Source organism: Hymenobacter defluvii, assembly GCF_017589435.1.
GTDB classification, from domain to species: domain Bacteria; phylum Bacteroidota; class Bacteroidia; order Cytophagales; family Hymenobacteraceae; genus Hymenobacter; species Hymenobacter profundi.
This window is the reverse complement of the sequence record NZ_JAGETX010000002.1, coordinates 173,015-230,685: the sequence shown is the minus strand read 5'-3', so window position 1 is coordinate 230,685 and position 57,671 is coordinate 173,015. Positions and strand designations below refer to the sequence as shown.

Here is a 57,671-nt window from a genome sequence, read left to right as displayed (position 1 = left end):
CTGTAGCCCTACCTCGGCGGCAATGCCGGCCATGTGGTCGTTCATCTGCTTGCCCTGGGCCACCGATACGCCCTTGCGCTCGGCCAGCAGCTCATGAATGGTTTGGCCGGGCGTGTGCTGCATGTTGGGGTCCAGCTCGAAGCTGTGCCACTGTACTTCCACCGCGTCGGCGTGGGCAAACTCAGCCAGACCGGCTTCAAACTTCCGCTTACCGATGTAGCAAAACGGACACATGATATCAGACCAGATTTCTACTTTCATATTCGTGTGCTTTCTTTCCGATGAATAAGTAGTTTGAAAGCGAAAAGTTTGCCTGCTGAAGCAGCGCGGCCGACCAAAGCCGGAGCGGTGGGCTTTCCCACGCTTACCTATTTACCCCATCTGCTACCCCCGTCACCGATGGCTACGCCCATTACCTTCCGCGCCGTAATGCAACCCGGCGGCCCCAGCTTCATGCCGATGCAAGTGCTTGTTGTGCCCGTGGAGGTGATAGAGGCACTGGGCGGCAAAGCAGTGAAGCGCGTGGTGGTAGCACTACGGGACCATACCGTGCGTTTGGGCCTGCACCCGTTGAAATCGGGCGAGCGGTACCTGATGCTGAACCAAGCCCTGCTAACAGAACTAAGTCTGCGCTCCGGCGACGAAGTAACCGTCAGTATCAGCCCCGACCCTACCCCCAACCAGGTAGACCTGCCTGAGGAGTTAGCCGAAGGCCTAAGTAGTTGGCCCGAAGCCAAAGCTGCCTTCGAGCGCCTGACGCCCGGCACCAAACGCGCCTTAGCCTACCATATCGAAAGCGCCAAACGCACTGAAACTCGCAGCAAGCGCGTGATTAGCGTGTTGCATCAGCTGGCTACCGGTGGTCATCCTTTTAAACCATGGGAGGGGTAAGCGAGTGAGGAAGTAAGTGTGTCATCCTGAGCTTGCGAAGGACCTTCTCACGCATGAAAGATACTCGTAACAACGACTCGTTCTGGCGTGAGAAGGTCCTTCGCAAGCTCAGGATGACACGCTTCTTACCTCCACACCCTCCTACCTTAAACTCATATCTGAATATTGAAGACCAGCGGAGAGAAGGACGCCTGGCGAGTGCGCGGATTGTATACAAAACGAGCGCCCAGCTCGAACGGCGTGCGTAGGTGCAACGCATTAAATAGCACAGCCCCATCGACGCCTACCGTGCGGTAGTCGCGTTGGATGAGTGCACCAGTGGTGAGAGAGCGGCTTTCGCCGTGGGCTACATCCATAAAGGCCGTGGCGCGTAGGCGCTGCACGTAGAGCACCCGGCCCACCGACCAGTGCACAAATGCCAGAGGTAGGGCATACTCGGTGGTGCCTACCCACAGGCGGTCGAAGCTCACGTAGCCGATACCACGCGGAAAGAAGATGCTGGGGCTGAATTGGTACTCGCGTTGCTGCTGCCACTGGTAGCCGCCGCGCAGCCGGATAGCGTGGTGCCGCCCGATGCCGGGCAAAAACACGCTGGCCTGCGTGCCGAACTGCGCCGCATTCAAACCCGCGCCAAACGGTGTGGTGCGCCAGGTAGCCAACAACGAGCCGCCCCAGCGCGGGGCCACATCGCGGGCCGAGAGCTTGAGCTGGCGGACGTAGCTGAGGGAGGTTTGTACGGCATTTACAGGCCGGTCGGGTGCGGGGTCGGTGCGGTAGCGGAGGGGCAGGTCGTAGCCGTTCACTTGCTCGCGGAGGTAGTAGGCGCTGAGCGTGAGGGCTTGCAGGTACTTGGAGCGCGTGAGTGTAAGGGGTAGGCGGCCGCCCACGGTGAGGCGGGTGTAGTTCCATCGGTCACGTACGAGGCTGTCGAGGGGCGTTCTGCGGTCGACGTACACGCCGGTGTTGCGGCCGCCGTGCTCTACGCTCAGGTCGAGCACGGGGTAGCGGCCCTGGTAGCTGAGGCCGCCGAACACGTTAGCCGTGCGCTCGGCCTGGTTGTAGCCTACCCCTACCTGGGCCTGGGTGGTGTTCAGCAAGTCCTGGGAGCGCACGCCCACGTTCACGCTGTTGCCGGTAGGGCTTTGCACCACGCCCCAGCCAAACACGTTGAACGCGTGCCGCAGCGGCGAATACGGCCGCACCGGGTAAGGCGTGGTGGCCGAGTCGGGCCTTACCAGCAATGGCCGAACTAATGCAGCGGCCGGCTCCTGGGCGCTTAGCTGCGCCGCGTAAGGGTCCGAAAGCACAGCCGTGGTAGCGGGTGTGGGTAGAGCGCGCCAAGTGGTGGTATCTAGCGGCATTTCCAGTACGCGGCTGCCCGTGGCCTGGAATTCGTGGAAGGCCAAACGCTGACCATCCGGCGAAACCGCGGCGTGGTAGGCACCTACGGGCCGCGAAGTCACTTGCCAAGTCTGGCCCGTGCGTCGGCTCACAGCATATATATTATCAATCCCCGACTGCGGCGAGTTGTAAAGCACAAATTCGCCCCAAGGCTGCGGATTGGTGAGGTTGATGTTGGCAACGGGCAACAAATCCTGCTCCTGGCCAGTGGTGGGGTCCAGTACCGTAAGGGTTTTGCCGGCGCGGCGCAGGGCCACGGCCACCACGCGGCCATCGGGTAGCCAGCGGGGCTGCTGGTAGAAATCGTTGCGCGGGTTAGGTAAGATGCGCACCTCGCGTCCGGAGGCTACGTCCACAATCCGCAGGGAATGATGGTAGGACGAATCGGTGAGCGTTACCACCAACTGCCGGCCATCGGGCGAGAGGGCAGCGGCCGTGTAGCGGCGCTTGGTGAGGTGCGTGAGCCGGCCGGTGCTCAAGTCTAGGATGCGCAGCTCAGAGTACACGCGCTGCCGCCAGCGCGGGTCGTAGCGGTACTCGGGCCACACCACCTTGCCGCCGCCTACTGATAGCATCTCGGGTACGTTGGTCAGGCCCTGCACAAATATCTTTTGCTCGGGCGCGTGGCGGCGCAGCAACACCAACTGGGCAATGGTGCCCAAGCCGGTTTTCATAGCCAGCACGCTGCTGTCGGTTACGTACTGCGGATATTCGTATTGCGTAAACACGCGTTCCTCGGCCTTCACCCGAAACTCCCTACCCGGCGTAATAGCCAGATTTTGCTGGCCAGCTTGCCAGGTAGAGTCCAACTCGTGCATGGTGCGCTGGTAAAGGTCTTCCACACGCAGGCCCGTAGTGCGCCGGATGCTGTTGGAGAATGAAAACGGGTAAAAGGGAAAATGGTAGTACTTGTCCAGCACCGAGGCCCATACGTTGGGGCCGTAGTGCGTTTTCAGATAGGAGGTCATGTAGTAGCCCAGCACGTACCAGTTGGGCACGTTGTAGCGGAAGGAGCCATTCACGGCCTTTTGGTAACCAAAGTGGCGGCCGGCCAGGCGGTTAGCGCGCATCCCTACCCCAAAATACGGTACGCGGCCCCGGCCACTACGGCTAAGGGCGGTTTCACTGCCTACGGCATCGCCCTCAAAAAACCACTGCGGTACACCCACCGCGCCCACGCCCAGGCCCTGGTCGCCGAGCAGGGGCACCAGCAGGCGCCCTATTCCCTGTCGGGCTTTGTCGAATTGCCCCACATGGCGGTATTCGTGCAGCACTAGGCCATCCAGCCAGTCCATAGTGCCCAGGGCCTGGCCCTGTTCGGGTGTGGTGAAGAACTCGGCGTGCCGGGGCAGAAACGTGACGAAGGCGTTGCTGATGGTCGTCTGATTTTGCAACACAATAGGCAGGTGCCGGGGTACCACACCCAACGAGGCTGTGCCGGGCTGCTGCACTTGCTCCAGCCGGTGTGCCGTGCGCTGGGCGGCTGAGTCGAGGCCGCGGGGGTAGAGCAGCCGGAAATGCGGGGTGCGCACCTCCTGCCAGCGCAAATCGGGCGGATTTTGGTCGAGCACGGGCAGGCTCTGGCTTGCGCCGGGTAGGGCGGGTAGCAGGCAACACACCAGGAAGCAAAGAAGCAGGCGCATGGGCAGGGGCTAGGGTTCTGCAAGAAACCGGTTGCCCAGGCGAAAAGCAATGGCTGCCGCGGCGTCTATCAGAGATTAAATTATGCAATTGGAGCCCAACAGCAGCTGTACTAACTCACAGTAGTAGTGGTAGTTCACCGCGATAATTGCCTGATATAGATAAATATAGATTCTTATAAGCACTAAATTATATTCAGTCATCTGCTGTGCGCTACGCGTAAGAGCCTGAACACGAGATTATAGTATCTCTACCATCCTTTCCTCAAAACAGATTCTTATGAAACGCGTCATTCTTTTTGCAGCAGCTCTTCTTGGTGGTATCTCGGTAGCCTCGGCTCAAACGACCACTGGCGGTATGACCACCGGCACCATGACCACCGGCGGCACCACGGCAGGTACTACCGCAGGCACCACTACGGGTACCACAGGTACAACTACTTCGGCCACTACGGGCACCACTACCTACGGCACCACCGCTGGTACCACTAGCGGCACCATGGGCACTACGGCCGGCACTACCACCACGGGCCGTCGCCGCACGGGCACTACGGCTGGTACGATGAGCACCACCACGGGCACGACCACCACGGGCCGTCGTCGTACGGGCACCACGAGCGGCACCATGCGTACTACCTCAGGTACCACCAGCGGTACCATGCGCACCACGTCCGGCACTACGAGCGGTACGATGCGCACTACCTCGGGCACCACCAGCGGTACCACTACCATGCGCTAATCGCGCTGGCTTACTTGCTTTTTTAATCAGCGCTGGGCTTCTGTCTGGCGCTGATTTTTTGTGAGGTAGGCCATTGCTTTTTCGCGAGACGGGCGGAAATCAGGCAGTCCACAACGCAGTGGAGGCCGTGCCCGTCAGCCTTTGTTCATAAAATCAACTATAGAATTTCAAAAATGGAATACCGGGAATTAGGTGACAGCGGGCTGCATGTGTCGGCCATTACGTTTGGCAGTTGGGCTGCTGGGGGCTGGATGTGGGGCGGTACCGAGCAAAACGACGCCGTGGGCGCCATTCATGCCGCCTACGAGCATGGCGTTACCAGCATCGACACGGCCCCTATTTATGGACAGGGCCTAAGCGAGCAGATTGTGGGTGAAGCCATCAAGAGCCTGCCTCGCGACAAAGTGCAGATCCTGACCAAGTTTGGCATGCGCTGGGACTTGAAAGAGCCCAAAGGCGACTTCGCCATGAAAACCAAAAACAACGAGGGCCAGGACATCGACGTGTATAAATACGCCGCCCCCGAAAGCATCATCAAGGAGTGCGAGGACAGCCTCCGGCGCCTCGGTACGGATTACATCGACCTGTACCAGATTCACTGGCCCGACGTAACTACGCCCATCCACGACACCATGGAGGCCGTGGCCAAGCTAGTGGAGCAGGGCAAAGTGCGCGCCGTAGGCGTGAGCAACTACTCGGTGGAGCAGATGCGCGAAGCGGAGAAAACAATAGAGCTGGCTTCCAACCAGGTGCCGTACAGCATGTTACGGCGTGGTATCGAGCAGGAGTTGGTGCCGTATTGCCAGGAGCACAACAAGGCTATTCTGGCCTATAGCCCTATGCAGTTAGGCTTGCTAACCGGCAAGTTCAAGCCCGGGCAGAAGTTCGAGGACAGCGACTTGCGCTCCACCAACAAGCTATTCACGCCCGACAACATCGAGAAGGTAAACGCCTTCCTGCACACGCTACAGCCCCTGGCCGACGACAAACACGCCACATTGGCCCAACTCGTCATTGCCTGGACCATTGCGCAGCCGGGCATCACAGTGGCCCTGGTAGGTGCCCGCAACCCCGACCAAGCCACCCAAAACGCCAAAGCTGGTGATGTAAAGCTTTCTGGTGAAGATATTTCCTTCATCAACGATGAGTTGGCCAAGGTGCAGATAGGGTAGGAGTAGTGCAAAAGGGTAGGAGGTAGAGGAGTGAGGTAGAAAAAAAGGAGGTTGTCATCCTGAGCTTGCGAAGGACCTTATCATGCCAGAACGACAAGCGTAACAACGACTCGTTCAACTGGCATAAGGTCCTTCGCTACGCTCAGGATGACAACCTCCTTTTTTTCTACCTCACTCCCTTACCTTCCTACACTTCTACACTCACACCCTATTTCCCAGTCACTACCAGGGTGCCGTAGCCGGTGCCGGGTAGGCCGTTGTTGGTCAGGCCTTCTAAGGAGAGGCGGTATTCGCCACCAATGTCGGAGGTATAGAAGGTGATGGTGGCCTGGCCGTTGGCGTCCGTTACGATCTGGGGTGCCCAAAACAGCGTGGCGCTACGAGTATCATCGGGCGGGAGTTGGGCACCGGGTTTCTGGTAGGGCGGCTGGTAGAACTCGCGCGTGGGGTAATAGCGCGGCAGCGCGTAGGTAGCCATGCCGATGGGCGACGCCGCGTAGGGGTCGTTTGCAGGGTCGTAGTTGGGGTTGCCGCGCTTGGTGAAGATGGCAATAACCCCATTGCCGCCCCGCGAGCCATAAATAGCCGCCGACGCCCCTTTCAGGATTTCTACGCTTTCCACGTCCTGCACCGGAATTGAATTGACAATGCTGGCGTCTGTCTGCACGCCATCAATGATAAACAGCGGCGAGTTGTTACCCGAAAAGGAATTAACCCCCCGAATGACTACACTCATATTCGTTGGGCTACCCGTCACCTGCACGCCCGCCACCCGGCCCTGAATGAGTTGCAGGATATTGGTGTAGCTATTGGCCGCCGGAATATCGGCGGTGCGCACCACGGCATCGGCGCGGGAGTAGAGGCGGCGGCCGTCGGCAACCTCGCGGCGGCCCCGTACATCCACGTTCTGGAGCAGAATGCGCTTGCCATCGGGGCTGTACTGGCGCTCCATCACCTGCTGCCGCTTGCTGCTTCGCAGGTAGGCCACTTCCTCCGCCGACCCCACCTCCAACGGGATGGTAGGCAGATCTTTGGTGCCCTCGGCCACCTTCCGGTCTAGCCTAACGATGGGGTTGCGCAGGCCTTTCTGAGGCTGCACACGCACCAGCAGACGGCTGGTGTCCTGCTCCGCAAACCCACTGAAAAAGAAGCGACCCGCCGAGTCGGTGGTGGTGGTCATGAGTTGGTTTTCACCCCCGAAGCGCAGCAACAGCACGGTGGCGTTGGCGGCTGGGGTTTCTTTGCTGCCCAATAGCTGTCCATTCATCACCTGTCCGCTCACACTTAGGCTCTGTTCCAGGGGGTAGGGATAGTTGCCGAGGCGGTTGGCCAGCAGCTCCTTCCACACAAACCGCCGCCAGCCCTGGGTCAGCATCAGGTTGTCGAGAGCCAGGTTGGTATCGTAGGTAGGGTTGGTGAAATAATAGCCGGGTTCTTCCACGGTGCCGCGCAGCTCCGAGGTGAGCAATAGGTAGGAGCGAATGGTGCGCTGTTCCATAGAGGCGGGCACCAGCTGGGCATTATTCACAGCCAAGGAAAACTGCCCGGCCATGGGTTTGCCTTCGGCATCGGCCACAGCTACACGCAGGGTCACTTTCTCGCGAGGAGCGTAGCGGGCTTTGTCGGGTTGCAGCGTGATGCGCAGGTCGGGCGTGGTGGCGCCCACAAACGCCAGCCGCTCGCAACGCGCCTGGTTTTGACTATCAAACAAGGTGAAGTGGGCCACACCGGTCTGAAAGCGGCTTTTAGGAATGCGGGCACTGAACGTGGTGCCCGCGCCTACCTGGCCCTGCCCGGCGTAGGCCACTTGCCCGCGCACGTGCGCCACCAGCGTAATGGCCTCGGCAGCAGCAGCGCCCGTACCAGCCTGGCGCTGAATGTACACTTGTATCTGGTCTTTCAGCTCCATCACCTTCATGGTGAAGCCTGTAGGCAGTGCGGTGGGTAGGGGCGTAGTGAGGAAAGCGCCGCCCGACTGCCGCACCGTGGCCTGGTACGTCTGTCCCGGCTCGGGCTTCAACTGAAACCGACCCATGCCCGCGTGTTGGCTTTTGAAGGCCACCACATCGCGCCCGCGTCCGTCTTTAATAGTACCCGTTACGTCTACCCCTTGGCCGTTAGCATCCACGGCCTTGAAGCCAATCGTGCTTTCCAGGCCACTTACCAGGTTGCCGCCTTCCGGAAAAAACTGCACTGTGAGGCGCGCTGCCGCTGTTTTGCCCGATACGCGCGTGCGCCGTTCTCCAATGGCGGGCGCCACCGCATCTAGCGGCGTGTGCCACACCATAATCTGCTGATTGTAAAAGTAATCGGGACTGGTGTTGCGCATCCAGTTGGTGTAGGCACGCACCGTGTAGCGGCCCTGTACCAGGGTGTCGGGGAGCAGAATGTCGCCGGTGGCGGTGCCGTTGCGCAGGCGCAGGAGCTGCTGGCGCACCAGCACTTGATCGGGCGAGAGCAGGTCTACGTACAGTACCCGGCTCAACGTATCGGGGCGGTGGTTGCCGGCCTGCACCACGTAGGCTTTCAGCCACACGGTTTCGCCGGCGGCATACACGGTTTTATCGAGGTGCAGGTAGCTTTTCTCGGGGAAGGTGGCGGCATAGAACCGGTTGAGCTGGCGCACCAGCTGCTGAAGAAAGCCATCGGCCTGGGGCGCCACCTGAAAGCCCACGAATAGCAGCACCACAGCTAGTAGGCCCGCTACCAGGCCCGCCCGCCGTTGTGTGAAGGAAGGTATCATAAGAAGTATAGTGAGTCAACAAGAGATACGGCCAACGCGGCCAGTTATTCTTTCAACGACGATTGTTACTGCATCCGTTCCTGTTCTCGGTGCACCTTCAGCGTGAGGTAGGTATGCAGAACCAGAAGTACCCGCACCGCCAGTACAAATAGCACCAACCCGGCTATCAGATAGAGGATGGGAATAAGAAACGCGAGTTGAAAAATCAGACCACTGTCCATAACGCGAAACAAAGTGAATAGAGAGAGAATAAAGAAAATTAGCTGCTTCTAATATAAGTAAACGCACAAGTAGTCATCACGTTGACAACTTTTGCCGTAATTTCCATTCTGCTTGCTCAATCTGCCCCCGGTTAGAGGTGAAGCTTTTCCGGGTAAGAACTCACAGGTATGTCGAAACTATATATCCTGCTGCTCAGCAGCTTGTTGCTGAGTGGGTGTGGCGCCCGCACCTACGCCACCCGCGACGTAAACCAGCCGGTGCTGGCCACGCACCGCACGGTGGCCATTCTGCCCTTCGAGGTGGAACTGGACCGCCTGCGTACGCAGGACATTCTATACCATGGCACCAGCGACCCTACCCCCGAGCAAATAGCGCAGCGCCAGCAGCAGTGGACCGAAAGTCAGCGGCAGGCGCGGGAAGCCCTGGCCTATGAACTACAACGCTGCCTGCACAACCAGGTGCAGACCATGCAGGGGCAAGGTAGCCACTCCGTAGCGTTTCAGCCAGTGCGCGAAACCAACCAGCGTCTGCGCGCCGCCGGCATCACCTATGATAATCTGTTTGAGCACTCTATGACGGAGTTGCAGCAGGCGCTGGGCGTCGACGCAGTGCTGTCGGGGGCGGCTACGCTCTACCAGCCCATGCCCAACGGGGTAGCCGTGGCCGCGCATTTGCTCAGCAATACGCCTTTGCTGTTGGGCGGGCCGCTCACCGGCAACGTCACCACAGCCAACCTCACGGTGCACGACTGTCGCAGTGGGGAAATGGTCTGGCGCTTTAATTACGAGCGCACGGGCAGCACCACCGTGCCTACCGCCGATGCGCTGGTGAAGCAACTCATGCGCCCCGCCGCCAAAACCTTTCCCTATCGGTAGCAGGCACTGCTAAGGCTGCGCAACGAAGTAGGGTAGGGTCAGTACTACACCTGCTCCGCTACCGAACCGGTGCGGGAGGTGCGGCCACGGTCTTTGCGCACCAAGCGTGCGTAGAGGCTGATTTCCTGATCAAATAGAAAGCGGAAAAACAGCTTGGTGTAGGACGTGTGGTGCAGCAGCGGCTCGTAGAACTCGGGGGCTACCTGCTTCAGCTTGGGTAGGTTGTTCCACGGAATGCTGGGCAAATCGTGGTGCTCGTTGTGGAATCCTACGTTCAGGTTCACGCCGTTCAGGCGGCCGTAGTAGCTGTAGGTTTCCTGGTTGGCATCCAGGGTGAGGTAGTGCTCCTGAATCCAGCGCGCCCCCAGCGGGTGCAGCCCCACCGAAAACCAGAAGCTGAGGGCCAGGTAGAGCAGCGCCGTCCACCCCAGAAAGTACACTACCGCCACATCAAATGCCAGCTGGCACACAACGTTGGCCACCACGTAGCGGTCTACGGCCGCCACCTCGCGGCAACGGAACGTGCGAATCACCTGGAAAACCGGGAAGAAAAACAGCCACACCGCTTTGCCTAGCGCGTAGTTGCGAATCAGCTTGGCCTCGTACCAATCGGGCAAGTCGGCATCCAACTCATGCACGCCCTGAAACACATGGTGTTTGATATGGAAGTTTTTGAAGGAAATAGCTGTGGGTACCACCGAAGGAAAATTGGCAACAATACCTACCGCCACGTTTTGCCACAGCTTCTTGAACACCAGATTGTGTGCTGCTTCGTGAATAATGACAAACAGCGTATGCGAGAAAAAAGCCCCTACCAAGTAAGCCACCGGCACCACCCAGTACCACGCCTGCTGGCGTAGCAGGTAGGCCAGCCCCACCTGCGCCCCCACGCAGGCCAACGCCACCAGCAGGGTAGCCGGCGTGCGGGTCATCAGGTGTTTCACCTCGGGATGCGCCTGTACGATCTGTCGGCCCCGGCCCCGGTGTGGTTCGGAAGTGGTGGTGGTGGTGAAGGATGTGGCGCTCATAGGTGCAAAATCAGCAGGAAAAGCCGCATGGTGAATGCCATCCGTAGAGCAAGGTAAGCCTATTTACCTGAGGCTAAGATGAAGAATACAGGCGGAATGACCGGAGCTATAAAAAATGCAAAAATCTTGTTTGACTCCAATTTAACCTGGGGCCTGATTCGATCTGGCGGGGCTTTTGCATTCAAGCAATGCCAACCGGCTTTTTCCGGGCGTGCATTCCTGCCAATTATGCTTTTTCCTGCTCCCAAGTTTAATTCCGGCATCTGGCGCCGCTTTCTGTTGCTGGCGGCTGGGCTCTATTTACTCTGGTTTTTTGGCTACGAGCAATGGCTGGGCCCCGATGGCCGCCTCGATGCCCTGCTCACGGCCAACATGGCCGGCAGTAGTGCTGTGCTGTTGCGCGTGGCGGGCTTTGCGGCTACGGTGGGGGCCAATCCCATGCTGGTGCTCATGGACACGCGGCCCTTTGTGTACATCGGTTCGCCCTACAACGGCTTGGCTATCTACGCGCTGTTTGCGGGCTTTATCTTGGCCTACCCTGGCCCTACCCGCACGCGGTTGTGGCTGATTCCGGTGGGCATTGCCGGGCTCTACCTGCTCAACCTGCTGCGCGTGGGCGTGTTGGTCGTGAATCAATATTATGCTTACCACGCTGTAGCGTTCAACTATTATTATGGCATCCTCACGGTGCTGGTCTACGGCTGCATCTTTAGCCTGTGGCTGTACTGGATTCGGCAACAGCCCCAGCACCCGCCCACGGCGGAAGGCTAAGGTGCTTTTTCACTCGCTATTCCGAAAGCCAACGGCCCGCTGTGCAGTGCACAGCGGGCCGTTATGGTAAAAGGCGGGACCGTTATTATTTCGGCATCAGCACCTTGTCGACTACGTGAATCACACCGTTGCTTTGCATCACGTCGTAGGTGGAGATGCTGGCTACGTTGCCGGCTTCATCCACCAGCACCACGTTTTTGGGGCCGTTCATCATGGCCGTCAGCGTGCCGCCGCTCACGGTCTTGAACGAAGCTTTGCCCTTGCCGGCTTTGATAGCGGCCATAATTTTGTCGGCCGTCATGTTGCCGGCTACTACGTGGTAGGTCAGCACTTTGGTGAGGGTAGCCTTGTTCTCGGGCTTTAGCAGCGTTTCTACGGTGCCGGCGGGCAGGTTCTCAAACGCATCGTTCACCGGGGCAAACACCGTGAAAGGACCTTTGCCTTGCAGGGTTTCTACCAGGCCAGCGGCCTTCACAGCGGCTACCAGCGTGGTGTGGTCGGCTGAGTTCACGGCGTTGGCGACAATGTTCTTGGAGGGTAGCATGGCCTGGCCGCCTACCATCACGCTAGTGGGCGAAAGCTGGGCTTGCTGGGCCAAAGCAGAAGTAGCGGAAGCAGTGCCCAACAGGGCCACGAAGGCGAGGGAAAACAACTGTTTTTTCATCACGAAGGGGGTAGGAAAATGAGGGTGAAGGAGAGAGTCTAAATTGGAAGAGTACCACTTGCAAGTCTGGTCTCACCTACGACGCCTTCCTACGCACCGGATTTAACGGCTTACCTAATTTCTTTTTCAAAAGCTTCGTACGCGCCACTCAAGCGGCTATTTCGCAAATACAAAAAAGCCCCTTTCAACAAGTGAAAGAGGCTTTTACGGTGGAGGTTACTCTTAGAAAATTATGATTTCTGCGCCGGGAATTTATCCAGAATATCACGTGCTGATTCGGAGAACTGTTTGCCAAAGCTGCCTGGGTTGTTCACAGGGTCGGCAATGGAGCCGCGCCATACTAGGTCGTTGGTGCTGGCGTCGATGATGTCCACAATCATCGTCCCTTCCTTGTACTGCTCGGTGCGGTAGCCGGTGTTATTGAAGTAAGCCGGCGAGTACCAATAGCCATAGTTGATGGGCAGGAAGCCCCCGCGGTACGACACGGCGTAGGGGTAGGCAAAGCCCGCGGCGGGCGGATTGGAAACCGTGCGCTCGGCGTCTTCCACATAGAGGTGGTAGGTGATGTAGAAATCCGGCTTGGCATTGCCGCTCACCTGCCGGATACCCCGATTGTTCAACTCTTGGCTGATGGCGCCCTGAATCATCTCGTCGGCTAGGCTGCTTTTGTAGATGGGGTTGGCGTCGCCAGTGGTTTTCACGTCGGTCTTGGCCCAGTCGTAGGTGCGGAAACGGCTGAAGTTGACGCCCTGCTTTTCCTGCACGTTCACGGAAGAGCAGCTGCTCAGCCAGCCAACCAGCAGTAGCAAGCACAAGGTACTTATGGAAATTTTCATGGTTTTCAGAGGGAATAGAATGAGAAAGAGTTACTTACCCAATACTCTTTTCAGCAAATGAGGTTACGTTGAGCTACCAAGCGTAGCTTTCAGAATAAACTAGTGCCGGACTATCCGCGTATGCTAGCGCGCAGGGTAGTGTGCACTACACCTTCGGTGGAGACGGCTCAGGGGCTGCCAGCGGGCGAGACAATTTTTTGAGTTGGAAACCAGTCGGTTACTACTGTTTACGCCTAGCCCTGCAACCATTGGCCTACAGCAGGGCTCTTGTTCATGGAAAATATTCAGTCTTACTATTTATTTCTATGATTATACCGTCGCGTCTACTGTTGTGTGCCTGCTCCTTCCTGGGAGTTGGGCTGTTTTGGACGGGCGACCAAGTGGCCCCTACCTTTACGGGGAAGCCCACTCCCGTGCAATGGGAGCTGCGTATGTTGGACGGGAAGCCCGTGGCCCGGCACCATCGCTACCTCGATAAAGCCCTGCTCCCTGCCTTGCCTACTGACACCGCACCAGCCAAGGCCAAGCTCCGCACAGGCACCTGCCTGCCCTCGTTCGGTACGCAGCTCGCCGGCACCATGCGCCTGATTGTGACGATGCTGGAAGCCGATAACTCAACCCTTGATTTTGGTCTGCGCTACCTCAGTCTACTCCAAGACGTCCGGACGTACGAGATGCGCGGCAACCGGCTGTGCCTATATGATACCGACAACCCAGCTCCCCGGCTGATTTTTGTAGCCGCCTCCCCCTCGTCTTAGAAGGGTGTAGAGACGCTTCGTTGCGTCTCGTTGAGCTCAAACATCTTCTTAACCAAAACAAGAAGCGCCGGCGCGAAATAATTCGCGCCGGCGCTTCTTGTTTTGGTATCTGATTTCTAGTTGCTTTCGCCGGCCCAGCGGCGGGCGTCGTCCACGCTGGCAAAATACCTCGTGTCGAAGGGCACGTGAGCCGAGGCACGAGTCAGGATGTTGTCGATGCCCATTTGGTTGAGCGCATCGTTGGATACCACCACTGCCAGGCGGTCAACGCCCAACTTGGTGAACTCCGGAAACCACTCTTGATTCATCCAATCCTGATCGGTAGGCCGAATAGTTCGCATCTTGGCGTTGTTGCCGATCCAACCCCGCACCCGATGGTGCCGCCCCAGGCGTAAGGCTTCCATCAACGAGGAACGAAGCTGCTGGCTATTGGCAAAATCCAGCCATTCTGTTTCGAGCACCCGCGTCCGCTCATCCAATAGAATATTGAGGTAGGGGACAGCAAACAACACTTTCATAGAAGCAAAGCAAGCAAAAATAGATGCGAAAACAGGGTAGGCCAGCAGCCGTTGACGGCCATACGCCGAAGCATGTACAAAGATGCACCCGCCTTTGTTGGAAAAAAACGGTTGTGTCAAGCCGAATGCAAATAGCGTGTCAAATAAGATAAGACGTGCTCAGTGGGCAAAAATAATGGTCTGTTGAGCGCGCTGAGGCGTCTATTCTAAGAACATGTGCCTACCCCAACTTCAGTCGCATCAGGTCAGGTTACGTATCTGATGCGGTCCGCAAAACGGCCCTACCTTACCGGCATGAAATTTTCGTCGAAGCTGCCCGATGTGGGCACCAGTATTTTCTCGGTGATGACCCAGCTGGCGCAGGAGCATGGCGCCATCAACCTGGCCCAGGGCTTCCCCGATTTCGACCCACCCGCCAACCTCACCGAGGCCCTGGTGCGCCACGCTGCTGCCATCGGACAGCAACAGTATGCGCCCATGCCCGGCCTGTTGCGCCTGCGCGAGCTGATCAGCCAGAAAACCGCCGCGCTCTACCACGTACCCGCCCCCAACCCAGCCACCGACATCACCATCACCAGCGGAGCCACCGAGGGGCTGTACGCGGTACTGGCAGCCACCGTGCGTCCCGGCGACGAAGTGCTGGTGCTAGAGCCAGCCTACGACCTCTACGGCCCTGCTATCCGGTTGCAGGGCGGCACGCCCGTGTACATACCCCTGCTGCTCCCCAGCTTCCGCCCCGACTGGGACCGAGTAGCGGCCAGCCTCACGCCGCGCACGCGCCTTGTCCTGCTCAACACGCCCCACAACCCCAGCGGCGCCGTGCTCACCACCCAGGATTTCGACACGCTGGCCGGGCTGCTGGAAAACACGGATACGCTGGTGCTGAGCGATGAAGTATATGAGCATTTGGTTTTCGACGGGCAGGCGCACCGCAGCGTATTGCAGCACCCTGCCCTGGTAGAGCGGGCGTTTGTGCTGTCGTCGTTTGGCAAAACCTACCACGCTACGGGCTGGAAGGTAGGGTATTGCATTGCGCCGGCGCTGCTCACGGCCGAGGTGCGCCGGGTGCACCAGTTCCTGACCTTTAGCGTGAGCACGCCCACCCAACACGCCCTTGCCGACGTGCTAGCCCACGCCGACCACTACCGCGAGCTACCAGCCTTCTACCAGCAAAAGCGCGACCTATTTGTGGACCTATTGCGCGGCACAGGCTTCGAGTTGCTACCAGCTGCTGGTGCCTACTTTCTGCTGGCGCGCTACGCGGCCCTAGCGCCGCACGAGTCGGATACTGAGTTTGCCCGTCGTCTTACCCGCGAGGCGGGCGTGGCTGTGGTGCCCGTGTCGGCTTTCTACCACGATGGGCGAGATGAAGGGCTAGTACGGTTTTGCTTTGCCAAAAAGGCCGAAACGTTGCAGGAGGCAACTGCACGGCTGCATGCTTTCAGCCAACGATACGTATAGGTATATATTCTTTATTATTGCATAATTTATCATAAATTAATACCAAAAAAGATACTGTATGGCTGATTTCACATTATCGTTTGTGCAAACGGCGTTGCACTGGCACCAGCCCGCCACCAACCGGGCCTTGCTGGAGCATCATATCGATACAATTTCTCTATCCACTGACCTGATTGTGCTGCCGGAAATGTTTGCCACGGGCTTCACGATGGAAGCGGCTGCTTTAGCTGAAGACATGGATGGTCCTACTGTGCAATGGATGCAGCGTATGGCCGCGGCTCGCAATGCCGTCGTCACGGGTAGCCTCATCATCCGCGACAACGGCCAGCACTACAACCGCCTGCTCTGGGTGCGCCCCGACGGTACCCTGAGCTACTACGATAAGCGCCATCGCTTCGGCATGGCCGGCGAAACCAACGTGTATGCTGCCGGGCAGGCGCGGCTGCTGGAGGAGTGGCGTGGGTGGCGCATCTGCCCGCTGGTGTGCTACGATTTGCGCTTCCCGGTATGGAGCCGCAACGCCGCAACAGCCCCTTACGACCTGCTGCTGTACGTGGCCAACTGGCCCGCCGCCCGCCGCGACGCCTGGATGGCGCTGCTCCGCGCCCGCGCCATCGAGAACGTGGCGTACGTGCTGGGCGTCAACCGGGTAGGTAAGGATGGCAACAACCTTGAATACGCCGGCGACTCGGCGCTACTAGATATGCGCGGCGACTATCTGGTGGAAGTCGGTAACCAAGAAACCAGCATCACCCGCACCCTGCGCCGCACCGACTTGGACGCGTTTCGGGAGCAGTTCCCCGCCCTCTACGACGCCGATACATTCGAGGTGCGCCCCGACGACCCGGCATCGCGCTGGTAAGGGTAGGATAGAGTTGCGTTACGCGCAAGTTGCCAATGCATTACGCACACATTATCATTTGCAATGTGTGCGTAATGCATTACCCACACAGCTTACCTTACGCCCGTCTATTACACAATAAGCTAATCAATATGAAAGCATTGTTAGTATCTGGGGTAGTGTTGGTGTCGCTTGTGGCCTGTCAAAAAGACAAAGAAGATGAGGTGCAGCCTGAGCCTACCTACGCCGATTGGTATGCTATCAAATCTCCCGATGCGTACGCTATTGAAGCCGTTACGGGTGACATCGACGGCACGTTGGTTATCGTGACCAGCCGTCAGGTTTACCAGACCAAAGACCGGGGCAAAACGTGGCGCACGTCCAACTACAACTCCAACATTGGCCTATTCGGCCTTGCCCAGGCGCAGGATACGCTGCTACTGTTGGATACCCAGACCCACAGAGGCGACACTCCCTTTATCCTCGCTTCCAATCCTTCCTATTTCAGCCTAGATAAGGGGCTGACATGGCAGCGCTACCGCAACTGGCGTTACGACTCGCACCAGCCGCAAGTGGCTCGTAACCAAGCTATGTCGTTGTCGGGCTCTTCCTACGAAATTGATGTTTTACAAACACCGGTTTCCGGTAGTTGGGTAGAAACAGTAGGTGTGGTAAGCACTACGGGCCGCAAGCTTGCCCTACCCCAGTCACACCAGATTAAAAGCCTGTATTTCGATACGAAATCGCGGCTGTACGTAGCAGCGTCGGCGCCAATTTGCGGCCAGGGAGGGAAGTTCGCTTTCTGCGGTGAGGAAAACGGGATACTCTACGTATCGAAAGAACCGCAGCCATAGAGCGCCCTTTGCTGCTATGTAGAGGCAGCGTCGCTAGGCCATGGCTAAAAGCTATTTATCACAATGGTAGCTCTCGGGCTGGTATTGAAAAGGTAGTAGCTTTCCGTAGTCCTCTCGTGTCAACCTTGTGCTCTTTCGCTTCTACATGCCGTACTGTTGGCTTCGTCTTGCTCTCTTCCTCGGTTTGCTCAGTGCGGCACTTCCAAGCCAGGCACAAGCGCAGCTCCCCTTACACACTTTCTTGCAGCAAAACTTTGATAGTACAATCATCTGTCAGCGTAGTTCCAGTCGGAATAACTCGCCGAACTACCTAATCCTGGCTGCCTACCAGAATCAGCTTACGTTCTTCACCTATTGCAGCCCATACCGGGATATACTCGGCCGTTATTTTCCCGGTCAGCTCGTGCAGAAATTCAGTCAGGAAGAGTCGCGTTTCCGCGCCACTACACCTGATACAAACCGCTATCTGCTGCCCCAGCGAATTGCGCCTGAGGTGCTTCGGCGTAGCTGGGAAAGCTTGCAACCAGCTCACCTCTGGGCGATTCAGGGGGATGAGCAAGCGCGAAGAACCTCGGGAAACTGTGCCGTGGACGACGGGGAGGACATCACGTTGTACCTAATTGACAGCAAGGTGATTCGGAGCGCACATTTTCATGCGCCTGCCTCTTTGCAAACGTGTGCAGGCAAAGACGTCGGCCGACAGCAAGTCATTCAGGTCAGCAATACGTTGCAACGACTTCTCCAACGGGTGCGTTAGCCATGCTCAAGTAAACCGACCGTGCGGCTCACCTTTCGGGAAACCAACAGTCAAATGCAAGCGGCACACTTATATAGGTCCAACCAGTGTGCAAATAAGCCCTACCAGAACCTATTCGTACACACCACCTGCGCTTTCTTCTTCAGGCGCAAGCCCAGCAATATTTCGTGACTGCCGTAGTGGTAATTGTTGAGCTTGGAGAGGCCGGCGTCGTAGGAGTAGCCGATGGTGAATTGCTCATAGCTGAGGCCTGCCAGCGCTATTACCGAGTCGAAGGCGCGCCAGGAGGCGCCTACCCACAGCAGGTCGCGGTACTTGAGCTTGGCGTTGACATCAACGGAGAGCGGGGCCGGATTTACGGTTTTCACCAGCACCGACGGCACCAACGACCAGTCCTGGCTGAGCGGCACCCGCACCCCACCCGTGAAGAAATAGTGCCGCTTCAGAGCGTTGCCGGGTGCGCCCGCACTCACTTGATCGGGACCGTAGGAGAAGTCGAGCTTGTTGCCCAGCAACTGCGTGCTGGACACGCCCACGTAAAAATCGGAGCTGTATACCCATAGGCCCACCGAGCCATCGAGCACCCGTGAGGCGGCGCTGGCGGCCACGGTGGTAGGATCGTAGAACTGGAGCTGGTTGCCATCTACGGCGAACTGCTGCATGCCTATGGATGCGCCCAGCGCCGCCCGGATTTTAGGCGTCAGCACTAGGTTATAGGCGTAGGAAGCGTAGGCGCTGGTGCGGCTGGTAGGGCCGGTCACGTCGCGGTACACCAGACCGCCGATGGCGTGAAACGGCCGGCGCCGGTCGTTGATGGTGCGTTTGCTGGTGCTGCGCCATTTGCCCAACGAGGAGCTACCGCTGAGGTAGAACGTCTTGGGGGCGCCTTCCAGCCCTACCCACTGCGTGCGGTAGCTGGCCTTGATATCAATGTAGTCCTCTACCCCGGTAGCACCAGGGTTGAGGAGGTAGTTGTTGTTCATGTACTGACTGTACTGTGCTTCCTGCTGGGCCAGCGCGGGCACAGCGGCCAGCAGCAGCAGCGGAAGTAACAATAGAAGTAAAGCTCTTTTCATAACTGTGAGAGTTATTCGTTGTGCGCTATGAACGTCATACTGAGCGGAGTCGAAGCATCTCGCGTGCTCCCGGCAATTCCTGACGGTTGGGATTAGCGTAGCACGCAAGATGCTTCGACTCCGCTCCGCTGCGCTCAGCATGACGTTCTAATTCTGTCAAACTCAATACAAAATCGTAATCGAACCGCTGTACGACCGGCCCAGGGGGCCTTTCGTGACGACGACGTAGTAGTAGGTACCAACCGGAGCGGGCTGGCCGTTAATGTCGCCGCGCCACTCATTGGATCGGCCGTAGTTTTCGGCGGAGAAAATCTTGGTGCCCCAGCGGTTGTACACCGTCACGGTGTTGTCGGGGAATTGCTCGATGAACTCAATCTGCCAGGTATCGTCGCGGCCGTCGCCGTTGGGGGTGAAGGCGTTGGGAATGCGGATGGGTGGGCGCACGGTCACGGTTACCTCATCCGAATCGGCGCAGCCACCGGAGCCGGCCGAAAGCGTGTAGGTAGTAGTGACGGTAGGCGAAGCCGTGGGGTGCAGCGGGTCGGCAGGCGATATGAAGAGACCGGCTGCTGGGGTCCAGGTGACGGGGTAGGTGCCATCGGCGCGGCCTTCTAGCGTTACGGAGCTACCAGCCAAAATCTCCTTGTCGGGACCGGCATCTACATCTACAGGCGGCTGAATCCGCACTGGTACGCCGTTGGAGGTCACCGTGACGGGTTGGCCACAGCTATTAACGGTGCTCAAGCGTAGCGTTACAACCTGTCCCTCGCGCAACGTACTGCTTGTGAAGACCGGGCCCGCAGCCACGACGTTGCCATCTACCAGCCACTGATACGTGGGGGTAGGCCCGGCCTCCGTGACACTGGCAATACTGAACGTGATGGGTTCACCCACACAAACCGGCCCGCCCGGTTGCGCGGCAATGGCCAGGGTAGGTGTGGGGGTAGGCGTGCGCGTAACCGTGACGGTTGCTACAGCAGGTCCAGTGCTGCACAGCCCTGCGGTGGGCGTCACCTCCACCCGCACCTGGTCGCCGGTGACGAGGGTGCTGCTGGTGAAGGTAGGGCCGTTGGCTACGGGTGCGTTATTCACAAACCACTGGAAGGTAGGCGCGGCACCGGCGTTGGTAGGTACTGCCGTGAAAGTCAGCGGCGTGCCGGGGCACGACGCGGGCGGCGTTGCCACGGTGACGGTCGGCGTCACGAGCGGCTGCACTTGGATGGTTACCACGTTGGAAACCACCGTGGAGCAAGTGCCCGTGCCGGAAGTCACGCGGCGGCGGAAGTACGTTGTAGCCGTAAGTGCGCCGGGGGCGTAGGCCTCACCGGTGGCACCAGCCACAGCCGTCCAGTTCGTGTTGTCGGCCGAGGCTTCCCACTGGTAAGCAAACGTGCCCGTGCCGCCCACAGGAGCGCCTGTGCTGGTAAGCGGCGCAGGCGTGGCATTCGTGCAAATCGTTTGGTTGGCAGCAATGCTACCCGCGGTCAGAGTAGGCAGTACGGTCAGCGTCACCACGTTGGATACCACTGGCCCGCACGCGCCCGACGTCACCTGGCGCCGGAAATAGGTAGTGGCCGTGAGTGCGCCGGGAGCGAAGGTCTCACCTGTAGCACCGGCAATAGCCGTCCAGGTGGCATTATTGGCTGAAGATTCCCACTGATAGGCAAACGTGCCCGTGCCACCACCAGCGGCGGTAGCGCTGATGAGCGGGGTAGGCGTAGCGCCTGGGCAGAGAGTCTGGTCGGCGGCAATGGTGCCGGCCGTCAGCGCTGGCGTTACGGTGATGGTCACCACGTTGGATGCCACCGGCCCGCATGGCCCCGAGGTGGCCCGGCGACGGAAGTAGGTAGTAGCAGCTAGAGTGCCCGGCGTATAGGTGGCGCTGGTGGCCCCGCCTATGGCCGCCCAGGTGGCATTATCAGACGAAGATTCCCACTGATACTCGATAGTACCATTGCCACCCGTGGCCGCGCCAGCACTGGTGAGTGGAGCGGGCGTGCTGCCGGCACACAGCGTCTGGCTGGCGGCAATGGTACCGGCCGTGAGGGCTGGCGTGACGGTGATGGTCACCACATTAGAAGCCACCGCAGCACACGCCCCAGAGCTTACTTGGCGGCGGAAGTAGGTGGTGCTGGTAAGCGTGCCAGGGGCGTACTCGGCGCCGGTAGCGCCGGGTAGGGCCGTCCAGGTGGTATTGTTGGGGGAAGATTCCCACTGATACACAAACTGCCCGGTGCCACCCGTGGGGGCAGCGCTGCTAGTGAGCGGGGCCACGGCACTACCCGCGCACACCGCCTGATCGGCCGCGATGGTACCAGCAATCAGCGCTGGCGTGACGGTGATGGTCACGACATTAGAAGTCACGGCAGCACACGCCCCGGAGCTTACCTGACGGCGGAAGGAGGTAGTAGCACTCAACACACCCGGCGCGAAGGTTTCGCCAGTAGCACCGGCAATGGCCGTCCAGGTGGTGTTGCCAGTGGAAGATTCCCACTGGTAGGCAAACGTGCCGGTGCCGCCCGTAGCCGCGGTGCCGGTGAGGGCAGCAGGCGTGCTACCCGCGCACACGGTTTGATCGGCGGCAATAGTGCCGGCCGTGAGGGATGGCGTTACCGTGATGGTCACCACGTTAGACGTTACCGGTCCGCAGGCTCCCGCTGTTACTCGTCGCCGGAAGGAGGTAGTAACCGTGAGGGCGCCCGGCGCGAACGTCTCGTCCGTGGCCCCAGTAACCCCAATCCAAGTAGTGTTATCCGTTGAGTATTCCCATTGATACGCAAACGTGCCCGTGCCGCCTGTAGCAGCGCCGGTGCTGGTGAGCGGTGCCGGCGTGCTACCCGCGCAAATAGCCTGGCTGGCCGCAATACCGCCGGCTACCAACTCGGGCAGCACGGTCAGCGTCACCACGTTGGATACCACTGGCGCGCAGGAAGCAGACGTGGCCTGGCGACGGAAATAGGTGGTAACCGGCAGAACGCCGGGCGCAAACGTAGCGCCGGTAGCATTCGGTATGGCGGTCCAGATGTTGTTGTCAGTCGAGGATTCCCACTGATAACTCACCGCACCCGCGCCGCCACTGGCGTCGGTGGTGCTGGTGAGCGGGGCGGGGGTAGCACCGGCGCACAGCGTCTGGTCGGCGCCAATGGTGCCAGCTACTAGCGCCGGTGCCACCGTGATAGTCACCACGTTGGACACGGCTGGGGCGCAGGCCGTGCCCGCATTCGCCTGCCGACGGAAGGAGGTAGTAGCCGTCAGGGCGCCCGGTGCGTAGCCTTCGCCAGTAGCACCCTGAATAGCCGTCCAGGTGGTATTGTCCAAGGAAGATTCCCACTGATACGCAATCTGCCCATTGCCGCCCGTAGCCGGCGCAACGCTGGTGAGTGGCGCCGGGGTGGCACCCGCGCAAATGCTTTGCTCGGCCGCAATGCTACCCGCTACCAAGGCAGGTGTTACGTTGATGGTGATGGGGTTGGATACCGCGTTGCAGGGGCCAGAACTAGCCTGGCGGCGGTAGAGGGTAGTAATCGTAGCCGGACCGGGTGTCAGCGTTTCGCTGGTAGCGCCAGCAACGGGAACCCAGGTAGTGCCATTGTCGGTTGAGGATTCCCACTGGTAGGTGAACGTGCCCGTGCCACCCGTGGCGGCGCCGGTGCTGGTGAGCGGGGCGGGCGTGCTGCCCGCGCACACGGTTTGGTCGGCAGCAATGGTGCCGGCGGTTAAGGCTGGTATCACGGTGACAGCTACTGAGGCCGTGAACGTAGGCGTGCAGTAAGGACCTGAGCCGCTGGGCAGCAGTAACTGTACCCGCCGCCGAAAGTACGTGGTAGTGCCGGGCTGCAAACCAGTAGGTGTGTAGCTGGCACCAGTAGCCCCGCCGATATCGGTGAAAGGGCCATTGCTATTGGCTGACTGTTCCCACTGGTACACACCCGGCAAGCCGGCGTCGCTGGTGGCATCGGTGGCAGTGATGGCGGCCGGTGCACTATCTGCGCACACAGTTTGGGGGCCGGCAATGGTGCCCGGTTCGGGCAAATTCGGTATTCGGACGAGGCTACGCGACTCGCGGCAAAAGCAATCCGTGGTGATGCGCAGCGTTACGGTATACTCGGCGAAATCCGGGAAAGCGTGGGTAGGGTTTTCTTCCGTTGAAGTGGTGCCGTCGCCGAAATCCCAAGCGTATTGTTTGTTGTCGAAATCAATAGGTGGAGCGGTGAATCTTATAGTCTTGCACTCCGTCAGCTCGCCCCCAAAGCCTACCCGCAGCAGGGAGCTTTGGTTAAAGTTGACTAAACCTAGGCCGCTGGTGCGCCCACCTAGTTGCAGGCTGTCTTCAGAAAAACCAATGGCTGCGCCCACCGAGTCGGGGTAGGGAATGAAGCCTAGCGCAGTTTCATTGTTGCGAGCCACGTAAATCTTGCCATCCGGTGCGGCCTGCATGGAGCCTAAGTCGGCAGAGGTGGTCAGCGGAATTTCCTGCCGATTAAGCGGACCCTGGCCGCTGATGTCAAATTGCAGCAGCTTGGGCGGGTTCATCACCGTGGCGTACAACTTGCTGCCCGGTACGAACTCCACACCATAGTATTTGCCTTCGCCACTGTCGATAATAAACGGCGTGTTCGGATTTTCGCTTACCTGGCCCGTACCCGTATCAAAGTTGAACAGCTCCACGGTGCTGCTGCTGTCGCGTAGCACTTCACTGTAACGGGCTAGCGCGAGTTGCCCGCCGTCGGGCGTTATCTTCATCTGGCCCTTGTAGCCTACGGGCGACACGCTCGGCGCGTGCAGAGAACCTACAGTTGATTCAATGGGGGTAGCGTCTACGCCAGTCACCCGCACACGGTAGGCTAAGAAGGCGTCGCCGCGGTTATCAGTGCCGGAGGTTGCATCGCCCCAGCCGTGCACGATAACCCAAATATCGCAGCCGTTTTTGTGAAACACACCAGATATTTTCTCGGTGGTGCCACTGGCAAGGGGGGTATTTTTGTTGGCCGCCAGCACCGTACCCGGTCCCCCACCGGCCGGAATCTCAATTTCTGAATAGCTCAGGCCAGCCGTACTATTCAACGTAAACAGAAAGTAGTGCGTGGGTTGGCCGGGTAGTACTAGACCTGGCCGCCGGATGGGTAGGGCGCCGTCGGTGTTGTTGATGTTGCCGGCCAGCCCCGTACCGTTGGTCATCACGCTACCGTCGCCGTTCCACACGGTTGTGCCGTTGCTGTAAAACAGAATCTTCCCGTTGGCGTCCGACATCACCCCGGAACCGGCGGGAGCGTCCATCGCGCTGTTGTCCAATACGGTGGGCGGAATGGAGTCGGTGGCCTGGTTGAAATCGAGGCCCGCCTTGAATCCGAAATACCAAGTGTTGGCAAATTTCTCATCGGCTGCACACTCCGGCGGTGGCGCTGGTGCGCCTTGCGCCAGGGCCATATTGGCCATGCCGCTTAGCAGCAAGAACAACAGTGTTAGGAACCAACCCGTTGCCAAACGTCTCTTCCTTACTGCATTCGATTGCGCAGAGGGTGGGAAAAGTGTATGGAGCGTAGGTAGGGTAGAAGACAGTAGAGTTAGGGGCATAGTAGGGCGGGTAAGTAGGCGGACAGGTAACGTGCACTTTCAGAGAAAAGTACCTCGTGCCGCCTGCAAGGAGCAAAACCTGCTGGCAAGTTGCTTCGCTACCGCAAAACGCTGCCAGCCAGTCTCAGTAAAGCTACGCACTGCCCGCCAGGTTTGCGCAACGCAGGCGGCGAATAGTGGGGCGCTGAATACAATTTATTACTGCCAAAGGCCAACCCTGGCAGGGCTCCTAGTTCTTTCAGAGTTCAAAGGGAACCGCGCCTACTGCATCACCAGCCGCCGGGTGGTGCGCTGACCAGCCGCGGTTTCGGCTTGCACCACGTACACACCGGCGGCGCGGTCGTGCAGGTCGAGGTGGTGGGTACGGGCGGCGGTGGCGGAACGGTAGAGCAGGCGGCCGGTCACGTCGAACACTGCTACGCGCACGGGGTCGGGAGCTTCGAGAGTAGCCGTGCCGCGGGCGGGGTTGGGGTAGAGCTGCACGGCCGTGAGTAGGGTAGGGGCCGTGGGCGCGTCCGTGACCACGGTGCCGCGCACGCCATAGGCCACCATGCCGCCGCTTTCGAGGCCAATGAACAGCTCGGGGCGCTGGTCGCCGTTGAGGTCGGCCACAGCGAGTATCAGCTGGTTGATGCGGCCTTGTCCCAACCACACAGGCTGGTAGCGACCCAGCAGCTCGTTGTAAAACGTTTCAGGAAGCGGCGTAAACGAGCCTTGCTGCGCCCGAAAATTGGGAAAGAGCTGGATCCGACCTTCACTATCGGTCACCAGTAAATCAGGCTGACCATCACCATCGAAATCGGCTACGGCGGGGTTCAGGTTGTAGGCGCGGTTGTCTGGCGCCGGTACGTTCTTGCTGTTCCGTATCTGCCCAAAATCGGCATTGGCCAGCACAAATGCCTGGCTCAGATTGGCCGCGCCGTTGTTGCGGTAGTAGCGCAGGCTGGTAGCGGCTTGGTCGTTGATGTTGGTGCCGAGCAGCAAATCCAGGCGGCCGTCGCCGTCTATATCAGTAAAGCACGGCGCGTCGTCGATGTAGTTGGGTAGGTTCTGAATCACCTGGGCCGTGGCCGGGTTGAACACAGCCGGCTGCCCGGCCGGCGCGGTGTTCAGCAGCACCTGCAACTGGCTGGTAGGCGCGGCCGTGCCGTTGGCTCTCATCGGAATCACCATCAGGGCCAGATCGGGGCGGCCGTCTTGGTTGAGGTCTGCGAGCTGGGGCCGGATGCCGGCGTACCGCTGCGTGGAAAGGTTGAGGTAATCCTTGGTCATCAACTGAAACGTTGGCTGCGTGGCCGTGCCCACGTTGCGGTAGTACGTCAGCGAAGCCCGGAAAAAGCCTTTGGCGCCGTTGCGGTTGGTGCTACCTACCAGCATGTCCATTAGCCCATCACCATCAATATCGGCGAAGGTAGGGGCCGCACTCTCGCCGGTGTCAATCATGCCGCGCTGCAAAAAGTCGTTTTGGTGGTAGGCAAAATTGGGCACCGCGCTGGCGCTAGTATTCTCGTAAAACACTACCGACTGCGTGGTGTTAATGGTATCCTGATTATCGAACACGCTGGGCGTCACCACCAAATCGGGGCGGCCGTCGAAGTTAACATCGAGGTGGTAGGCAGTAGGAAAGTTGGCAATGCGTACGGGTGTGGTGCCGCTGGGGAAGCTGGCGTTGAGGCCGGCACTGCTCATCAGGGCTTCCGACTTATTGCCGTCGTTGCGCAGGCTCACCAGCTCGGGGCAATAGTCGCGGCCGATAAGCGCATCCTGGTCGCCGTCGCCGTCGAGGTCGAGCAGCGTGATGTTGTGGCCGCCGGTATGCGCCGTGCCCGCCGGGCGGCAATTGACATTGTTGAAGGAGAAAGAAGTGCACGAAGTAGCACACGATGCAAAGCCGCCCCACTGCTGGGTTACCAGCTCAAACTGCAACCCGCCGCAAGATTCGGGGCTGCTGTTGCGGTAGTATTGCACTACCGAGCTGTTATTGAAGTCAAACGTGACGATATCCAAGCGCCCGTCGCCGTCCACATCGTGCAACGCGGGCATGTTGTAGCCGCCAGGGTATATATTGCCTTGCGAGGTGGGATTGTTAAAATAGCTGAGATGGTCTTTCACTAATTGATAATCGGGCCGGCCACCACTGCCGGCTACGTTGCGGTACACGGCTATATCGCCGCCCGCCAGCGTAAACAAATCGGGTCGCCCGTCGCAGTCGTAGTCACGCAAGAGTGCCCAGTTCAATAACGTACTGGGAAACAGCGCCTCGTACTCGGGGGCGTATCGGTACATGCGGCCACCGTTGGGGGAGGCCACGTTCAGGAACGTAAGCGAGCGGTTCGCGACGCGGTCGAACAGGTAGAGGTCCTGCTGTTGGTCGTCGTTGAGGTCGATGGCCGAAAATTGAGGCGAGTTCAGGCCGCCCGCCCAGGGGTTGGGTAGGGTTTCAGTGCCGTGCACTACTTTTACGAGGTCAGGCCTGCTGACCAAGCCAAACGGCACACTGGTTTGAGCCGCGGCCACCAATGGACCTGCTATTCCGAATAAGAAGAGTATAAAACGGTTCATTGGCAGCTGGTTTGGTAGTTGCAACGCACAATCACGTCACGAAAGTACTTCACTAGGTTCATGGTAGATACAGCGGCTCTTTACGCCCGGTTCCTTCAGTGCACCGCCGTCAGCACCGACTCGCGCCAGGCGCAGGACAATACCTTGTTTTTTGCGTTGAATGGTCCCAGTTTCCGGGGCCGCGACTTCGCCCCGCAGGCCCTTGCCCAAGGTGCCCGCCACGCCGTGGTAGACGATGCCGCGCTGGCCGCCCAGGACCCCGACCGCTATACCTACGCGCCCGACCCGCTGGTGGCTTTACAGGAGCTGGCACACTATCACCGCCAGCAGCTACAGATGCCAGTACTGGCCATCACCGGCTCCAACGGCAAAACCACCACCAAAGAGCTGATAAACGCCGTGCTGAGCCGGCGCTACCGGGTGCAGTACACGCGCGGCAACCTCAACAACCACATCGGCGTGCCGCTCACGCTGCTCAGCATTCGGCCGCAGGAGCACGAGTTGGCCATTGTGGAGATGGGCGCCAACCACCAGGGCGAGATTGCGCAGCTCTGCGAGCTAGCCGCGCCTACCCACGGCCTGCTCACCAACATCGGCCGCGCCCACCTCGAAGGCTTCGGCGGCGCCGAAGGGGTAGCCAAAGGCAAAGGCGAACTGCTACTGTACCTGGCCGCGCACCAGGGCACAGCCTTCGTGAACACCGCCGACGCCAAAATTGCCGAGCGGGCCGGAGCTGTATCGCAGCGCGTTTCCTACCCTGGCCCCAAGGATACCTACCCCGCCACGCTGCTCCCCGCCCCCGATTCTACCGTGCGTCTTCGCCTGTTCGACGGCACCGAGGTAACCGCCCAAATCACCGGCGACTACAACTTCCCCAACCTAGCCGCCGCCGCCGCCGTGGGGGCGTATTTCGAGGTGCCTACCCCGGAAATTGCCGCCGCCCTGGCCACCTATGCGCCCACCAACAACCGCTCCCAGCTGGTGCAAACCGCTCGCAACGAGGTGGTGCTCGACGCCTACAACGCCAACCCCAGCAGCATGGCCGTCGCCCTGCGCAGCTTCGCCGCACGCCCTACCCAGGCTAGCGGCAAAGTGGTCATCCTAGGCGATATGTTTGAGCTAGGCGAGGAAAGCGAAGCCGAGCACCGCGCCCTGGGCGAGCTGCTGGCGGCTTTATCCATTGATACGGCGTTGGTTATTGGGCAGGAAATGCGCCACGCCGCGCAACCAGGCTTCCACTACTTTCCTACCAAAGCCGAAGCCGCCGCTTGGCTGCAACAGCAGCCACTTCAGAACCAGCTGATTCTGATAAAAGGCTCACGCGGTATGGGGCTGGAGACGTTGCTGGAGTTGGTATAAATTTATAGTTAGCCGTTGGCTATTGGCTGATGGCAATCCAAGAGTGTGTTTGTGTTACTACTGAACGGTGTAGAGACGCATACTTGCGTCTCATCGCCTGCGCCGCTAGGAATCGTTTAGGCGCCAGTCGTTCAACGATGAGACGCAAGTATGCGTCTCTACACCGTTCAGCTAATAGCTACTTCCCAATCTTCATCTTATACAGCCGGAACGGGTACTGCACCTTGTCCTCGCCGTTGTTCCACTTGGGTAGGAGGTTGATTTGGGCGGCTGTGAGGTAGAGGTAGCCGTCGGGGCCGAGGGCGAAGGTGTCGGGCCATTCTAGGCGTGGGTCTTGCGTTACGGTTTCGAGGTGGCCGGCAGGCGTTACGCGGCGCACGGCGTGGTTGGGCGAGTCGGTGAGGTAGACGTTGCCGGCCGCGTCGGCAAGCATGCCGTGCGAGATGCCTGTTTCGCCTACCGTCTCCACATGCTGCACCACTTGCTGCGGGCTCAGGTTGGCGTCGCGCAGGTATTCCGTCTTGATGCGGTAGAGCTTGGTTTGGTTGATGGCGCGGAAGTAAAAATACTCGAAATCATGCGTCAAGGCAATGCCGTTGACGTTGCTGCTGAACGGCTTACCCGTTTTGTCCTTCACCTCTTTGCCATCAATGCGCAGTACAAAACCGAGCTCCGCCATTGTCGATTTATCACCTTGCAGTACCAGGCGGCTTTTGCCGGTCTTTAAATCCAGCACCACAATGGCCGCCAGCTTGGGGTCGGAGAGGTAGGCCACCTGCCGGCGCGTGTCGATGCGCACGTCGTTGAGGCCGCTTCGTTCGCGCGGGATGTCCTCGAAACGGTAGATACGTTCTACTTGGTTGGTCTTCAAGTTGATTTTCAGAAGCTTAATACCGGCAATCAACGGGGCATCGTCACCGGGATTCGACGGATCCAGCACCCACAGGTTATCCTCCTGATCCACGAAAACCGTCTGCACGCTCACGAACCGAGTGCGCGCTTGCAGGGAGTCCCACTGGTTCCATTCGGCATTGGGGTAGGGGCGGCGCTGCCCGTTCACGATTTCCGCCACGGCATAATCGTAGTTCTTATCCTTCTTCGGAAACGTCACGAAAATGCGCCCCTGCTGCGACACGGCCACGCCAATGGGCTGGTGCTTGCCAAACTCCGCCACTTGCAGCAACGGTGCGCCGGCCGTTTGGGCCGCAATGGGTAGGGTAGACATGGCAAGGAACAGCAGGAAAAGGAGCGTTGATTTCATGTAGGGAGAGGTCAGGAGAAGCAGTTTTGTAGCGTTGTTATACTTTACTCTCTGTCATCCTAAGCTTGCGAAGGACCTTCTCACGCGTGAACGAGTCGTTAGTACGCCTGTCGTTCTAGGGTGAGAAGGTCCTTCGCAAGCTCAGGATGACAGGAAAAACGTGACAGTAACAGCCTTCTTCCTACGGCAGCCCTTTCCTTCAGGTTGATACGAGCTACGTTGCGCAACCTTCAGCGTAGTAGCAGGGTAGGGAAGAAGCGCCCCTCCTTCTACTGTTCTGCTAACTCTGTACCTAATGCGCTTCCTTCTTCTACTGTTACTCTGGCTGCCGCTGTTACCCGTAGCGGCCACGGCCCAGTCCTCCCCTAAGCTCACCAAAGGCCGCATCATCCGGCAAGACCCCGCCCTCGATCAGCTCCTCGGCCCCGACGCTCAACTTGAAATCGTAGGCTCTGGTTTCGCGCACATCGAAGGGCCGCTGTGGGTGGCTGATAGCAGTATGTTGCTGTTTTCGGATACAAAATCGCGCACCATCTACCGCTGGTCGGAGCAGAAGGGCTTGTCGAAGTTTCTGGAAAACAGCGGCTACACCGGTCGTATGCCCTACGGCGAGGAGCCTGGCAGCAATGGCTTGGCTTTAGATGGGAAAGGTAACCTGCTACTCTGCCAGCACGGCGACCGGCGCATTGCCATGCTACCCCTCGCCCAGAAAAGCGGGCTGCTCACCGTGACGGACCGCTACGACGGCAAGCGTTACAACAGCCCCAACGACGTGCTGGCCCACCCCACCAACGGCGCCCTCTACTTCACCGATCCGCCCTTCGGCCTACCCCAAAAGGAAAAGGACCCCCTGCGCGAGCTGTCCGTGTGCGGCGTTTACCGGCGCGACGCGAAGGGAAAAATAACCCAGGAAATCATGGATCTGTCGCGGCCCAACGGACTGGCTTTCACTGCCGATGGCCGCACGCTCTACGTATCCAACTCCGACTCGCTCCGGCCCGTGATTATGCAATACGACGTGCGCAGCAGCGGCAAGCTCAGCAACGGCCGCGTGTTTTTCGACATGGCCTCCCTACCCAAAGTGCGCCCCGAGGAGCTGCCCGATGGCCTGAAGGTGGACCAGGCCGGCAACGTATACGCCACCGGTCCCGGCGGCATCTCCATCCTCTCGCCCGCCGGCAAGCTGCTCGGCACCCTCGACCCCGGCGAGGTGGCCGCCAACTGCGCCTGGGGCGACGACGGCCGCACGCTCTACATCACCGCCAACACGTTTTTGTGCCGTGTGAAAACAAAAGCACAGGGCGTGGTGACGCGGAAGGAGTGATGTAAGTAATCTGTTATCCTGACTTGTCTGTCATCCTGAGCGGAGCGAAGGACCTTCTCACGGCAGAACGAGTCGTTGTACTGACCGTCGTTCTGCCGTGAGAAGGTCCTTCGCTCCGCTCAGGATGACAAATAGTTTAGCCTTTGCCCTCCGTCAACAACCCCACCAATTCCCGCACTAACCCCGCATCCGTCTGCCAGTGCGCTACGTCAAACTCGTTCAGTTGCGAGGGTAGGGGAATCAGCTTTTTGGCGCTGGTATGAAACTCCGTGGCGCCCGTAGCCGCTGCCAGCGACAACAGATTGCTGGCATTAATGCCCGCACCCGGCATGATGCTGATGCGCCCGGCCGCCTGCGCAACCAGCGCTGCCAGTTGCTGCTGCCCTGCCTCCGCCGAAACGGCGCCACCGGAAGTCAGCACGCGCTGGCAGCCGAGTGCAATGATTTCTTCCAACGCTGCCGCTTGGTTCTGGCACACATCGAAGGCGCGGTGAAAGGTGACGGCCATAGGATGGGCCAACGCTATCAGTTCCTGACAGCGGGCCATGTCTACGCGGCCGTCCTCGTCTAGTATGCCCAGTACTACCCCGTCGCAGCCTAGCTCGCGGCAGGACAGCACATCGGTTTGCATGAGGGCAAATTCCTCGTTGTCGTACACGAAGTTGCCCGGCCGGGGCCGAATCAAGACAAATACCTGAATGCTGAGCAATGCCCGCACGCGCCGAATGAGGCCGTAGGACGGCGTGATGCCGCCCTGCTCCAGGTTCTGGCACAGCTCGATACGGCCGGCTCCGCCCGCTTGCGCCGCCTGGGCTGACTGCAACGAGTTGGCACAAATTTCTAGCGTGTAGCTCACTTCAACAGGTACTCGCAGTTGATGAGCTGCTTCTGGTCTTTGGCGTCACACACGGCGTAGCTGAAACCTTTTTGCAGAGCAAACGCCCCTACCTCGCCCTTGCTGCTCACGGCAATGTAGCCCACCTGAATGTCGCGGGCGGCCTTGTCGCCTTTGATCTTGAGGACACGCTCTACGGCTGCTTTGCATGCCGCTTTCGGCGACAGGCCCTGGCGCATCAGCTCCACTACCGTGTGCGAGCCCACCATCCGAATCACGTCCTCGCCCTGGCCGGTGGCGGCGGCGGCGCCTACCTCGTTATCCACGTACAGCCCGGCCCCGATGATGGGCGAGTCGCCCACGCGGCCGCGCATCTTGAAGCCCATGCCGCTGGTGGTGCAGCTGCCGCTCAGGTTTCCCTGCGCGTCCATGGCCAGCATGGCAATGGTGTCGTGGTTTTGGGGGCCGCCCACAGGGCCTACCTTCTTCTGGTTGCCCGAGTTTTCGATGTTGACGACGGGCTTGTACTCGCTCTTTTTCAGCCACTCTTTATACGCCGCGGCTGCATCGGCGCTGAGTTCCAGGGGCTCCAGCGGGAAGCCCTGGGCCACGGCAAACTGCTGGGCGCCTTCGCCTACCAGCATCACGTGGGGCGTTTTCTCCATCACGGCCCGCGCCACGCTGATGGGGTGCTTGATGCGCTCCAGCGCCGCCACGCTACCGCAGTTGAACTTATCGTCCATGATGCAGGCATCGAGCGTCACGATGCCGTCGCGGTCGGGGTTGCCGCCCAGGCCCACGCAGCAGTTCTGCGAATCTTCGGTGACGCGCACACCGGCTTCCACGGCATCCAGGGCGCGGCCGCCTTTGCTGAGCACCTGCCAGGCGGCCTGGTTGGCGGGCACACCGTCGTTCCAGGTGGCAATGGCCACGGGTTTGTTCTTCACTTTGCCGGCGGGGGGTAGGGCCGCTGCGGCTACAGGTTTGGTTGCCAGCAAGGCCAGGCCGGCCGCCGACGATTTGATGAATTTTCTACGATTAGACATGCACAAGCGAAATGCGTTCGGCTAAAGAACGCAAGATTTAGGCATTTCTGCGCGATTTGGATGCAGGCCACGCAGCACTGGCGCGAGCTTGCAGCTCGTGCCTACAGTATCGTGAGGCTGTGCCTCACCCGTAGGAACAAATACGCGTGGCCCGTTTCCGGCTTGCCGCGCTACGGCAGATGAGGTGCAACCTCATCATCAAAGCAGACACGAGCTGCAAGCTCGCGCCAGAATTAGGATAACTATGCCAGTGAAGTCGTACTTTTCGCAGCGTCATTCTACTACATTACTTTTTACCGTTTTATCTCTACCCTTATGCGTACAGCCTCTACCCTAGTACTACCTCTCTTACTCCTTGGTGCGCCATTAAGCGGCTGGGCACAGGCCACGCAACCAATGACCGTCAGCCAGAAGAACCCTGCGGGTCGGGAAGAATTCAACGTATTAACAACTGACACCCAAACGAAGCAGGGTGCCTACCGGCAGTATGGCGGCCGCAAAGGCAACACGCTGCTCGCAGAAGGATTTTACACGGCCGGGCAGAAAGACAGCCTCTGGACGGAGTACTTCGACCTGAGCAGCCAGCCGAAAGCCAAAGGCCACTACCGCCGCGACCAGAAGGTAGGCGAGTGGGAATACTACACACCCGAAGGCACCCTAGCCACCCGCTACGACCACACCACTGGCCAGCTGCTCTTCCGCTCGCCTAGCAAGTGGCCAAACAAGCTAGTCATTCGCCCCTTGTCCAAAGAGGTGGTGATTACCGAGCCTCCCATCGCGCTGGCTGGCAACGATGCCTTGGCGCGGTCGGTTGGTATGAGCGTGCGCTACCCGGTGATGGCGTTGCGCAATAGGGTAGGGGGCGAGGTGCGCGTTGCCTTCACCATCGACAGCAACGGCAACACCTCGAATCACCGCGTCGTGCGCGGCATTGGCTACGGCTGCGACGAAGAAGCCCTACGCGCGGTACAGCTCCTACACACCGAATGGATTCCGGCCTCCGCCAATGGGCAACCCGTGGCGTCGGAATGCGAGATGCCGGTTAGTTTTGCGATTAGGTAGGGGACTGGTTCTGCAAGCAGTAATGTATAATCTATTGCTGCTCCATCAGTAATGGCATGAACAAGCCAATACCTGTTGAAGCATAATTAGCTCTGGGTACAAATACGCATTGCCTATTGCTCTTCTTTGTATTAAATTACGAAGTACATAAATAATATAAGATGACTAGAAAAGAACTTGTTGATCATATCCAAATCGCAAAGGATAATAGCGTTAAAAGCTTAGACTTATCTGGAAAAGGGCTTCTAGAAATTCCTGCTGAGATAGGCATGCTCACTGAAGTTACTTATTTAGATTTAAGCAATAATAGTTTAACCTATCTACCAAAAGAGATAGGATATTTAGAGAAATTATCAGAGTTGAATATTAAAGATAATGAACTAAAAAGTTTGCCAGAAGAATTTGGGTGTTTGTTTTCTTTAGAGCTTATACATATGAATGGGAATAATTTTGATGAGTTTCCGAATTGTGTGTATAATATGAAAAAATTAAAACATATATGTATTGCGGGAAATAATATATCAGAAATATCTGATGAAATAGAAAATCTAATACGTTTAAATGATATACAATTATATCAAAATAACTTTACTTCATTTCCATTAAGTTTAACTAAACTATACAATATAAAAAGTATTGGATTAGGTAGAAATAAAATAAAAGAAATTCCTATTGAAGTTACTAATATGAATAGCCTGACAGAATTAAAATTGGATTATAATCCATTAAGAATACCTCCAGAAGTTTTGTCTAAAAATACAAGATATTTGTTTAACCATATTAGAAAGCATGAAGAGTCTAAAAATAAAAAATATTTTAGCGAGGCTAAGCTTGTGTTTGTTGGTGATGGTAATGTTGGTAAAACATCTTTGATAAGAGTATTGCAAGGTCAAAGATTTGATAGGAGTCAAAGTAAAACAGATGGTATATCCATTAAGAAATGGAATGTTAAGGTTGATGAGGGTAGAGATGTTAGTGTTAATATATGGGATTTTGGTGGTCAGGAAATTATGCATGCTACTCACCAGTTTTTTTTAACTGAGAGAAGTGTGTACGTACTTGTTCTTAATACTCGAGAAGAGGATAGGTATGGTATGGTTGAGTATTGGTTAAAACTAATTAGAAGTTTTGGGGGTGATTCTCCTATTATAGTCGCGTTAAATAAATGTGATGAACATATGGGAGATGTTGATAGGAAAGGTTTAAAAGCTAAATATAATATTCATGGATTTGTTATGACATCGTGCAAGGATAATACTGGAAAAAAAGAATTACTGGAATTTATTAAAGAATCTATTGGTAGCTTAGAACATACTAAATTTGAATGGATTGACAAAGAGTTCAATGTCAAGCGTAGGCTTGAGGATATGAAATATGATTATATATCATATGATGAATATAAAGCTATATGTAAACAACAGGGTGTTGAGGATGATAAAGATTTAATAGGTTTCCTTCATGATTTAGGAATTGTGCTTAATTTTAAAAATGACGAAAGGCTAAGCGATACTAATATACTAAATCCAAGCTGGGTTACTGACGGTGTTTATAAAATAATAAATTCAAAATTATTGTTTGAATCGAAAGGTGTTTTAGAAATAAACAAAGTATCTTCTATTCTTAATGGCAAAACCCATCCTAAAAATAAACATCTATTTATCATTGATATGATGAAGCATTTTGAATTATGCTTCGATATTGAAGGAACAAAAGGGGAAAAGCTGTTAATACCAGAGCTTCTTCCAATACAGGAGCCTGATTTTGATTGGAATTATAGGGATAATCTATCATTTCAATATAAATATGATTTTTTAACATCAAGCATAATATCAAGGTTTATAGTAAAAATACATTATTTTGTATATGATAATATTTATTGGAAAAATGGAGTTGTTATTAAACTTGGTGAAAATAGATGTTTAATAAAAGCTGATAGAGAAGAAAAGATTGTATATATTTTTATTGATGGGGAAAAAATTACTAGGAGAGATGCTCTATCTAAAGTAAGAATTCAATTCGATTTGATACATAATTCTATTAATAGTATAGCTCCTGTTGAACTTATTCCTATAAATGGCACTAAGGAAACGGTCAAATATAGACATATGCTTCAATATGAAAAAGCTGATATATTAGAATATATCACGGAGAATGGTAATCACATAAAGGTGTCAGAACTGCTAGATGGAATTGATACTTCTGCGGATAAAGTTAAGATGTTTTCTGAAGGTGAAAATTTGAATAATATATCTAATAGTTTTAGCCCTGTAATTAATATAAGCAATAATGATGTTTCAGAAATAAACAAGAATCGTCATGAAAACAAAGTGCCATGGTATAAAAAAACTTGGTTATTTATCATTGGGTTATTGGGTTTTATTGGTCTTATAATAGCTATAGTTAATGACGGGTTTTCTGTATTCGATAGGTTTAATAAGTCGAAAAATTCAATTAAGCCTCGTGCCGCACAAGATACAATACTAGTTAGAAGCAATAAGCATGTAAAGTAAAATGGGGCGCATATACAATGCGCCCCATCTCACTCTCACACCTCTACCTTCTCCTCACTCCCCAGCTCACTCAGCACCCGCTTCGCCGCTTGCACGTTCTTCACATCGTCAATCGTGATGATGAGCTGTTCTTTGCGCTCCTTCATGGTGGCGGTGCGGGGGTGGGTTTGCACGTAGTTGAGCACCGTACCGAACTGGTCGCCCTGGAAGTAGGCCTCGTTGTTGGTGGCGGGCACGTAGGCTTTCAGCACGTTCTTCTTCAGCGTCACCTTCTCGAAGCCCACGCGGCAGGCCTGCCAGCGCAGCTTCACGATGTCGGCCAGCTGCTCTACCTCGGCGGGTAGGGGGCCGAAGCGGTCCACGATGCTGGCGACCAGTTTGCGCAGCTCCTCGGGGCCTTTCACGCGGTCGAGCTTGCTGTAGAGTTGCAGGCGCTCCGACACGCTGCTCACGTAGCTGTCCGGAATCAGGATTTGCAGGTCGGTTTCCACGTTGCACTCCTTAGGGCGGGCAGTGCCAGCGGCTTCCTGGAGGCGGCCGGTCTGGTCGCCCAGAAACAGGTCACGGAACTCGGTTTCCTTCAGCTCCTGCACCGCGTCGTCGAGTATCTGGTGGTAGGTTTCAAAGCCCAGGTCGTTGATAAAGCCCGATTGCTCGCCGCCCAGCAGGTTGCCCGCGCCCCGAATGTCGAGGTCGCGCATGGCCACGTTGAAGCCCGCGCCCAGGTCCGAGAATTCTTCCAGCGTGCTCAGGCGCTTGCGGGCGTCGGAGGGTAGGCCGGCCACGGGCGGCGTGAGCAGGTAGCAGTACGCCTTTTTGTTGGAGCGTCCTACCCGCCCGCGCATCTGGTGCAGGTCGGAGAGGCCGTGCATGTGGGCGCGGTTGATGATGATGGTGTTGGCGTTGGCAATGTCCAGGCCCGACTCGATGAGCGTGGTGCTTACCAGCACGTCGTACTCGCCATCCACAAACTTCATCATGCGCTTTTCCAGGGAGTCGCCATCCATCTGGCCGTGCACGTAGGTCACGCGGGCGTCGGGTACCAGGCGCAAGATCATAGCGGCCTGTTCCTCAATGTCTTTCACGCGGTTGTGCACGTAGAACACCTGCCCGCCACGCTTTATTTCCCGCGCAATGGCGTCGCGCACCAGCACCTCATCAAACACGTGCAATTCCGTTTGCACCGGCTGGCGGTTGGGCGGCGGCGTGGCAATAACGGATAGGTCGCGGGCGCCCATCAGCGAGAAGTGCAGCGTGCGCGGAATAGGCGTAGCCGAGAGCGTGAGCGTGTCCACGTTCACCTTCAGCTCCTTCAGCTTGTCCTTGGTCTTCACCCCGAATTTCTGCTCCTCGTCAATCACCAGCAAGCCCAAGTCCTTGAACTGTACGTCTTTGTTGGTGAGGCGGTGCGTGCCGATGAGAATATCGGTTTTGCCCTCCGCCACCCTACCCAGTGTCTCCTTTATCTGCTTGGTGCTCTTGAAACGGTTGATGTACTCCACCGTCACGGGCAGCTCCGAGAGCCGGTCGCGGAAGGTCTTGTAGTGCTGCATGGCCAGGATGGTAGTCGGCACCAAGATGGCTACCTGCTTGCCATCGGCAGCGGCCTTAAAGGCGGCCCGAATAGCTACTTCGGTCTTGCCGAAACCAACGTCGCCGCACACCAGGCGGTCCATGGGGTGGGGTTGCTCCATGTCGTGCTTCACGTCTTCGGTGGCCTTGCCCTGGTCGGGCGTGTCCTCGTAGATGAAGCTCGATTCCAACTCGGCCTGCATAAACGAGTCCTTGGCAAAGGCAAAGCCCGGCGCAGTTTTGCGCTTGGCGTACAGCCGGATCAGTTCGGCCGCAATGTCCTTCACCTTCTTCTTGACGGCCTTTTTCTTGTTTTCCCACTCCGGCGAGCCCAGCTTGCTCATGGTAGGCGGCGCGCCCTCGGCCCCGCTGTACTTGGCAATCTTGTGCAGGGCGTGAATGCTGACGGTCAGCACGTCGTCGTCGCGGTACACCAGCCGGATAGCCTCTTGCAAGTGCCCATTGATGTCCACCTGCATCAGCCCCGCAAAGCGCGCAATGCCGTGGTCCTGGTGCACCACGTAGTCGCCGGGTTGCAGGGTGCGCAGCTCCTTGAGGGTCAGCGCCTTTTTCTTGCTGAACTTCCGGGTTTCCTGGGCGCGGTAGTAGCGCTCAAACAGCTGGTGGTCGGTGTACACGGTCAGCTTCAACTGCTCATCCACGTAGCCCTCGCGTAGGGCCAGCAGCAAGTGCTGAAACTGCACGTTGTTGTCCAGCTCGTCGAAGATGGTACGGAGCCGGTCGGCCTGCCGCACCGAGTCGGCCGCAATGATGCTGGTGTAGCCCTGCTGCTGGTAGTCGCGCAGGTTTTTGAGCAGGCGCGGAAACTCCTTGTTGAAGCTGGGCTGCGGCTTGGCCGTGAAAGCAAACTCTTCAGCGCCGGTCTTGAAATGAAAGCGCTTGCCGAACTCTACTACCGCAAAGTTTTCGAGCTGCTTGCGGAAGGTCTTGGCCGTCTCAAACAAATCGGCTGGCTTGCTCACAATCTGGGTGCCGCCCGCCGACTCCAGCAACCGCTGAAAGCCCGCATCAGCCTTATCGAATGACTCGTCCACCACGTCCAGGGTCAGGCGCACATCCTTGGCCCACACCGTCAGGTTGCGGGGTAGGAAATCCAGGAAGGCCTCGCGGGTTTCCTGGAGCAGCTTGGTCTGCACGTTCGGAATGATGCTGATCTGCGCTTTGCGCTCTACCGACAGCTGCGTTTCGGGGTTGAACGTGCGGATGCTCTCCACCTCGTCCCCAAACAGTTCGATGCGATAGGGTAGCTCGTTGGCGTAGCTGAAGATATCCACAATACCACCGCGCACGGCGTATTGCCCGGCTTCGTACACGAAATCGGTGCGCTCGAAATCGTACTCGCCCAGCATCTCCCCGATGAAGTTCACGTCCAGCTTCTCGCCTACCTGCACCGAAAAGGTATTTGCCACCAAGCTCTTGCGGTTGATAACCTTCTCGAACAACGCTTCGGGGTAGGTCACGATGAGGGCCCCGGCGTCTTGAGCTGTTAGCTGTTGGCTGTTAGCCGTTAGCTTTTTCTCTGTTTCAGGGGTAGGCTCTACGGGCTTCTGGCCTTTGCTCCCCTTGCTGCCGCTGAGGCGGTTCAGCACCTCGGCACGCATCAGCACGTTGGCGTTTTCCGTCTCGTCGAATTCGTAGGGGCGCTTGTAGGAGCTGGGGAACAACAGAGGGTCCTGGGTAGGGAGCAGGTGCTGCAAGTCGGCCAGAAAGTACGACGCCTCCTCCTTATCGTGTAGGATAAACAGGTGGTGCTGCTCGGGGTAGAGCGTGTGCAGAGCGGCCGCCAGCACCGCATCCTGGCTGCCTACCAGCCCGCGCAGGTGCAGGCGGGGTAGGGGAGTATCGGCGGCCTCGGCTTTTTTGAGCGAGCGGAGCGTGGCCGGATTCAGGCGGGCGCCTACCGTCAGCACGGTCGGGTCGAGGCGGTAGAGCTGGAGGTAATCAGTGACCTTCAAAACAGGATATAGCTAGGAGGGAGGGCAAAGGTAGAAGCCCGGCCGGAAGGATTTTCCGGTCGGGCGCGCTTAGCAAATGGTAGTAGCAATACCACAACCACGCAACGAAAGTTTCCGGCGCCGCCGGTAAGCGCCGCCGTAGCAAATCCCGTATCTTAGCGAAAGTGATTATCCGTATTCTACAATGGCTGATAATAATGAAAACCTTCCGCTGGGGGCAGCCGAAATCCTGATCGAAATGCGGGAAATGCGGCGAGAGAATCAGGAAAACAACGACCGCCTACTTACGACCATAAATCGGCTCATTGATACGCTGACCGAACACGTAGTTGATATTCGTCAGAGCGTCCAGCGCATAGATCAACGGCTGGAGAAAATAGAAAAGAAATTAGACGAGTTTACCGATTTTTAGCGCCGCCTGCGTACGCTCGAAGATATTGTGCTGCGCAAAGCCTCGTAATCAACTGCCACGCCGATATCTTCGTGGTTTATTTATAATAGTAGTATCTCTCCTTGCGCGGATCTTCTCACTTGGCCATTGGCCTGATTACCGGCGTGGCCGTCGCCGGACTTGTCCCCCACGTGCCCTTCTCGGTGGCCGGCATTGCACTGGCAGGCTTCTCCTCCCTCGCCCCCGACCTCGATCACCCCAACTCCCGTCTCAGTAAGCGCCTGGGGTTTGTGCAGCAGTATGTGCGCTGGGCGTTTGTGCTGGCTGGCGCGGCGCTGGCTGTTTACACCCACTTTCTCCTACCCCTTGGCCCCGACCGGCGCATGGGCTTCACGGCGGCGCTGGCGTTTGGTCTGTTGGGTGCCGCCATGCAGGGCGGGTCGGCGCGGCGGTTAGCCCTACTGTTCACAGGCCTGTGCACGGTGGTGGCGGGCTTCTATACCGAGTTTCTGTGGCTGAGCATGCTGGGCGCGTTCATTGCCGTGGCGCCCTTCACTAGCCACCGCTCCTGGACGCACACTATTTGGGCCGCGGGCCTCTGGACCTACATCGGGCACCTGGCCAACTACACGCTGGGCTGGCACGGGGTAGCGTGGTTTGCGGGGGCGGGCTACCTCTCACACCTCGTGGCCGATTCGCTCACCAAAGCCGGCGTGAAATGGCTGATGCCGCTCACCGATATCTGCTTTAGAGTTCCCCTGATTCGGACGGGCTCCGCGAGTGGCAACGCGCTGGAAGTGGCTATCTGCCTGGGCTATGCTGCGCTAGTATTAAGCATAGTAGTGGGCAATATGTCTTTTTAAACTGCGTTTGAGGCCTGTGCTAATCGGGTTAAGACACTTAATGCACACATAGCTTAGTGGAGCTGGAGTATGTAGAGTAAGCAGAATAAAGCAGAAAGGAGGGAACGGTTGTGTTGGAAACTGGATTTATACTGGAAAAGCTAAAAATATATTACTATAATAATACAGGAACCAGCTAGCTTTGTGGCCGATAGTGTAAAGGGAAGTCACGTGAAGTAAATTTATATATAACTAATAACATATACAGAATAGGTTGGAATTTGCTTTAATTTGCAGATTGCTAAGTGAATATACCTAGGGTAGTTATGAGACTGAATTTATGCGTGCTCTTTCATTCTTCATTCACGCATCATCTCGTATAGTACTCCTTACTACAGCATATCACTTCTGCTAGATATTTCAGACGACAAGCTGCAACGCAAGTAGGTAGCGTAGCTTGATATTTTACAGTAATTATTTAGTAATCAATATGAATAATTTTACACAATCGAACTTGTATATTTGACCTGGTACTTCCGCAACAAAAGTACCTCCTGTTGTTTGCCCGTTCTCTTTTTCTTACTCACACCTCATTTTGCGCACACACATTTTTTTGCTTTATGAATCAGATCAATAGCCCTCTGGTTAGGATAGGCGTCTTTTACGATGGCAATTATTTCCTTAAAATCAGTGATTACTACTACTTCCAGCATGACCGCAAGGCCCGCATTAGCCTGGAAGGATTGCATGAGTTTATCCGGCAGCAAGTAGCCGAAGAAGAAGACGTAGACGTACGCCTGAGTCAAATTATCGATTCGCATTTTTTCCGTGGTCGCCTGAGCGCCACCGAAGCCCGCGACAAGGACCGCCTGTTCCACGACCGGCTGTTCGACGATATCCTCATGAACCTGGGGATTAATACGCACTACATGCCCCTGAAAACCCGCGACGGTCGGTTGCAGGAAAAAGGCATCGACGTGTGGCTCTCGCTGGAGGCCTACGAACTGGCTATGTACAAGAGCTTCGACGTGGTAGTACTCATTGCCGGCGACAGCGACTACGCCCCCCTCATCAAGAAGCTGAATACCCTGGGCACCCGCGTGATGCTGCTGAACTGGGATTTCAAATACACCGATTACAAAGGCGAAAACCGCGTAACGCGCGCTTCGCAGCAGTTGCTTAGCAGTGCTACCTACCCGGTAGACATGCACGACATCATCGACCAAGGCCTGTCGACCAACGAGGAGCTGATCGAAAATATGTTTGTGGCCCAGTCGGAGCCCACAACCTACCCTACCTCTACCCTGAAGCCCGTACGCCCTACGGGCCCGACGGCAGCTGGTCCGGTAGGCACGGTGGGCATCAGCACCATCAAAAACCTGAAAAACGGTTTCGGCTTTGTCGTGATGCCGCCCAACAATCTGTTCTTCAGCTACGCTGATATGGCCGAGGGTGACTTCAACGACCTGAATGAAGGCGACTGGGTGGAATTCACCGTAGGCCGCAATCACCGCGACGAGGACTGTGCCCGCAACGTACGCAAAGTGCAGCCCCCGCAAATGGAAGATGGCGACGAGTACGAAGATGACGAGGAGCAGGAGCACGAATCCGCCGGCTCGCCCGACCGTCTGTAAACATATATTGGCTTTTAGCTTTCGTTATTCAGTTAAGAGCTAAAAAAAGCGCCGGCTTCCTAATGGAGGCCGGCGCTTTTGTGTATGAAGGCTTTGCATCTTTCCCGTTTGCTAGGTAGGAAGCTACAAGCTAGTTGCCAGCTCGGGTAGTAGTCGGTTGATAACGCTATACGTAAGACCCGTCCAGAATTCCGATTGCTCAATGTCCGTGATGGAAGCCTCATCGACTTCAATTACACGGTAGCCGTCACTGCTAAGATAGTCTTCTACATCATTCATGCTAGCAAAGGCCAGCACCGAAATGGCATCCATACGGCTGCCTTCGGGGTCGAACTGCGTGGAGCCGATATTGTGCAGCTGGGCGTAGCGCCGTACGTAGGCGTGCGTGGCAGGCTGTGCCAGTACCACCGCGGCGTGCTCCGTCAGCAAGCGCTGCTGAAACGCCTCACGGGAAAGGCTGGGGTGCCGGTAGTGAATCTTAACCAGGGTGATAGGGTCGCGATGTGAGGGGCTGGGCAGTAGGATGTACTCGCGGGTAATGGAGCGCGTAACCATGCGGAAGACCGTTTGCTCATCGGCCACAATGCGCTTGTCGTACTGCGGCTGCTTCAGCACCTTGTCGATGTCGGCCTCCGTGGCATAGGCAATGTAGGCAAACCCGTCCCAGCGCGGGCGCTGGTAGGCGGGCACCTGCGCGTGGGGGTCGCCTACCAGCTTGGCGTCGGCTGTAGTCATGGCGAGGTAGGGCGGCCGGAAGTACGACGATGGCCCGGCCGCTACGCGGTGAATCTGGTCATAGCGTAACACCGGCTCGTTGTCGGTGCCGGGCTCCTCGTAGGCAAACTTAGGGCCGTGCACCTTGCGCCAATACTCATCCCAATGCTCATACGCCAGGTTAGCGTTGGCTTCCAAGGCAATTTTCGCCGGTTCGGCGGCAGGGTTGTCCAACGCCTGACCATCGCGGCTGCGTGTGAAGCCTTCGTCCTGCGGGCGCTCGGTGGGTGGCGTCCGGTCAGCGCGGGTCAGGAAGGTAGGCGTCACAATCAGCGGCGCGGTAGTGGTCTGGTAGGTGGCGCGGTACGGCGGCCGATGGCGGTTATCGGCCGAAGAATCAATGGAAGTAGCCATAAGAATAGAGTTTAGCGAGGAAAGAACAAGCTAGGCTGATAGCAACTACGGAATGATCTGATCGTCGCGGAGTTGCGCGAACAGATCGAAGAACGATGCTTCGGTGGGCTGATACACGTGAAAGCCCAGCTTGCGGCTTTTACTCATGTCAGTCATCACTTCCAAGGGGCGGCCCAGGTCGAGGTCGGTGTGCCAGGGCGAGGCTAGCTTGTCCAGTTCCGGTACGGTGAGCTGGTAGCGGGCGGCTATCGTGCGCCAGAGGTCGGCATCGTCGGCCATCTGCGCTTCCAGCGGGCGTACGGTGCCATCGTAGCCGGCGGCTTCTACCCCAAACCATGCAGCCAGGCGCGGCCACAGCCAGCTCCAACGGAAATAGTCGCCGTTCACAATGTTAAAGGCTTCGTTGCGGGCAGCCTCGGTGGTGGCGGCCCAGGCTAGCTGCTTGGCAATCACGCGGGCGTCGGTCACATCAGACAGGCCATGCCACTGCGCTTCGGAGCCGGGCCACTGAAACGGCCGCCCGGTTTCTTTGCAAATGCTGGCGTACACGGCCAGCGTGGTGCCCATGTTCATTAGGTTGCCCACGGCCTTGCCAATGATGGTGTGGGGACGGTGAATGCTCCAGGTAAACCCGTCGCGCTCGGCGGCGGCGTATACTTCGTCTTCCTGGGCATAATAGAAGTTGGCAATGTCGAGGCGGGGTTGCTCCTCCCGGAAGGGGGTAGCAGGCAGTGTGCCGCTCTTGGCATAGGCATCAAACGGCCCTAGGTAGTGCTTCAGGCCCGTTACCAGCGCCACGTGCTGCACGGTGCCCTTGGGCGAAAGCACCGCCAGGATGTTGCGCACTAGCGCACTGTTCACGCGGATATTTTCGGCCTCCGTGTCCTGCCGCATCCAGGTGGTAATGAAGACGTGGGTAGGATTCACGTCGGCTAAGGCAGCTTCCAGAGCGGCGGGCTCCAGTAGGTCGGCGGCTACGGGGTACAGGCCGTCGAGGTGCTGCGGCGGGCGGCGGGCTAGGCCGTATACGGTCCAATTGGTGGCGAGTAGCTCGGTTGCCAGATTGCTGCCGATGATGCCGCTTGCGCCCACAATCAGGGCAATTTTATTGGTGCTCATAAGTAGAAAGTTGATGTTTGGTAAGTTGCTTTACGTAATACCACCGGTGTTTTTAACATGCCGGAACACGCAAGCATCGGGACCTCGCATAGCGAGTCAGCAAAGCTAGCGGCCTCACTTTCTGCCTCTTTGCACAGATTGCCTTACTATTTGTACGCCAGGGCCTGCAAGCGGTAAGCGGACGGCGTTTGGCCAGCGGCCTGCCGAAACCACCGCGAAAAATGCGCAACGTCGTAGAAACCCAAGCGGTAGCTCAGGTCACCAATGGATAGGTGGGTGCCGGAAAGGAGTACTTTGGCTTCCGTCAGAATCTTCTCTCGAAGCAGGCTGCCGGCGCTCTGGCCAGTGGCTTGGCGGCACAGGTCGCTGAGGTGTTTTGGGGTGAGGGCTAGAGCGTCGGCGTAAAACTCCAGACTAAGCGCGGGTTCGCCGGCTGCGAGGCGGGCTTCTGCCAGATGCAGGAATTGCTGTACTATAGTGGCGGGTTGGCCACGAGTAGCAGGCGGTGTTTGCCACTCGCGGAGGTCTGTGAGCAGCAGGCGCAGGTAGAGGCGGGCCTTTTCCAGGTGGTCTTGCTGGTGGTAGAGCTGTTCGCCGCTTTGCCGGAGTGTCGCGTATTCGGCCGGGGTGCAGGCGTGGTATACGTAGGGAGGCTGGCTAGCGAGTACCGCGTGTAGCTGATAGCCAGGCAGCAAACCAGCATTGTAAAAATCAGTAGAGAAAAAGCAATATAGGCCGGTTTGGGAGCCATCGGACAGCTGCCAGCGTAGCGCGGTGCCGGGCATCACCAGCAGCACGGAATAGGGCGCTACCGTTACGAGTTCGTCGTTGAGATAAAAAGTGCCGCCGCCTTCTTCCACCAACGAGAGCTTGAAGAACTGCCGGCGGTGCTGCTCCATATGCTGCCGACAGGTAGCAAACCGTTCCTCTCGTCGGTACATCACTACCTGTTCCAGTGCCTCAGGGGCAGCACCAGGTGGCGCCGGTTCCGTTGCCTGCGGGTAGTTGTCGAACCGAAAAACCGGAATCAGCGGAGTAGCCATACTTCCTACAACTGCTAGCGGTAGGAATGGTTACGCCAACGCCTGCCAGCGCCCGCACTGCCGCCGCTGGCAGGCGTTGCTCAGTGCAACGCCTTACGCATGAGAAAGTGCGGCACGTTGCCGAACAGCGTGTGCGAGGGGGCTACCACGGCGTAGCCGGCGGCTTCGTAAAACGGTACAGCCGTGGCGCGGGCGTGCAAAATGCACTCCGTAAGGCCCTGCTGCCGGGCGCCGGCTTCCAGAAACGCCAGCACCTGCCGGCCCAACCCCCTACCCTGGTAGGCCGGATCGACGGCCATGAAGCGTACTTGTGCCTGCCCTGGGGCCGAGGGGTGTACCCGACCCACTGCTACCACGGGGCCATTGGGGGTAGGGTAGCGTAGCAAGGCGTGCAGGGTAGTAGGGTCGTCATCGTCGGGGGCGCGCTCCGAGCCGGGCGGCTGTTGCCAGGGCGCCCGCAACACGGTGTAGCGCAGCTGGTAGTAGGCGGCAAAATCGTCGGCGGTGCGGGGCGAGGAAACGGACATGGCAGCGAAGATAAAAATTACGTACAACGCATCATTCGGCCTACAGGCGGCCTGCGGGCAAACGCCTACCTTTGGCGCCCGTATGTAGCCTGTAGGCGCTTTTTCTTACCCTTCTAGTACCCATTTACTTATGCCTTCTTTCGACATTGTGAGCAAAGTAGATCCGCAAACACTCGAAAACGCGGTGAACACGGCCAAAAAAGAACTGCAAACGCGCTACGACTTGCGCGATACCAAAGGTGGCATTGAGCTGGACAAAAAAGCCAATACCATCCAGCTCAGCTCCGAAAACTCCATGCGCGTGAAGTCGCTGGAAGACATCTTGCTGGCCCGCGTGGTGAAGCAGGGAATCGACGGCACGTCCCTCGACTTTTCGGAAGAGGAACAGGCCAGCGGCGCGCTGGTAAAAAAAACCGTGAAGGTGCGTGCTGGCATCGACAAAGAAGCCGGCCGTAAAATCATAAAAGCCATTAAAGACGCCAAGCTGAAGGTAGAAGTGCAGATGCAGGACGACCAAGTGCGCGTATCAGGCAAGAAAATCGACGACCTGCAAGCCGTCATTGCCCTGCTGCGCCGCACTGATATTGGCCAGCCCCTGCAATTTGTGAACATGAAGTAGATGGGTTGATTAGAACGTCCTGCTGCGCGACGCGCAGCAGGACGTTCTAATCAACCCATCGCCACATCAACTCATCAGCACATCATCCCCGTGTTTGACCTCTCCACCTTCGCCGAAGCCCACACCTGGGTCAGCCTGCTCACGCTGACGTTCATGGAAATCGTACTGGGCATCGACAATATTATCTTCATCTCTATTGTCGTGAACCGGCTGCCGCGCGAGCAGCAGGCTCGCGGCCGCACCATCGGGCTACTGCTGGCGCTGGTGTTCCGCATTGGATTGCTGCTCAGTATTTCGTGGATTGTGGGGCTGAAAACGCCTTTGTTCCATTTGGATCTGCCGTTCCAAGAGCCCGATTTTGGGGTGTCGGGTAGGGACATTATTCTGTTCTTCGGTGGCCTCTTCCTGCTGGCCAAAAGCACCACCGAGATTCATGGCAAGTTGCAGGGCGAGGAAGAGGAACACGGCACGGGCAAGTACAACACCCTGTCGCGCGTGATTTTCCAGATCATCGTCATCGACATCGTGTTCTCGTTCGACTCCATCCTGACGGCTGTGGGCCTGGTGAACAATGTATTGGTGATGATCCTGGCCGTGATTCTGGCCATGGGCGTGATGCTGGCCTTCTCCGGCTATGTGGCCGATTTCGTGAACCAGAACCCCACCATCAAAATCCTGGCCCTGTCGTTTCTGATTATGATTGGGGCCATGTTGATCATGGAAGCCTTCCACCAGGAAGTGCCCAAAGGCTACGTGTATTTCGCCATGGCCTTCTCGCTGGGGGTAGAGCTGCTGAACATGCGTGTCCGTAAGAAAGTCCCGCCTGTGGAGTTGCGCGACGTAGAAGCACAGTCGGCTAAACAGCCGTAAGCCATTCCTACCATACACAACACCCCTACTCTCCAAGTGGCCGGAGGGTAGGGGTGTTGTGTATATACGCCGTTGGCTAACAGACTTCTCGGACGATCAACTTGGCGGTACAAGACTGGATTTCATCCAAAAAAAATCAGGTAATACAGCCGGAGATCCCTAAATTTAGGAACTCCGTTGTGGTATCGAGCACTCCTCTTATCTGTGTTAATGAAAAAACTATTACTCCTTTCTTTCCTGGCCGTGGCAACTGTGGCGCCTTCCTTTGGGCAGCAGCTGGTAAAATATGCGGGCCCCGGTATTCCTGATACCTGCTACGCCAGTTCCAAAGTTGTGCGTACGCGGGTGCTCCCGCCGGCAGCTTTTCTGGCAAATCGGCCATCGGCCACCAAGGCTACTATTATCGTTACCTATTCCGGCTTTACACCCGAGGCCCAGGCCGCTTTCCAATATGCAGTTGATATCTGGCAGTCGTTGCTGGTATCCAGTGAGCCTATTCGGATTAGCGCCACTTGGCGGCCGTTGGCCGCGGGTGTACTAGGCTCTGCAGGTCCCAGTGGTTTATATACAATAAATGGTGGCGGCGAGCGGATCAGCAACTCGCTGTATCCTACCGCTTTAGCGGAAAAGATAGTAGGGGGAAACATTAATGGTGAGGCAGCTGACATCAATGCCAGCTTTGGCAGCACCTTCAACTGGTATCTGGGCACGGATGGCAATACGCCTGCCGGGCAGTATGATCTGGTATCGGTAGTATTGCACGAGTTGGGGCATGGCTTGGGCTTTCTGACCTCGAAAGACTATGATGTGACTAGTAAACAAGGCGCTTTATCAACGCCGCCTAGTATCTATGCCGATTTCATGAAAACCGGTGCCGGACTGAGCGTAGCCGACACCCGCATCTTTGCCAATCCTTCGGTGGAATTGGGCACAGCCTTCACTACCAATGATTTGTATTTTGATAGTCCCCTGACGCGGGCCGCTAACAGTGGAGAGCGGGCGCGCTTGTATGCACCTACTACCTATGCTGCTGGTTCCAGCCTGTCGCATCTCGACGAAAATACCTATAGCCCCGGCGACCCCAACTCGCTGATGTCGCCGCAGTTTGCCTCAGGTGAAGCTATTCACTCGCCCGGCCCCATTGTGCTGAGTATGTTCAATGACATGGGGTGGTTTAATACTGCCGTGCGCCACACGCCTTACACCGACACGGAGACGCCCAGCACCTTCCCCGTCACGGTTCGGGTGGATAGCGACGGCACTATCACGCCCGGCTCGGTGAAGCTGAACTACTCTTTCAACGATGGTGCTCTGACCACGGTGACGATGACACCTACCAGCAGCGCCAACCAATACACTGCTACCATTCCCAACCCCGGCCTCAACGTGCGGGTGAGCTACTACATAGAAGCTTCCGACAACGAAACCCGGCGCATCTACACCGCCCCCGGCCGCAACGCCTTTTCCACGGTGTCTAACCGCTACTCGTTCTTCGTGGGTCCCGATGTGGTAGCGCCTACGCTCACGCACACGCCGCCTACCTACCTGTTTACCAGTAATCTGCCATATACCATCACGGCGCAGGCTGCGGACAACATCGGGGTAGCATCCGTTACGTTGGAATACAACGTGAATGGTACGGCCCGTCCTGCTATCCTTATGACCAGGGGCACCGGCAATAGAGCCAATACCTACACCGCCGCGCTCAGCACCGTTGCCGGCCCCATTGTGGCCGGCGACGTTATCAACTACCGCTTGGTGGCGCAGGATAACTCCTCCAAGTCTAACCGCACTACCCTACCCGCTACTAGCTTCTATACAGTGCCGGTGGTAGAAGTACGCCCGGCGGCTGATATGTACGCCAACGAATTTGAGCGTGCCACGCCTATCGACTTTGTAGGCTCGGGCTTTTCCATTGCTACGCTCACGGGTTTTGCCAACGGCGCCATTCACTCCACGCACCCCTACGCCAACAACGTAGACTACACGTACCAGTTGCTGGTACCTATTCGGGTGAAGGCCGATCCGCAGATTGCACGGGTGCGTTTTGATGAGATTGTGCTGGTGGAGCCCGGCAAAACTGGTTCGGTATTCCCTAGCGAGGACTTTTACGACTACGTGGTAGTAGAAGGTAGTCTCAATGGTACGACTTGGACACCAATAGCCCCCGGCTACGATTCTCGCGACAACGCCAACTGGCTCGATCTATACAACAGCTCGATGAATGGCGAAAATTCGGCCGCCGTGGGTACGCCGTCTATCTACGCTTCCCGCACCATCAGCCTACTGGACAAGTATAAGGCCGGCGACGTGGTGCAGCTTCGCTTCCGCCTGCACGCCGATGCAGGTGCCTACGGCTGGGGTTGGGCCATCGACAATCTGCATATTCAGGACAACACCGTGACGCCCACAGCCCAAGCGCTGCAAGGTGTCGGCGTAAGTCTGTTCCCGAACCCTACGGCCGGGCAGTTTACCGTCCAGACCCGCTTCGATAAGCCAGTAGCCAATCTGGAAGTAGTAGTGCGCAATGCCGTGGGCCAGGAAGTGCTGCGCCAGTCGCAAACCGCCGTGAAAGGCCCGGTTTCCCTACCCCTCGACCTAACTAAATGCGCCAATGGCTTCTACATCGTGAGCCTAAGGGCCGACGGCGAAACTGCCACGCGCAAGGTGATGCTAAACAAATAGGGGCGCGTTGCACGCGCCCGTCGTTGCTCCGAATGACAAACAGAATCGGCTGCCCCAGAAAGGGCAGCCGATTTTGTTTTTACATTACTTCAGTTCTGTCATCCTGAGCGGAGCGAAGGACCTTATACCAGTTGAACGAGTCGTTAGTACGGCTGTCGTGCAAACGATTCGTTCTGACGTGAGAAGGTCCTTCGCTCCGCTCAGGATGACAAATCCTTTTTCAACTCACCATCTCATTACTCACAACTTCACCTACCTCATCTTCGAAATAAAATCCCACAACACCACCCCCGCCGCCACGCTCACGTTCAGGGAATGTTTGGTACCGAATTGTGGGATTTCCACAGCCGCATCGCAGAGGGCCAGCACTTCGTCGTCTACCCCAAATACTTCGTTGCCCATCACCAGCGCATAGCCCTGGCCGGGGGTAGGGGAGAAGGCGGGTAGGGGCTGGCTTTCGGTGGTTTGTTCCACGGCTATTACCTGGTAGCCAGCGGCCTTCAGCTGCTCCACGGCTGCCACGGTGGTAGGCGCGTATTCCCACGTCACCGACTCGGTGGAGCCCAGCGCCGTTTTGGTGATTTCGCGCTGGGGCGGGCGGCCTGTGATGCCGCAGAGCCATATTTTCTCCACCGCAAAGGCATCGGCAGTGCGGAAGGCCGCGCCCACGTTGTGCAAGCTGCGCACGTTGTCGAGCACCAGGACGAGGGGGAATTTTTGCGTATTTTTGAAGTCTGCCACCGTCAGTCGGTTCAGCTCTTCCATTGAAAGTTTGCGCATTCGGCAAAGGTAGGAACACGCCGCCGGCTGGCGGGTGTTTGCTGAGTTATTGACAGAAAGGTTGTCATGCTTAGCTTGTCGAAGTATCTCGCTCGCATCGTTGAGTCACTTGCGCAACATCAGCACGCGAGATGCTTCGACAAGCTCAGCATGACGGTTTGATTACCTGCCCCGCCTACCCCTATTACCCTCGTACTACCCCGCACACCCGTGAAAACGAAATCCGCCGACTCCACTAAGAAGCCTGTCCGCACGCACGGCTCGCTCGGGCCAGCGCCTGTGGCCGATACGCCGCTGATGAAGCAGTATTACCAGCTGAAGCAGCAGCACCCCGGCGCGCTGATTCTCTTCCGGGTAGGTGACTTCTACGAAACATTCGGCGACGATGCCGTGAATGCCTCCCGCATCCTAGATATTGTGCTGACCAAGCGTGGCGCCGGCACGCCCTCGGAGGTGCCGCTAGCGGGCTTCCCCCACCATTCCCTCGATACCTACCTGCCCAAGCTGGTGCGCGCCGGTCAGCGCGTGGCCATCTGCGACCAGCTTGAAGACCCCAAGCAAGCCAAGGGACTTGTTAAGCGCGGTATCACGGAGGTAGTAACGCCTGGCGTAAGCATGCACGACAACGTGCTGGAGCGTCGCCGCAACAACTACCTCTGCGCTATTCACTTCGGCAAGCAAGAGGCCGGCATCAGCTTTCTGGACGTAAGCACCGGCGAGTTTTTGGTGGCCCAGGGCGATGCAGCCTACCTCGGCAAGCTGCTGCAAAACTTCACGCCCGCCGAGGTGCTGTTCTGCAAGAAAAGCCGCCGTGAGTTCGAGGAAAACTTTGGCCCCGACTACTGTCACTTCGCCTTGGATGAGTGGGTGTTTGGTTTCGACTATGCCCACGACACGCTCACGCGCCACTTCAACACCGCCTCGCTCAAGGGCTATGGTATTGATAATCTGAAGGAAGGTATTACGGCGGCGGGCTGCATTCTGCACTATCTCGCCGAAACCAAGCACACCGACATCGGCCACATCGGCAGCATCGGGCGCCTGGAGGAGGATAAATACGTATGGCTCGACCGCTTCACGGTGCGCAACCTGGAACTGGTGCACGCCCAGCACCCCGGCGGCGTGCCTCTCATCGACATCCTCGACCAGACCGTGACGCCCATGGGCGCCCGTCTGCTGCGCAAGTGGGTAGTCCTACCGCTAAAGGAGCCCGCCCAAATCCAGCGCCGCCTCGATACGGTGGACGGTCTGTTGCAAAACCCTGATCTGCTGGCCGAACTGGACCAATACCTACGCCAGATCAACGACTTGGAGCGCTTGATTTCCAAGGTGGCCGTGCGGCGCATCAACCCGCGCGAGCTGGTGCAGTTGGCGCGCGCCCTAGAGGCCATCGAGCCTATCCGGGAGTTGCTGGCGGCCTCGGGACTGCGCGCCCTGCAAAAGCTGGCTGATCAGCTGAACCCCTGCGCGGCCCTGCGCGACGAAATCAAAGCCAAAATCAAAGTTGATGCGCCTTTGCTCATTAACCAGGGCAACGTACTCAACGATGGGGTAGACCCCGAGCTAGACCGCCTGCGCCGCATTGCGTTTTCGGGCAAGGATGAGTTGCTGAACATTCAGCAGCGCGAGCAGCGCAACACCGGTATTTCGTCGCTGAAAGTAGCTTACAATAAGGTATTTGGCTACTACCTAGAAGTATCCAACGCCCACAAAAGCAAGGTTCCTACCGAGTGGATTCGCAAGCAGACCCTGGTAAACGCCGAGCGCTATATCACGGAGGAGCTGAAAACCTACGAGGAGACGATTCTGAATGCCGAGGAAAAGCTGTTTTCCCTGGAAATGCAGCTCTACAATGACCTGGTGCTATCAGCGGCCGAGTCGGTGTCCCAAATTCAGCAAAATGCTCGCGCTATTGGCGTCACCGACTGCCTGTCTTCCTTCGCCAACACGGCCCGCCAGCACCGCTATGTGAAGCCCGTAGTGAACGACGGCACCGTGCTCGACATACGCGCCGGCCGCCACCCCGTGATTGAGCGCCAGCTGCCGGTCGGCGAAGCCTACATTCCCAACGACATCTGCCTCGACCAGGACGACCAGCAAATTGTGGTGATTACTGGCCCCAACATGGCCGGCAAATCGGCCCTGCTGCGGCAAACAGCCCTCATTGTGCTGCTGGCGCAAATCGGCTCTTTTGTGCCCGCCGATGCGGCCACCGTGGGTATCATCGACAAGATTTTCACGCGGGTAGGGGCTTCCGACAACCTGAGCAAGGGCGAAAGCACCTTCATGGTGGAGATGACCGAAACCGCGTCCATTCTCAATAATCTATCGGACAGAAGTTTGGTGCTGATGGACGAAATCGGGCGCGGCACCAGCACCTACGACGGCATCAGCATTGCCTGGGCCATTGTGGAACACCTACACAACTCGCCCAAAGCGCGGGCCAAAACGCTGTTTGCTACCCACTACCACGAGCTGAACCAACTGGCCGACGACTGCCCCCGCGTGCGCAACTACAACGTGGCCGTGAAAGAAGCCGACGGCCGCATTCTGTTTCTGCGTAAGCTACAAGAAGGCGGTTCCGAGCACTCGTTCGGCATTCACGTGGCTCGTATGGCGGGTATGCCCACGGCCGTAGTACTACGCGCCAACGAAATCATGCACCACCTGGAACAGGAGCGCGCCGGCACCGGCCTGGACACGGACGCACCCACCGAGTTCGACGAGGTGCTGGCCGGCCTGGACATCGAGCCGCCTACCGCCGAAACGGGCCGCCGTGCCCCCAAGGCCCAACCCGCCGCGGCCGTGCACAACGCCCCGCGCCCCAGCCTCCAACTCAGCATGTTCGAGCCCGCCGACCCGGCGCTGGAACGCCTGCGCGAACTGCTGGAGAAGCTCGATGTGAACACGCTCACACCCATTGAAGCGCTGCTAAAGCTGAATGAGCTGAAGCTGGCGGCAGGTAGTAAGTAAATAGACGCAAAAAAGCCCCTCGTACGATGTGCAGTACGAGGGGCTTTTGCTTGCTACCCGCTAAGGGGGTAGGCTACCAGATTAGAAAGAAAACCTAGTAGCCAGGGTTTTGCTTGAGTTGCGGCGACACGTTCAGCGCATTCAGCGGAATAGGGTAAATCTTGGTATGATCGTCGCCATCTGGCGATTTGTCCCACCATGCACTGTTGTTGAATTTGCCGAAGCGAATGAGGTCAATGCGCCGGCGACCTTCTCCGATAAACTCACGGCCCCATTCGTCCAGTAGCTCTTGCTCCGTAAGAACAGCCCCACCGGAACCGTACAGGCTGGCTGAGCCGGCAGGGTAATTCCGGCGCCGCACGTTGTTCAGCAGCTCAGCCGCCGCCATTGGGTCACCCGCCCGAAATTTGCATTCGGCCAGCATATAGTGAATTTCTGCTAAGCGTATCTCGGCATAATCTGCTTCGATCTTGTTGGGGTCGGTAGAAGGGTAGAAAGGATACTTTACCATGAAGATGCCTGAGTTTTGGTCGGCATTGTTCATGTCTGACACTTTATTGGCTGGCACCTGGCCGGGCTTTGTGTACTTGAAGAGGCCTACCTGGTCGCGCAAGTACAGCGTGTAACCGCGGGTGCTTTTAATGGTATCCTTGCCGTCGTTATACAGCAGGTATCCCTTCAAAAACATGCCTTCACGAGTGCTATTGCCCAAGTTTTGGTAGTTTTTCAGGCGTACATCATCGGCGTACTTCTGAAACTTTACAAACGGCTTGCCCTGCACGAAGGGGTATTCCTTATTCTCAACATCGTGACCCGGTTGTAAAGCATACCGCGGGTTGCCCCCCCCGAAGTCGGTGAACTTAAAGTAGTTGATAGGAACGTTGTATGGAAGTCCCCAGAAGTACATGCCGCCTGTATATTGCCAGTGCGAGCGGCCAAATGAGCCAGGGAAAGCAAAAATGGTTTCCGATGACTGATCGTTATTCCAGTCGAATGGCGCGTCCCAGCGGCTCTCGATGGCATATGGGCCATACTTGCCACTGATAATGTCCTGACACAGGGTCGCGCAATCAGTGTAGTGGTCCTGGTCAATGTACACTTTGGCATTCAGGTAGAGACGAGCTAATAGGGCGGCCGCGCCCGCCTTGGTCCAGCGGCCCTGAAACTGCGCAGTACCTTGGTCACCCTTAGCGAGTAAGTCTGGCAAGGCCTCTTTCAGCTCTGTTTCAATGAAGGTGAAAGCCTCTTGGGGCGTTGATTGGGGCGGACTTGTCGTTTCCCCTTTCACCTTCGTAACAATCTGAATATTACGAAACAGGTCCAGCAGTCGCAGATGATACCAGGCCCGCATCACGCGCAACTCCGCAATGAGTTGTTTTTGCTCCGCCACGGTCATATTAAACCGGGCGGGGTCGAGGGCTTGAATATCCTCCAGGGAGTTGGTTGCCAGAACATTGCCTTGGCTTAGGAGCGTCCAGGTGCCATTAATATAGCCCTCTTGGATTGTCCAGGTGTGGTAGTGCGCCCTTGCATACTGCCCGCCGTCAAACCAGTCGCCCTCCCGGTTAGGAGTCATGAGTTGATCAGCGCTTAACTCCTGTAACTGGTAAGGTGCGTCTTGTATCGTGTTGTACCCGTGCTCGAACGTGCGCAAGAAATCACGGTACACGTCGTCTTTAGTTTGCAGAAAGTTGTCGGCCGTAATACGGTCGTACAACGTTTCATCCAGATTCGTGCAACCACTAAACCCAGCAAGTATTACTGCTGCTGAAAGGCCGGCGTATGTTTTAAAATATTTCATAAGAAGCAGAAAGAGGCGTTTATAGACCGAACTGGAGGCCGAATAGAACCTGCGTAGTAGAAGGGTAGTACTGGCGGGTGCCGTTGTTGTCCACATTAAGTGGGATGCCTGGATAAAGCCCGTTGATGGGTATGATGTCGGGGTCGCCCCCGGTGTAGCCCGTTATCGTCAGAACGTTTTTGGAGGCGGCATACAGGCGTAGCGAGCGGGCGTATTTTGACTTAAATTGGAAAGTATAACCAATGCTCACGTTGTCTAGCTTCACAAAGTCGCCCTTTTCTAGGAAGTAGTCCGAGAGCACACTAGTAGTTGTATTGTTGGTAAGCTTAGCATACTTGCTGTCATTATAAGCAGACGTCAGCACGTTGGCATTGGATTGCGTAGACGGTGTGCCCAAGTAGAAAGCCCTGATATTAAATATATCAAAACCCAATACACTTCGAAAGAAGATAGAAGCGTCAAAGTTCTTGTAAGTGAACGTATTGCCTAAGCTCAGCGTGTACTTGGGTAGGCCGTTACCTACCACCTGCCGATCGTCCAAGTTTGCTTGGTTGCCCGGAATGACGGTGCCATCCTTGGAATATACCAGCAGGCGCCCTTGCTCATCGACACCGGCTGACTTTAGCATATAGAATGTACCGATACGTTGTCCTTCTTGTAAACGCTGCGCGTTGCCGGGTGAGCCGGGTGAAGGCAAGCCTACTACATCAATATAGGGTTGGCCTTGGTATGTGTCATTCGAAAAAGAAACAAATTGGTTGCCGTTAGTTGCCCCAGCAAAGGATATAGCGTATTGAAAATCAGGCTTGCTGATGATGGGAGCATTTAACTGCACTTCTACCCCTGAGTTATCCAAAGTACCTACGTTCGCATATGTGCTGGTCTGTGTGTTGGGTGGAATCGGCACTCTGTAGCTACCCAATAGGTCTTT

43 protein-coding genes (2 of these 43 running past the window's edge) are annotated in these 57,671 nt (G+C 57.1%); 21 read left to right on the top strand and 22 right to left on the bottom strand.

Annotated features, from left to right (window positions below):
- A protein-coding gene (locus J4D97_RS05080; protein ID WP_208306645.1) for a DsbA family oxidoreductase crosses the window boundary here: on the bottom strand, nucleotides 1-261 show its start. 438 nt of this gene lie to the left of the window's left edge; 261 of the gene's 699 nt are visible here — the first part of the coding sequence; it begins with the start codon at nucleotides 259-261; its stop codon lies beyond the left edge, outside the window.
- A gap of 138 nt (nucleotides 262-399) precedes the next feature.
- Between J4D97_RS05080 and J4D97_RS05075 the strand changes: the two genes are divergently transcribed.
- Nucleotides 400-891, top strand: a complete 492-nt coding sequence (locus J4D97_RS05075; protein WP_208306644.1) for a YdeI/OmpD-associated family protein — start codon at nucleotides 400-402, stop codon at nucleotides 889-891.
- 152 nt (nucleotides 892-1,043) lie between these two features.
- On the opposite strand, the gene J4D97_RS05070 is transcribed toward J4D97_RS05075, so the two are convergent.
- Nucleotides 1,044-3,935, bottom strand: a complete 2,892-nt coding sequence (locus J4D97_RS05070; protein WP_208306643.1) for a TolB family protein — start codon at nucleotides 3,933-3,935, stop codon at nucleotides 1,044-1,046.
- 277 nt (nucleotides 3,936-4,212) lie between these two features.
- Here J4D97_RS05070 and J4D97_RS05065 point away from each other — a divergent pair, with 277 nt between their 5' ends.
- The gene (locus J4D97_RS05065; protein ID WP_185281546.1) at nucleotides 4,213-4,671 is read left to right on the top strand and encodes a hypothetical protein; all 459 of its coding nucleotides are present in this window, start codon (nucleotides 4,213-4,215) and stop codon (nucleotides 4,669-4,671) included.
- A 173-nt stretch (nucleotides 4,672-4,844) separates the two neighbouring features.
- On the top strand, nucleotides 4,845-5,843 hold the full coding sequence (locus J4D97_RS05060; protein WP_208306642.1) for an aldo/keto reductase: 999 nt from the start codon (nucleotides 4,845-4,847) through the stop codon (nucleotides 5,841-5,843).
- 208 nt (nucleotides 5,844-6,051) lie between these two features.
- Here the strand turns inward: J4D97_RS05060 and J4D97_RS05055 are convergent, their stop codons facing one another.
- Nucleotides 6,052-8,586 (bottom strand): TonB-dependent receptor plug domain-containing protein, encoded by a 2,535-nt coding sequence (locus J4D97_RS05055; RefSeq protein ID WP_208306641.1) that lies wholly within the window; start codon nucleotides 8,584-8,586, stop codon nucleotides 6,052-6,054.
- 65 nt (nucleotides 8,587-8,651) lie between these two features.
- Nucleotides 8,652-8,819: a hypothetical protein gene (locus J4D97_RS05050; RefSeq protein ID WP_208306640.1), complete on the bottom strand. Its 168-nt coding sequence runs from the start codon at nucleotides 8,817-8,819 to the stop codon at nucleotides 8,652-8,654.
- Nucleotides 8,820-8,975: 156 nt separating this feature from the next.
- Between J4D97_RS05050 and J4D97_RS05045 the strand changes: the two genes are divergently transcribed.
- Nucleotides 8,976-9,683, top strand: a complete 708-nt coding sequence (locus J4D97_RS05045) for a hypothetical protein (RefSeq protein ID WP_208306639.1) — start codon at nucleotides 8,976-8,978, stop codon at nucleotides 9,681-9,683.
- Between the two features lie 44 nt (nucleotides 9,684-9,727).
- Here J4D97_RS05045 and J4D97_RS05040 read toward each other — a convergent pair whose 3' ends face one another.
- The gene (locus J4D97_RS05040; RefSeq protein WP_208306638.1) at nucleotides 9,728-10,711 is read right to left on the bottom strand and encodes a fatty acid desaturase; all 984 of its coding nucleotides are present in this window, start codon (nucleotides 10,709-10,711) and stop codon (nucleotides 9,728-9,730) included.
- A gap of 228 nt (nucleotides 10,712-10,939) precedes the next feature.
- Here J4D97_RS05040 and xrtX point away from each other — a divergent pair, with 228 nt between their 5' ends.
- Nucleotides 10,940-11,482, top strand: a complete 543-nt coding sequence (xrtX, locus tag J4D97_RS05035) for an exosortase X (RefSeq protein ID WP_185281540.1) — start codon at nucleotides 10,940-10,942, stop codon at nucleotides 11,480-11,482.
- A gap of 85 nt (nucleotides 11,483-11,567) precedes the next feature.
- Here xrtX and J4D97_RS05030 read toward each other — a convergent pair whose 3' ends face one another.
- Together J4D97_RS05030 and J4D97_RS05025 are read right to left on the bottom strand one after the other, a co-directional pair.
- Nucleotides 11,568-12,146, bottom strand: a complete 579-nt coding sequence (locus J4D97_RS05030; RefSeq protein ID WP_208306637.1) for a fasciclin domain-containing protein — start codon at nucleotides 12,144-12,146, stop codon at nucleotides 11,568-11,570.
- Between the two features lie 230 nt (nucleotides 12,147-12,376).
- Nucleotides 12,377-12,982: a DUF4136 domain-containing protein gene (locus J4D97_RS05025; protein ID WP_185281538.1), complete on the bottom strand. Its 606-nt coding sequence runs from the start codon at nucleotides 12,980-12,982 to the stop codon at nucleotides 12,377-12,379.
- Nucleotides 12,983-13,287: 305 nt separating this feature from the next.
- Between J4D97_RS05025 and J4D97_RS05020 the strand changes: the two genes are divergently transcribed.
- Nucleotides 13,288-13,740, top strand: coding sequence for a hypothetical protein (locus J4D97_RS05020; protein WP_208306636.1), 453 nt, complete (start codon nucleotides 13,288-13,290; stop codon nucleotides 13,738-13,740).
- 116 nt (nucleotides 13,741-13,856) lie between these two features.
- Here J4D97_RS05020 and J4D97_RS05015 read toward each other — a convergent pair whose 3' ends face one another.
- Nucleotides 13,857-14,258, bottom strand: a complete 402-nt coding sequence (locus tag J4D97_RS05015) for a hypothetical protein (protein WP_185281536.1) — start codon at nucleotides 14,256-14,258, stop codon at nucleotides 13,857-13,859.
- 294 nt (nucleotides 14,259-14,552) lie between these two features.
- Between J4D97_RS05015 and J4D97_RS05010 the strand changes: the two genes are divergently transcribed.
- The 4 genes from J4D97_RS05010 to J4D97_RS04995 all read left to right on the top strand — a co-directional run bounded on the left by J4D97_RS05010 (nucleotide 14,553) and on the right by J4D97_RS04995 (nucleotide 18,171).
- Nucleotides 14,553-15,719: a methionine aminotransferase gene (locus J4D97_RS05010; protein WP_208306635.1), complete on the top strand. Its 1,167-nt coding sequence runs from the start codon at nucleotides 14,553-14,555 to the stop codon at nucleotides 15,717-15,719.
- A gap of 58 nt (nucleotides 15,720-15,777) precedes the next feature.
- Nucleotides 15,778-16,581, top strand: a complete 804-nt coding sequence (locus tag J4D97_RS05005) for an amidohydrolase (RefSeq protein ID WP_208306634.1) — start codon at nucleotides 15,778-15,780, stop codon at nucleotides 16,579-16,581.
- A 131-nt stretch (nucleotides 16,582-16,712) separates the two neighbouring features.
- On the top strand, nucleotides 16,713-17,414 hold the full coding sequence (locus J4D97_RS05000) for a hypothetical protein (protein ID WP_208306633.1): 702 nt from the start codon (nucleotides 16,713-16,715) through the stop codon (nucleotides 17,412-17,414).
- A 127-nt stretch (nucleotides 17,415-17,541) separates the two neighbouring features.
- Nucleotides 17,542-18,171, top strand: coding sequence for a hypothetical protein (locus tag J4D97_RS04995; RefSeq protein WP_208306632.1), 630 nt, complete (start codon nucleotides 17,542-17,544; stop codon nucleotides 18,169-18,171).
- Between the two features lie 101 nt (nucleotides 18,172-18,272).
- Here the strand turns inward: J4D97_RS04995 and J4D97_RS04990 are convergent, their stop codons facing one another.
- The 3 genes from J4D97_RS04990 to J4D97_RS04980 form a co-directional block, all read right to left on the bottom strand.
- On the bottom strand, nucleotides 18,273-19,247 hold the full coding sequence (locus tag J4D97_RS04990) for a PorP/SprF family type IX secretion system membrane protein (RefSeq protein ID WP_208306631.1): 975 nt from the start codon (nucleotides 19,245-19,247) through the stop codon (nucleotides 18,273-18,275).
- Nucleotides 19,248-19,409: 162 nt separating this feature from the next.
- Complete coding sequence (locus tag J4D97_RS04985; RefSeq protein ID WP_208306630.1) at nucleotides 19,410-24,704, bottom strand: gliding motility-associated C-terminal domain-containing protein; 5,295 nt, start codon at nucleotides 24,702-24,704, stop codon at nucleotides 19,410-19,412.
- A gap of 378 nt (nucleotides 24,705-25,082) precedes the next feature.
- Nucleotides 25,083-27,383: a T9SS type A sorting domain-containing protein gene (locus J4D97_RS04980; RefSeq protein WP_208306629.1), complete on the bottom strand. Its 2,301-nt coding sequence runs from the start codon at nucleotides 27,381-27,383 to the stop codon at nucleotides 25,083-25,085.
- Between the two features lie 60 nt (nucleotides 27,384-27,443).
- Here J4D97_RS04980 and J4D97_RS04975 point away from each other — a divergent pair, with 60 nt between their 5' ends.
- A complete protein-coding gene (locus J4D97_RS04975) occupies nucleotides 27,444-28,742 on the top strand; it encodes a UDP-N-acetylmuramoyl-tripeptide--D-alanyl-D-alanine ligase (protein ID WP_208306628.1) in 1,299 nt (432 codons plus the stop codon).
- A 178-nt stretch (nucleotides 28,743-28,920) separates the two neighbouring features.
- Here the strand turns inward: J4D97_RS04975 and J4D97_RS04970 are convergent, their stop codons facing one another.
- Nucleotides 28,921-30,003 (bottom strand): SMP-30/gluconolactonase/LRE family protein, encoded by a 1,083-nt coding sequence (locus tag J4D97_RS04970; protein WP_243900165.1) that lies wholly within the window; start codon nucleotides 30,001-30,003, stop codon nucleotides 28,921-28,923.
- 295 nt (nucleotides 30,004-30,298) lie between these two features.
- Between J4D97_RS04970 and J4D97_RS04965 the strand changes: the two genes are divergently transcribed.
- On the top strand, nucleotides 30,299-31,327 hold the full coding sequence (locus J4D97_RS04965) for an SMP-30/gluconolactonase/LRE family protein (RefSeq protein ID WP_208306627.1): 1,029 nt from the start codon (nucleotides 30,299-30,301) through the stop codon (nucleotides 31,325-31,327).
- Between the two features lie 136 nt (nucleotides 31,328-31,463).
- On the opposite strand, the gene J4D97_RS04960 is transcribed toward J4D97_RS04965, so the two are convergent.
- Together J4D97_RS04960 and J4D97_RS04955 are read right to left on the bottom strand one after the other, a co-directional pair.
- Nucleotides 31,464-32,183 (bottom strand): copper homeostasis protein CutC, encoded by a 720-nt coding sequence (locus J4D97_RS04960; RefSeq protein ID WP_208306626.1) that lies wholly within the window; start codon nucleotides 32,181-32,183, stop codon nucleotides 31,464-31,466.
- Nucleotides 32,180-33,208 (bottom strand): isoaspartyl peptidase/L-asparaginase family protein, encoded by a 1,029-nt coding sequence (locus tag J4D97_RS04955; protein ID WP_208306625.1) that lies wholly within the window; start codon nucleotides 33,206-33,208, stop codon nucleotides 32,180-32,182. Before J4D97_RS04955 ends, J4D97_RS04960 begins: the two co-directional genes overlap by 4 nt.
- 315 nt (nucleotides 33,209-33,523) lie before the next feature.
- Here J4D97_RS04955 and J4D97_RS04950 point away from each other — a divergent pair, with 315 nt between their 5' ends.
- Together J4D97_RS04950 and J4D97_RS04945 are read left to right on the top strand one after the other, a co-directional pair.
- Nucleotides 33,524-34,270 (top strand): energy transducer TonB, encoded by a 747-nt coding sequence (locus J4D97_RS04950; RefSeq protein WP_208306624.1) that lies wholly within the window; start codon nucleotides 33,524-33,526, stop codon nucleotides 34,268-34,270.
- A gap of 161 nt (nucleotides 34,271-34,431) precedes the next feature.
- On the top strand, nucleotides 34,432-36,780 hold the full coding sequence (locus J4D97_RS04945) for a COR domain-containing protein (RefSeq protein WP_208306623.1): 2,349 nt from the start codon (nucleotides 34,432-34,434) through the stop codon (nucleotides 36,778-36,780).
- A gap of 35 nt (nucleotides 36,781-36,815) precedes the next feature.
- Here J4D97_RS04945 and mfd read toward each other — a convergent pair whose 3' ends face one another.
- Complete coding sequence (gene mfd, locus J4D97_RS04940; RefSeq protein WP_208306622.1) at nucleotides 36,816-40,328, bottom strand: transcription-repair coupling factor; 3,513 nt, start codon at nucleotides 40,326-40,328, stop codon at nucleotides 36,816-36,818.
- Between the two features lie 184 nt (nucleotides 40,329-40,512).
- Here mfd and J4D97_RS04935 point away from each other — a divergent pair, with 184 nt between their 5' ends.
- The 3 genes from J4D97_RS04935 (at nucleotide 40,513) to J4D97_RS04925 (ending at nucleotide 43,195) form a co-directional block, all read left to right on the top strand.
- Complete coding sequence (locus tag J4D97_RS04935) at nucleotides 40,513-40,740, top strand: hypothetical protein (protein WP_208306621.1); 228 nt, start codon at nucleotides 40,513-40,515, stop codon at nucleotides 40,738-40,740.
- A 101-nt stretch (nucleotides 40,741-40,841) separates the two neighbouring features.
- Nucleotides 40,842-41,582, top strand: coding sequence for a metal-dependent hydrolase (locus J4D97_RS04930; RefSeq protein WP_208306620.1), 741 nt, complete (start codon nucleotides 40,842-40,844; stop codon nucleotides 41,580-41,582).
- A gap of 599 nt (nucleotides 41,583-42,181) precedes the next feature.
- A complete protein-coding gene (locus J4D97_RS04925) occupies nucleotides 42,182-43,195 on the top strand; it encodes an NYN domain-containing protein (RefSeq protein WP_185281520.1) in 1,014 nt (337 codons plus the stop codon).
- 123 nt (nucleotides 43,196-43,318) lie between these two features.
- On the opposite strand, the gene J4D97_RS04920 is transcribed toward J4D97_RS04925, so the two are convergent.
- From J4D97_RS04920 to J4D97_RS04905, 4 genes are all read right to left on the bottom strand, one after another.
- The gene (locus tag J4D97_RS04920; RefSeq protein WP_208306619.1) at nucleotides 43,319-44,323 is read right to left on the bottom strand and encodes an EthD domain-containing protein; all 1,005 of its coding nucleotides are present in this window, start codon (nucleotides 44,321-44,323) and stop codon (nucleotides 43,319-43,321) included.
- 45 nt (nucleotides 44,324-44,368) lie between these two features.
- Nucleotides 44,369-45,442: an SDR family oxidoreductase gene (locus tag J4D97_RS04915; RefSeq protein ID WP_208306618.1), complete on the bottom strand. Its 1,074-nt coding sequence runs from the start codon at nucleotides 45,440-45,442 to the stop codon at nucleotides 44,369-44,371.
- A gap of 146 nt (nucleotides 45,443-45,588) precedes the next feature.
- Entirely contained in the window at nucleotides 45,589-46,485 is an 897-nt protein-coding gene (locus tag J4D97_RS04910) for a helix-turn-helix transcriptional regulator (protein WP_208306617.1), read from the bottom strand.
- An 80-nt stretch (nucleotides 46,486-46,565) separates the two neighbouring features.
- The gene (locus J4D97_RS04905) at nucleotides 46,566-47,012 is read right to left on the bottom strand and encodes a GNAT family N-acetyltransferase (RefSeq protein ID WP_208306616.1); all 447 of its coding nucleotides are present in this window, start codon (nucleotides 47,010-47,012) and stop codon (nucleotides 46,566-46,568) included.
- Nucleotides 47,013-47,142: 130 nt separating this feature from the next.
- On the opposite strand from J4D97_RS04905, the gene J4D97_RS04900 reads away from it, so the two are divergent.
- From J4D97_RS04900 to J4D97_RS04890, 3 genes are all read left to right on the top strand, one after another.
- Nucleotides 47,143-47,631, top strand: a complete 489-nt coding sequence (locus J4D97_RS04900; RefSeq protein WP_208306615.1) for a YajQ family cyclic di-GMP-binding protein — start codon at nucleotides 47,143-47,145, stop codon at nucleotides 47,629-47,631.
- 90 nt (nucleotides 47,632-47,721) lie between these two features.
- Nucleotides 47,722-48,501 (top strand): TerC family protein, encoded by a 780-nt coding sequence (locus J4D97_RS04895; RefSeq protein ID WP_258048933.1) that lies wholly within the window; start codon nucleotides 47,722-47,724, stop codon nucleotides 48,499-48,501.
- 210 nt (nucleotides 48,502-48,711) lie between these two features.
- The gene (locus J4D97_RS04890; RefSeq protein ID WP_208306614.1) at nucleotides 48,712-51,186 is read left to right on the top strand and encodes a T9SS type A sorting domain-containing protein; all 2,475 of its coding nucleotides are present in this window, start codon (nucleotides 48,712-48,714) and stop codon (nucleotides 51,184-51,186) included.
- Nucleotides 51,187-51,438: 252 nt separating this feature from the next.
- Here the strand turns inward: J4D97_RS04890 and J4D97_RS04885 are convergent, their stop codons facing one another.
- Nucleotides 51,439-51,966, bottom strand: a complete 528-nt coding sequence (locus J4D97_RS04885) for an RNA methyltransferase (protein WP_208306613.1) — start codon at nucleotides 51,964-51,966, stop codon at nucleotides 51,439-51,441.
- A gap of 297 nt (nucleotides 51,967-52,263) precedes the next feature.
- Between J4D97_RS04885 and mutS the strand changes: the two genes are divergently transcribed.
- Complete coding sequence (gene mutS / locus J4D97_RS04880; RefSeq protein ID WP_208306940.1) at nucleotides 52,264-54,939, top strand: DNA mismatch repair protein MutS; 2,676 nt, start codon at nucleotides 52,264-52,266, stop codon at nucleotides 54,937-54,939.
- Nucleotides 54,940-55,033: 94 nt separating this feature from the next.
- On the opposite strand, the gene J4D97_RS04875 is transcribed toward mutS, so the two are convergent.
- Together J4D97_RS04875 and J4D97_RS04870 are read right to left on the bottom strand one after the other, a co-directional pair.
- The gene (locus J4D97_RS04875; RefSeq protein ID WP_208306612.1) at nucleotides 55,034-56,740 is read right to left on the bottom strand and encodes a RagB/SusD family nutrient uptake outer membrane protein; all 1,707 of its coding nucleotides are present in this window, start codon (nucleotides 56,738-56,740) and stop codon (nucleotides 55,034-55,036) included.
- Nucleotides 56,741-56,759: 19 nt separating this feature from the next.
- Nucleotides 56,760-57,671, bottom strand: the 3' portion of a protein-coding gene (locus J4D97_RS04870; protein ID WP_208306611.1) for a SusC/RagA family TonB-linked outer membrane protein. Its footprint extends 2,286 nt past the window's final position; only the last 912 of its 3,198 coding nucleotides appear in the window; the start codon falls outside the window, past its right edge; it ends in the stop codon at nucleotides 56,760-56,762.

Bases quoted from the DNA above. Each gene is read 5' to 3' on its own strand.
- J4D97_RS05000 (WP_208306633.1), top strand. From the start codon at position 16,713: ATGAAAGCATTGTTAGTATCTGGGGTAGTGTTGGTGTCGCTTGTGGCC.
- J4D97_RS04920 (WP_208306619.1), bottom strand. From the start codon at position 44,323: ATGGCTACTTCCATTGATTCTTCGGCCGATAACCGCCATCGGCCGCCG.
- J4D97_RS04915 (WP_208306618.1), bottom strand. From the start codon at position 45,442: ATGAGCACCAATAAAATTGCCCTGATTGTGGGCGCAAGCGGCATCATC.
- J4D97_RS05075 (WP_208306644.1), top strand. From the start codon at position 400: ATGGCTACGCCCATTACCTTCCGCGCCGTAATGCAACCCGGCGGCCCC.
- J4D97_RS05055 (WP_208306641.1), bottom strand. From the start codon at position 8,586: ATGATACCTTCCTTCACACAACGGCGGGCGGGCCTGGTAGCGGGCCTA.
- J4D97_RS04900 (WP_208306615.1), top strand. From the start codon at position 47,143: ATGCCTTCTTTCGACATTGTGAGCAAAGTAGATCCGCAAACACTCGAA.
- J4D97_RS05040 (WP_208306638.1), bottom strand. From the start codon at position 10,711: ATGAGCGCCACATCCTTCACCACCACCACCACTTCCGAACCACACCGG.
- J4D97_RS04875 (WP_208306612.1), bottom strand. From the start codon at position 56,740: ATGAAATATTTTAAAACATACGCCGGCCTTTCAGCAGCAGTAATACTT.
- J4D97_RS04965 (WP_208306627.1), top strand. From the start codon at position 30,299: ATGCGCTTCCTTCTTCTACTGTTACTCTGGCTGCCGCTGTTACCCGTA.
- J4D97_RS05070 (WP_208306643.1), bottom strand. From the start codon at position 3,935: ATGCGCCTGCTTCTTTGCTTCCTGGTGTGTTGCCTGCTACCCGCCCTA.
- J4D97_RS04970 (WP_243900165.1), bottom strand. From the start codon at position 30,003: ATGAAATCAACGCTCCTTTTCCTGCTGTTCCTTGCCATGTCTACCCTA.
- J4D97_RS05010 (WP_208306635.1), top strand. From the start codon at position 14,553: ATGAAATTTTCGTCGAAGCTGCCCGATGTGGGCACCAGTATTTTCTCG.
- J4D97_RS04955 (WP_208306625.1), bottom strand. From the start codon at position 33,208: ATGTCTAATCGTAGAAAATTCATCAAATCGTCGGCGGCCGGCCTGGCC.
- J4D97_RS04885 (WP_208306613.1), bottom strand. From the start codon at position 51,966: ATGCGCAAACTTTCAATGGAAGAGCTGAACCGACTGACGGTGGCAGAC.
- J4D97_RS04935 (WP_208306621.1), top strand. From the start codon at position 40,513: ATGGCTGATAATAATGAAAACCTTCCGCTGGGGGCAGCCGAAATCCTG.
- J4D97_RS04905 (WP_208306616.1), bottom strand. From the start codon at position 47,012: ATGTCCGTTTCCTCGCCCCGCACCGCCGACGATTTTGCCGCCTACTAC.
- J4D97_RS04890 (WP_208306614.1), top strand. From the start codon at position 48,712: ATGAAAAAACTATTACTCCTTTCTTTCCTGGCCGTGGCAACTGTGGCG.
- J4D97_RS04975 (WP_208306628.1), top strand. From the start codon at position 27,444: ATGGTAGATACAGCGGCTCTTTACGCCCGGTTCCTTCAGTGCACCGCC.
- J4D97_RS05015 (WP_185281536.1), bottom strand. From the start codon at position 14,258: ATGAAAGTGTTGTTTGCTGTCCCCTACCTCAATATTCTATTGGATGAG.
- J4D97_RS05025 (WP_185281538.1), bottom strand. From the start codon at position 12,982: ATGAAAATTTCCATAAGTACCTTGTGCTTGCTACTGCTGGTTGGCTGG.
- xrtX (WP_185281540.1), top strand. From the start codon at position 10,940: ATGCTTTTTCCTGCTCCCAAGTTTAATTCCGGCATCTGGCGCCGCTTT.
- J4D97_RS05030 (WP_208306637.1), bottom strand. From the start codon at position 12,146: ATGAAAAAACAGTTGTTTTCCCTCGCCTTCGTGGCCCTGTTGGGCACT.
- J4D97_RS05005 (WP_208306634.1), top strand. From the start codon at position 15,778: ATGGCTGATTTCACATTATCGTTTGTGCAAACGGCGTTGCACTGGCAC.
- J4D97_RS05065 (WP_185281546.1), top strand. From the start codon at position 4,213: ATGAAACGCGTCATTCTTTTTGCAGCAGCTCTTCTTGGTGGTATCTCG.
- J4D97_RS05020 (WP_208306636.1), top strand. From the start codon at position 13,288: ATGATTATACCGTCGCGTCTACTGTTGTGTGCCTGCTCCTTCCTGGGA.
- J4D97_RS04990 (WP_208306631.1), bottom strand. From the start codon at position 19,247: ATGAAAAGAGCTTTACTTCTATTGTTACTTCCGCTGCTGCTGCTGGCC.
- mutS (WP_208306940.1), top strand. From the start codon at position 52,264: ATGAAGCAGTATTACCAGCTGAAGCAGCAGCACCCCGGCGCGCTGATT.
- J4D97_RS04980 (WP_208306629.1), bottom strand. From the start codon at position 27,383: ATGAACCGTTTTATACTCTTCTTATTCGGAATAGCAGGTCCATTGGTG.
- J4D97_RS05060 (WP_208306642.1), top strand. From the start codon at position 4,845: ATGGAATACCGGGAATTAGGTGACAGCGGGCTGCATGTGTCGGCCATT.
- J4D97_RS04925 (WP_185281520.1), top strand. From the start codon at position 42,182: ATGAATCAGATCAATAGCCCTCTGGTTAGGATAGGCGTCTTTTACGAT.
- J4D97_RS04950 (WP_208306624.1), top strand. From the start codon at position 33,524: ATGCGTACAGCCTCTACCCTAGTACTACCTCTCTTACTCCTTGGTGCG.
- J4D97_RS04910 (WP_208306617.1), bottom strand. From the start codon at position 46,485: ATGGCTACTCCGCTGATTCCGGTTTTTCGGTTCGACAACTACCCGCAG.
- J4D97_RS04945 (WP_208306623.1), top strand. From the start codon at position 34,432: ATGACTAGAAAAGAACTTGTTGATCATATCCAAATCGCAAAGGATAAT.
- J4D97_RS05045 (WP_208306639.1), top strand. From the start codon at position 8,976: ATGTCGAAACTATATATCCTGCTGCTCAGCAGCTTGTTGCTGAGTGGG.